The organism is Microbulbifer litoralis, assembly GCF_023634065.1.
In the GTDB taxonomy this organism is placed as follows: domain Bacteria; phylum Pseudomonadota; class Gammaproteobacteria; order Pseudomonadales; family Cellvibrionaceae; genus Microbulbifer; species Microbulbifer litoralis.
The window spans coordinates 634,387-692,057 of the sequence record NZ_JALKCV010000001.1 but is presented as its reverse complement, the minus strand read 5'-3'; the positions used below and the strand labels follow the sequence as shown (position 1 = coordinate 692,057).

Here is a 57,671-nt window from a genome sequence, read left to right as displayed (position 1 = left end):
ATGGCTGGGACCATCAATTCGGGCCGGCAGTAACTGCGTTGCTGCCGGCTTTTTTTATTGCTATGGGGTTGGCAGTGCATTCCTCATGGATGTGGAATGCAGTATCCTTGTTATGTGCGTTGACTCACAAAATCTGGAACGAATACAACAAGTTTTTTATAAGGGGTGGATTTATGAGCAAATGTGACGAATTGCCGGTGCTGGATATCGAAGTACCTGGATGCGGGAAGAGCCTGGACCTGGTTTTGAAGCCGTTGAACCCGGGCGACGACGGCAAGCCGCAGTACTGGCCGCTGTTCAACCAGGACAGCCCGGACGAGCATTTCGGCAATATGCGCTTCCGTTTCTGCGGTGAGCGCGGGCTGGTCAAGCTGAATATTACCCTGGACCTGTCAGAAGTGCCGGGTCGGGAGTTGGAATTCTCCCACTGCTGGCGCAACGGGCTGGACGGCATTATCGCGCTGAGCCCGGATTTCAAGCACCAGTTCTGGGCGCGGGCCCGCTGGACGCCGCAGGGGTATACCAAACTGGTGATCTGGATTCGGGACCGGGAGGAGATTCCGGATAACTTCTCCTTCCTGTGGCTGTGTGAGGATGTGGAGACCGGAATGCATTTTGTTTCCGGTGATCCGAACGCGCAGATCGACCCGAGGTAATCAGTCGCAGATAGCGGTCTTTACGTCCGCGGACACTTGGGGCTGGGTGCAGAGTCGCTGGAAAGCGGGCAGATTGAACCACTCTGTGCTCATACCCTGTTGTAGCAGTTCCTCTATTTGGTAGCTGGCAGAATGCCACTCTTCTGATAGCGTGTATATTTGTGCAGCTACGTACTTGATGTCGGTGTCTTCTGGAGCCTCTTTAAGTAGTTTGTGGGTTAGAGAAATTGCTTCAGAGAGCCGATTTAAATTGGCTAAAGCAAGCGCATGATGCCATTGGTCTTCAAAGTCGTTGCTGCCATCTGTGAGAGTTAGTACTTTCTGAAAGCTATCATTTGCTTGCTTTCGAAAGCCTAGAGCCAAATAAGTTTCTGCGATTTGAGCTAACGTTGGAGTGTTGTTTGGGACTGCCTTTAAGACTTGCTGGTAGACCTTAAGCGCCTGATCGTATTCGCCTATTAAAAAGTAAGTGACACCGAGGTTGGATTTTGTGCGCCAGCTACGCAGCTCCTTGGGAATCTCAGTTATTGCCGCCTCGGCAGCTGCTGAGTTGCCACTTTCCAGCTCGATTACGCCGAGCAGCGAATACGACGACCAGTGTTGTGGATAGTTCTGGGTTAACCCCTTCAGTGTGGCTCGAGCCGCAGTATAGTCGCCGCCGGCAGTTTGATTGATTGCGATCAGATACAGATTATCGGCCGATGGGGTTAGTGCAGCAGCATCCTGCGCATAGCGCAGCCCTGATTTATAGTCCCCCTGCCCGAACAGGAAACGAGAGTACTGCCCAAGCAGATTGGATGTCGGCAGTCCCTGCTTCTCTAGCTGTGAAAACGTGCGATTAAACGCCTTTTTATCCGTGTCGAACGAGCGAATTAACAGCTCGGTTTCGAGCAGACTTGAACTGTCCGGGATCTGCGATTTTCCACTATTGATTAAGGCCAAGGAAGATTTCAGGCGTTCGCTCTTTCCGTCTTCAAGAAACAGATACGTAGTGATATCCGCATGCGTCCTGTATAGATTGAGGTTCTGCGGATAAATCGTGATAAGTCGTTCCAGTGCTGATAGGTCACTGTCCGTCACTTCGCGACTTTCTCTGCGGGAGGCAATATCCAGGTACTGTCCATAATGTTCATCGGACATGGCTTTAGCCGTAGAGGACTCTTTCTGATAGCCAGTCGGGAAAAACTCGACAGTGCGATTGCTGATTCGGTATTCCGCCTCCTGCCGCTTATCCGCCAAGAACGCAAAGTCAGTCTGCTGTTTGATCTGGCTGTCCTTTGGCCCAATCCGCTGCAACTCAATCTCACACCGCACCCGCGCACAGTCCAGCCGCGCATAGAGCGCATCGGTCACCCCCTTCTCCCGCAGCGCCTTCAACTGCGCGTCAAAATCCTCGCCTTCCTTCGGCGTAAAACTCACCAAGGCGCTGGCCTTCAACTGCGAGGCCGCGTTCATCAGCGCCTGGCGCACCATGGTCGCGGTCAGTGCCTTGGCATTGTCCTCGCCGCGCACTTCGCCGCTGATCTCCACCGGCATCACGGCGATATACTGCGGTTCCAGCCGGGTGATTTCCTGCCAGCCCCAGTAGCCGGCGCCGATCGCAATCACCAGTCCGGCGATGGTGGACAGGAGCCGCTTGTGCCGGTTGGGCGGTTTGCGCAGCAGTTGGGTGACGGTTTCGGAGAACTGCTGGGTGTCGGTATCGGAGCCCTGCTGGTACAGGAACGCCAGCGCCTCGTAGACCTGCTGCGCGGATTCCGGGCGGCGGTGGGGCTGTTTGGCGAGCAGTTTGTCCAGCAGGACCGCCAGCGGTTCCGGCAGCCGTTCCCAGGCTTGTTGCGGCGGGATATGGGGTTCGTTGACCACCTTTTGCGCCAGCGCCATGCTGCCGCCCTCGCCTTTGTCGAACGGCTTGGCGCCGCACAGCAGTTCGTAGGCGATGGTGCCGAGGCTGAACAGGTCGGAGCGGGCGCACAGGGGCAGGCCCTGCAGCTGTTCCGGGGACATGGCGTCCACGGTGCCGGCCACCTGGTCTTCGCGGGTGATATCGGTGGCCTCGTGATCCAGGGATTTGGCGATGCCGAAGTCGGTAATCTTGGCGGTGCCGTTGAAGGTGATGAGGATATTGTCGGGCTTCAGGTCGCGGTGCACGATGCCCAGGGAGTGGGCCTCGGTCAGGCCCTTGCAGATCTGCATCAGCAGGCCCAGCTTTTCCCGCAGCGGCGCCGTGTGCTCGCGCATCCACTCGCGCAGGGTGGTGCCCTCGACATATTCCATCACCAGCGCGATGCCGCCGTCCTCTTCCAGCACGTCGTAGAGCTGCACGATATTGGAGTGGTTGAGCTGCGCCAGCAGTTGCGCCTCGCTGTGGATGCGGGCGCTGGCGGATTCGCTGGTGCTGTCCTTGCGCAGCTTCTTGATCGCTACCTGGCGGCGCAGGCGGGTGTCTTCGGCCAGGTAGACGACGCCCATGCCACCGGCGCCGAGCGTGCGCTCTATGCGGTAGCGGCCCAGTTGCTCCTGTTCGGGTTCGGCGACTTCCATAGCCATTTATTCTTGTTGGCGGTGATCGGTTACGGCCCTGTTCCGCGCAGTACGGCGGCGGATCGGCGCACAGTTTACCCTGTTTGGTGGGAGGGTACTATTTCTGAACAACCCGGGCAGGCGCTGTGCCGCCCTCGCACAGCGCCGGGTATTCGGCGCGCAGGTCGGCAAATTCCGGGTGGCTGCAGAGCTTCGCAAAGCGCCGGGTCCGGAACCAAACGGGGGCCTGCCCCAGTTCCAGCGACCTGCGGATATGGGCCTCGGCGGAATTCAGGTCGTCTGTGGCGATATAGACCTGGGCCAGGGCCTGGTTGACGTAGGTGTCGTCCGGGGCCCGTTGCCGGGTTTCCAGCAGCGAGGTCACGGCGCGTTCGGACTGGCCCAACTGGGCGTGTGCCAGGGCCTGCACCAACCGGTTCTCCCAGCCTTCGCGCTGCCGGCTGAGTTCCAGGGCGCGCTCGCTGAACTGCCGCGCCCGTTGCGGGTCACCCCGTTCGCGGGCGATCTCCGCGCGGTACAGCAGGGGCTCCACGTCACTGGGCAGGGCCGTGTAGAGATCTGCGAAGCACTGGTCCGCCCGCTGGAAATGCCTTTCCAGGTAGTGGGCCATGCACAGGTTGTAGAAATCCAGCGCACTCAGCTTGCCGGGGGCGACATCGTCGAGCAGGCGAATGGTTTCCCCGGTGCGGCCCATATCCAGTTCGTTGGCGGCCAGCAGCGAGCGGGTGTCGGCATAGCTGCTGTCGATCTCCAGTGCCTGTTGCAGGTAGGGCCTGGCGGCCTCCATCTGGCCGTTATAACTGAGTGACAGTGCTTTCTGCAGCAGGTAGTTGGTGCTGGTACGCAGGGCCAGGGCCTTGTCCGACGCGATCAGCGCCCGTTCATAGTCGCCGCGCAGGTGGTAATGGATGGCCTCCGCCTGGTAGTAGTTGGCCCGGTCCGGCAGGGCGGATTTCAGCTGTGCCAGGACCTCTGCCGAGGCGTCCCAGTTGTAGCGCGCGTGGTACAGGAAGAGTCGGGCGCTCAGTATTTCCACGGTGTCGGCAATCTCCGGCGGCGCCTTGGCGAGCATTTCTTCAAGCCGGTCGATGGAGTTCATGTTGCGATTGCTGAACCGGTCGTCGAAGGCCAATTGCCCATAGAGTTCGTAAACAGGGGGAAATTGGGGGGCCCTTTCCTGCAGTTCCTCCAGGGCATCCAGGGTTTCCCCGATACTCTGGAAAGTCTTGCCTCGCGGTTGCAGCTCCAGGTAGCGCCGGTAATCCTCCTCGCTGATGGTCAGCTTCGGGCTCTGCGCGCGCGGTGGGTACTGAGGCAGCAGGTAATTGACCTGTTGCAGTGTCTGTTCAAACCCACCCAGGTTGGAGTCCAGGCTCAGGGAGAACTGGCGGCTGGCGATCACGGAAAAGCCTTCCGTTTCGATCAGCTCCAGCGACAGATCGCAGTTTTTTTCTCCACAGTCAATGTCTGGGTTGAGCAACAACTGTGCATCCTGGGCACGAGCCTGGCGACGCATGGATTGGTTGTGCAGTTGTCGGGATTCGGATTGGGGGACGAGGTACAGCCCCTCGCGGTTGGAAAGACCCTGCCGGATGGCGTTCTGTACGCTTTGGAAAAGCAGGTGAACTTCCCGTTTCTGTTCCGCCGTGTCGACTGTCGCCGGTACGACGGCAATATACCGCGCGGTGCGGTCCGGCTTTTCCCCCGGCCACAGGGAGATTGCCGCCGCGACCGCCAGCCCCGCGGCGACGGCGAGAGCCGCCCCGGTGGCGAACCCGAAGCGGCGCCGCCGGCGGTAGAAGTGTTCCGGATCGAGCGCGGCGGTGCCGGTATCGTCGCTGGCGCCGGGGTCCAGCGCTTCCAGTTCCGCGGCCACATCGGCGGCGCTGGCGGGACGCCGCGCGGGTTTTTTTGCCAGCAGCCGGTCCAGCAGCCGGCCGAGTTTTTCCGGCAGTGCCGGGTTGACCCGGCGCGCCGGCGGGTGCGGGCGCCGGATGATGCGTTCGGCCATGAGGTAGGGGCTGTCGCTGTCGCCGAACGGGTTCCGCCCGCACAGCAGGCGGTAGGCGAGTATGCCCAGGGCGAAGAGATCGCTGCGCTGGTCGAGTGCCTTGCCCTGCGCCTGTTCCGGCGAGACGGCGCCCCAGCTGAGGGCGATATGCTGCTCGCTGGTGAGGTTGCTGCGCTCGCGCCAGCTCTTGGCGATACCGAAATCGGTGATCTTGGCCGCGGGTGTGGCGCCGCGGTGGCTGACCAGGATGTTCTCGGGTTTCAGGTCGCGGTGGATGATGCCCAGCTGGTGGGCCTGCTCCAGGCCCCGGCAGACCTGCGCCAGGATATCGATCCTGGCGCGCAGGGAGATGGAGCGGTCGTCGATCCATGCCCGCAGTGTGGTGCCCTCGACGTACTCCATGACCAGCGCGATACCGCCGTCGTCCTCGTCGAACACGTCGTAGAGCTGCACGATATTGGGGTGATTGAGCTGCGCCAGCAGTTGGGCTTCCCGGCGGATGCGCTGCTGTGCGGAGGCACCGGCGGTGTCCGGCAGCAGCTTCTTGATGGCCACCCGGCGTCGCAACTGGGTGTCTTCGGCCAGGTAGACGACGCCCATGCCGCCGGCGCCGAGCTTGCGCTCGAGGCGGTAGCGGCCCGGTTTCTGCTGTTCCGGTGCGTCGGTTTCCATGGCGCTCTGTGCTTGTCGAAGTCCTGGTCTGTCTGTTGGCCCGGGCTGCGGCGGCGTGCAGTCTACCCCACACGCGCTGCCGCGACTATTTGCGGGCGATCCTGGTTTCGGCCCGCCCGGCACACAGGGCCGGATATTCACTGCGCAGGTCGGCAAAACCGTCGCCCGCGCATACCGCGGCGAAGCGCTCGGTATCGAACCAGGTCGGCGATACCCCCTGCTCCAGGGTCTTGCGAATATGGGCCTTGGCGGAAAGCTGGTCGCCGGTGGCGATATAGACCTGCGCGCGGGCGTAGTTGGTATAGAGATCGTCCGGGGCGCTGCGGCGGATCCGCAGTAGTGTCTCGATGGCGAGGTCGGCCTGGCCCAGTTCGGCGTAGGCGCGCGCGCGCATCAACTGGGCCGACCAGTTGTCGCGATCATCGGTGAGTGCCAGCGCGCGGCGGGCGAGCGCCCGCGCCCGCTCCGGCTGTTGTTGTGCGCGGGCGATTTCCGCCTGGTAGAGCAGCGGGTCGGCGTCTTTGGGGGCGCGCTCGGCGACGCCGGCCATGCACTGCTGTGCCCGCTCGAGCTGTTCCTCGATGTAATAGGCCAGGCACAGGTTGTAGGTGTTCAGCACGCTGAGCTGCTCGACGTCGGCGGAGTTGAGCAGGCGGATGGTCTCCCCGGGGCGGCCGCTGTCCAGCTCGTTGGCGGCGAGCAGGGAGAGAGCCTCCATATTGCTGTCGCCCAGTTCCATGGCCTGCAGCAGGTAGGGCTTGGCGGCGTCCATCTGGCCGCTGCGGCTCAGGTAGAGGGCCTTCTGCCGCAGGTAGACGGCACTGGTGCGGCGGGCGAGGGCGCGATCGATCGCGGCCAGGGCCTCCGGATAGTTGTCGCGATAGTCGTAGTAGCTGGCCAGCTGTGCGTAGTAGCTGGCCCGGTCCGGCAGTGTCACCTTGAGCTGTTGCAGCAGCGCCTCGGCGCGATCGGCGTCGTCGCGGGTGATGGTCAGTTCCAGCCGCGCCTCGAGCACGGCGGGGTGGTCGTTGATCTCGTAGGGGACCCGCTGCAGGAATCTCTCCAGCCGTGCCAGGGCGGCGGCGTTGCGGGTGTTGTCGTACAGGTCGATGGCCAGCTCGCTGTAGAGCCGGTAGTAGGGCGGAAAGCCGGGGTTATTGGCCTGCAGTGTCTCCATCGCCCGCATGGTTTCCGCGGCCCTGACGTCGTCGTCGCGCTGTTCGTACAGTTCCAGATAGCGCTGGTAATCGGCCGCGCTGACATCGAAGCCCGCGCCCGGGCCGCGGGGTGGATTGTGTGGGAACAGGTAGGTGAGTTGCTGCAGCACGCGCGCGCGGCTGTCGAGGGGCTCGCCCAGTTCCAGCACGGCGCTGCGGCTGGCGGTAACGGCAAAATTCCGCGTGTCGATCAGTTCCAGCGACGCCTCGCAGTGGGCGGTTTCGCAATTCAGCGACGGGTGCAGCAGCAGGTCTGCATTGAGGGCGCGGGCCTGTTCGCGCAGCGATTGGCCGCGCTGCTGCCGGGACTCGGTGTAGGGCACCAGCAGCAGGCCCTGCCGGTTGGAGAGCCCCTGTTTGATGGCGCTGAGCATGCTGCTGGCGAGCAGTTGTTCCTCGCGGTTGTCGAACGCATCCCGGTGCGGCGCGACCACGGCGATATAGCGCCCGCCGCCACTGTCGGTTTCCGGCCACAGGGCCACCGCGGCCGCTACCAGCAGAGCCGTACAGCCGACGGCCAGGGCGCCGAGCAGGGCCCGGCGGCGGTCGCCACTGCGCTGCCGGCGCCGGTGATAGTCCTCGGCGGTAACGGTGACGGTGGGGCTGAATGCGTCGCCGCCGTTGTCGTCGAGGGCCAGCAGGGCGGCGTCCAGCTCGGCGGCCACCGCGGTGGCGTTGAGCGGGCGCCCGGCCGGGTCCTTGGCCAGCAACCGGTCGAGCAGCTGGACCAGCGGCGCCGGCAGTTCCGGGTTGAGCCTGTTCGCCGGCGGGTGCGCGATGTTGACCACGCGATCGACGATCACGAACGGGCTCTCGTTGTCGCCGAAGGGGCCCTGTCCGCACAGCAGGCGGTAGGCCAGTACGCCCAGGGCGAAGAGGTCGCAGCGGTTGTCCAGCGGCTTGCCCAGCGCCTGCTCCGGCGACATGGCGCCCCAACTGCCGGCGATATGCTGCTCGCGGGTAAGGTCGCTGTGTTCGCGCCAGTTCTTGGCGATACCGAAATCCGTGATCTTGGCGATGTTGCTGTCGTCGATCAGGATGTTGTCGGCCTTCAGGTCGCGGTGGATGATGCCGATGCTGTGGGCGCGGGCGAGGCCGCTGCAGATCTGCTTCAGCAGCTGGATCTTCTGGCGCAGGCCCGGGTCGCGTTCGCGCTGCCAGCTGTCGAGGGAGCTGCCGTTCACATACTCCATTACCAGGGCGACGTCATTGCGCTCTTCCACGACATCGTAGATCTGCACAATGTTGGCGTGGTTCAGCTGCGCCAGCAGCAGGGCTTCCTTGCGGATGCGCAGGTGGGCGGAATCGCTGGTGGGGTTCTTCAGCAACTGCTTGATGGCCACCTGGCGGTGCAGCCTGTCGTCGGTGGCCAGGTACACCACGCCCATGCCGCCGGAGCCGAGCCGGCGGGTAACCTGGTAGCGCCCGATATGAAAAGGTAACTGCTCTGACGTCATGAGCCTGGCTTTACCGCCTTTTATTGCACTCTTATTGCTCTCTGCCGTCCCTAGCAAATCTGTGTTGTTGTCCTGGCCCCGGCCCGGGCCCCGTCCCGGACTGCGGCCCGTCAATCCATCGGCAGTGGCTGCCGGCGCAGGGTCTGTGCCTCCAGTTCCGAGCCCTTGTAGATCTCGAAACGCTTGCAGCCCAGGCGCACTTCCCAGGAGCGCCGCTCCACCAGGCCGGAGGTATCGATCGCGTCCGGCAGCGATTCGGCGATCTGCTTGCGCGCGCGGAATATCTGCGTGTTCAGGTGGTTGACGGTGATGCCGAGCTCGCGGGTGGCCACCTGGATGGAGACCCAGCCCTGGGCGTCGACATCTGCACCGGCCTCCAAGTCGCGCACGCGTGCGCGCGCCAGGTACATCAGCAGGTAGTGGTGGATGCGCGCGGGCAGCGCCAGTTTCATATCCTCGCGGCGCAACTGCAGTTGCACGTGTTCCTCGTGGTGGCTGACGGCAAAACGCAGGTCGAAGTCGGTAATGGAGAGCTGTTGCATCGACAGCTCGGTGGTGGCGCCCTGGTTGTCGGCCAGGAACAGCTGCCAGCTGTGCAGGCCGCAGTCGATGCGGTCGCCGTGCCTGACGGCGGTGGCGTTGTCGGCGCTGTTGGAATTGCCGGTGAGCTCGTACAGCCACTGGCCGGAGACCGGGCTGAAGTGCAGGCTGGCGAGCGGCTCGCGCTCGTCCGGCAGCAGGTGGTACTGCTCCAGGGGCTGGGCCTCGCCGCCCATCAGGTCGATCAGCAGGTTCTCCGGTGCGTCCAGGTTTTCCACCACCCACTCCGGGTTCCTGGCGCGGCCGAAGGCAATCCGGTCGCCCTGTTGCAGCGGATAGTTCTTGGCCGGCACCAGTTGCTGGTCGTTGACCCAGGTGCCGTTGCGGCTGAGATCGCGGATGTTCCAGTGGGTGCCGGTCCACTGGATGGCGGCGTGAATACCGGAAATCTCCGCACTGGTGATGCGCGTGTCCACTTTGCCCTGGCGGCGGCCGACGGTGTGGTGTGCCATCAGGTAAACGGGCTGTTCCCTGTCTGGATGTTGCAAACAAGCCATGGTTTGCTTCCTTTTCCCCCTGGTTGCCGCGGGGAAGGTGCGGCAACGTCTGAATTCTGAAGCGGGACAGGGGCGCGTGGCGGGGAGCATTGCTCGCAGATGGAAAACCGGAGGGGCCGATATCGATATATCGGTTTTCATTTCGCCAGGCGCCGGAAATCGCCGCTGAAAAACCGGTGCCGATACGACGCCGGTTGAGCCCCATAACCGACGTCGAAAGCCATTTTTCAGCGGCGCTTTGTAATTTGTTGTTACGCCCTGTCTTGATGAGCGACCGCTAACCAGAGGGTCGGCAGCCACTTTAGTGTTGTCGCACCATTTATACCGAACTTCCGTGTGAATGCAACGATTGAATGCGAATGAGTGGTAATTCGTGGGTTCGTTGCGTTTGGCGCGAAAAGTTTCCAGCGAAAATTACCGCTTTTACAACGCCAAACGGCAGAAAATGCACAAATGGCAGTGGCCCTGTCCGCCCCGTTTCTCTTTTCGCGACTATTCTTTTTCCTGTGGCCCCTGGCGGCTGTCCTTGCGGTCAAGATCGCCGATATCCAGCACCGGGGAGGCGTCGATATGTTCGGCGTCCATCATCAGCGCCACGCGCTGCAGAGAGGAGATGATCATCGACTGCTCCCACTCGCGCAGGTCGCGGAACTGGCGTACGAAATGGTCCTGCAGGGGCGTCGGTGCATCGCGCAGGATATCCATGCCCTTGTCGGTCAGGTAGGCGTGCACCTTGCGCTTGTCCTGGGAGGAGCGCTCGCGGTAGACCATGCCGCGTTTTTCCAGGCGGTCGAGGATGGTGGTCACGGTGGCCTGGCTGAGGCTGATTTCCCGGGCCAGGGCGCCGATGGTGACCTGGCCCTTTTCGCGGATCGCCTGCAGCAGCAGCAACTGCGGCGCCGTGAGGCCGGCGGTCTTGACCAGTTGCTTGGAGTGCAGGTCGGTGGCGCGGATCAGGCGGCGCAGGGTGGTCAGTACTTCTTCGATTTTGTCCATCAGTAGGAGGCTCTGCAGGTCTCGGCGGGAAAGGTGCCTGAGAGCGACTTTATGCGCCATTTCCGGTTTGTCAATTGCCGACCCATGAGTTCTCTCCCCGCGCGCGCCCGTTTTGGCACCGCTGGTGCGGTCCGGTTCCAGGTGATCCGGCCTGCTTAATTTGTGATCACTTTGCATGGGGTCGTCTTGATCTCTCGCAATTGTTTAGAGTACTATGCAAAAAATTATTTAGACCAGTAAATAATTTTTCCAGTAAAAGGTCAAGTTTGACCTAAATGGTGCAAAATGCGGCATTAGGGCCAACTTCTGCATCCCAAACAAAAATTTGATGACTAAAGGTATTGATTTGAGCGCCACAAGCGTTGCGAAATCGCAGAGCGGAAGCTCGGAAAGCAAAACTGAAGAGTCTCCGGAAGAAAAGGTCACAGCGCGGCGGGGTGAGGCCAACGAAAGGGCCAACAATAGGGAAGCCCTGCTGCGCCGACCGGTGAGTGAGGACGGTGCCAACGTGCACCGCCTGATCAGTCGCTGCCCACCCCTGGATGAGAATTCCATTTACTGCAACCTGCTGCAGGCCAGCCACTTTGCCGACACCAGCGTGTGCGCCGAAGTGGACGGCGAGCTGGCCGGCTTTGTCTCCGGATACCTGGTTCCGGAGCGCCCCGATACCCTGTTTGTGTGGCAGGTGGCGGTGGCCGAAGCGGGCCGCGGCCAGGGCCTGGCCGGGCGCATGATTCGCGAGATACTGCGCCGCCCCGCCTGCGCACAGGTGCGCTATCTGGAAACCACCATTACCCCCGACAACGAAGCCTCCTGGGCCCTGTTCCGCGGCCTGGCCCGCAAGCTGGGCACCAGCATTGCCGAGTCGGTGATGTTCGACCGCGAACGCCACTTCCAGGGTCACCACGACAGCGAGATGCTGCTGCGCATCGGCCCGTTTTCCGAATCGGCGGAACCCGGGTAATCCCCGCCTTTTCTTTACTGCGAATTGCCAATTAATCAAGCAAAGGTTTGCCAACATGAAAATTTTTGACGAGATCGAATCGGAAGTACAGAGCTATGCACGCGCCTTCCCGCGTATCTTCAACAAGGCGCAGGGCGAGTACCTCTACGACGAGGACGGCACTCAGTACCTGGACTTTCTCGCCGGTGCCGGCACCCTGAACTACGGCCACAACAACCCGGTATTCAAGGAAGCGCTGCTGGAGTACATCCAGGCCGACGGCATTACCCACGGCCTGGACCTGCACACCAAGGCCAAGCAGGAGTTCCTGGAAACCTTCTCCGAGAAGATCCTCAAGCCGCGCGACCTGAGCTACGTCATGCAGTTCACCGGCCCCACCGGCACCAACGCCGTGGAAGCGGCCATGAAGATCGCGCGCAAGTACAAGGGCCGCGAGAATATCGTCACCTTCACCAACGGCTTCCACGGCTGCACCGTTGGTGCCCTGGCCGCCACCGGTAACTCCCACCACCGCGGTGCCGCCGGCACCAGCCTGGCCGGTGTTGCGCGTATCCCCTATGACGGCTACCTCGGTGACGACATCGACACCACCGCCTACCTGGACAAGGTGCTGTCCGACTCTTCCAGCGGCGTCGACCTGCCGGCCGCGGTGATGGTCGAAACCGTACAGGGCGAGGGCGGTATCAACGCGGCCAGCGCCGAGTGGCTGCAGAACCTGGAAGCCGTGTGCCGCAAGCACGACGTGCTGCTGATTATCGACGACATCCAGGCCGGTTGCGGCCGTACCGGCAGCTACTTCAGTTTCGAGGAAGCGGGTATCAAGCCGGATATCGTAACCATGTCCAAATCCCTGTCCGGCTACGGCCTGCCGTTCGCCGTGGTGCTGATGCGCCCGGAACTGGACCAGTGGAAGCCGGGTGAGCACAACGGTACTTTCCGCGGCAACAACCTGGCCTTCGTCACCGCCACCGCGGCCATCAATCACTACTGGAGCGACGACAAGTTCGCCAAGGAAGTGCAGCGCAAGGGCGACTACATCGAACAGCGCCTGAGCAAGATTGTCGACAAGTACGGCGACGGCAACATGACCACCCGCGGTCGCGGCATGTTCCGCGGCCTGAACTGCATCAGCGGCGAGCTGGCGGACAAGATCACCAGCGAGGCCTTCAAGCACGGCCTGGTGATCGAGACCAGCGGTGCCGACGACCAGGTGGTGAAAACCCTGTGCCCGCTGACCATCAGCGACGAGAACCTGACCCGCGCGCTGGACATTGTCGAAGCCGCCGTGGCCAAGGTGCTGAAAGGCAGCGAGGTACCGGAGGAGCACGATTTCTTCGCCGACGATACGGAGTCCTCCGGCAAGGACGGCGAAGTCGCCGGTGCCGCCTGATTGCACAGTATCTGTCCCCGGATCGAGTCCGGGGGTAGGGCCCTGCAGTTGAGGTCGCGGGGTGCGCATGGCGCGCCCCGCAAGTATGAGAATTCGATCAACCCATCAATGAGAGTAAAGTGATGATTGTTAGATATTTGCAAGATGCCGAGAAAAGCGGACGCCTGATCAAGTCCGACGGCTGGGACAGCACCCGCCTGTTGCTGAAAAACGACAACATGGGTTTCTCCTTCCATATCACCACCATCTATGCCGGCACCGAGCACAACTTCCACTACCAGAATCACCTGGAGTCCGTGTACTGCATTTCCGGTGAAGGCAGCGTCACTGCGGAGGCCGATGGGATCGAGCACGAAATCAAGCCGGGTGCCATCTACATCCTCGACCAGCACGACAAGCATATCCTGCGTGCCAAGACCGAAATGAAGATGGCCTGTGTCTTCAACCCGCCGCTGCACGGCAAGGAAGTACACAATGCCGAAGGTGCCTACGAACTGGACGCTGAAGAAGTCAAAGACGACAAATAATAGATGTTGTAGTGCAGAACCGGCGCCGCGGCGCCGGTTCACCCACAAGTCACTGATACATCTACAGGAAAACCATGAAACAACACACGGTGGAAAAAATTGGCGGCACGTCCATGAGCGACTACGCCGCTGTTCGCGACAACATTATTTTCAAAGACGGCAAAGCCGAGGAAGAGGGCCTCTATCAGCGCGTCTTCGTGGTCTCCGCCTACGGCGGTATCACCGACATGCTGCTGGAGCACAAGAAATCCGGGCGGCCGGGTGTCTTCGCCCTGTTCGCCAGTGCCGACGATGAAGAGGGCAGCTGGTCCGAAGCCGTGAGCGGCCTGCGCGCCCGAATGGAAGAAATCAACGGTACCCTGTTTACCGAGCCCGCACAGCTGGAAAAGGCCAACGCCTTTATCGGCGAGCGCCTGGCGGATGCCGAGAGTTGCCTGGCCGACCTGGAGCGGGTCTGCCAACACGGCCACTTCGCACTGGAGGGCCACCTGAATACCGTCAGCGAAATGCTGGCCAGCCTGGGCGAGGCGCACAGTGCCTGGAACACCGCCGAGCTGCTGAAACTCGAGGGCATCAAGGCGCGCTTTGTCGACCTGACCGGCTGGCAGGACGGCGAGCACCTGAGCCTGGACGAGCGTATCGAGCGCGCCTTCGCCGATATCGACCTGGCCACCGAGCTGCCGATTGCCACCGGCTACGCACACACTGCCGAGGGCCTGATGAAAACCTTCGCCCGCGGCTACAGCGAAATGACCTTCAGCCGCATCGCGGTGAAAACCGGCGCGCGCGAGGCCATCATCCACAAGGAATATCACCTGAGCAGCGCCGACCCGCGCCTCGTCGGCGAGGAACAGGCGGTGCCGATCGGCCGCACCAACTACGACGTGGCCGACCAACTGGCCAACCTGGGCATGGAGGCGATCCACCCGCGCGCCGCCAAGGGCCTGCGCCAGCAGGAAATCCCGCTGCGTGTCATGAACACCTTCGAGCCGGAGCACGCCGGCACGCTGGTCACCGGCGACTATGTCAGTGAAACCCCCTGTGTGGAAATCATCGCCGGCCGCAAGAATATCTACGCGGTGGAGTGCTTCGACCAGGACATGATGGGTTCCATGACCCAGTACGACCGCACGATCAACGAGATCATCGGCCGCTTCAAGGGCAGCGTGGTGACCAAGGACACCAACGCCAATACCATCACCCACTTCCTGGCCAACAACCTGAAAACGGTCAAGCGTATTCGCGGTGCCATCTGCGACAAATACCCGGACTGCGATATCCAGGTGCGCAAGGTGGCCGTGGTCTCCGCCATCGGCAGTGACATGAAGGTACCGGGCATGCTGTCCCGAGCCGTGGCCGCGCTGGCCCGCTCCAATATCAGCGTACTGGCCGTGCACCAGTCCATGCGCCAGGTGGACATGCAGTTCGTGGTCAATGAAAGCGACTACGAAAGCGCCGTGAAAAGCCTGCACCACGCCCTGGTTGAAGTCTACGACCACGGTGAGGCAATTTGTGCGGCGTGATTACCTCGCCATAAGTGGTATTCTGGCGCAGACACAATATTCCCAACAATAAAAACCAGCCTCTCCGCTCTGGGGGCGGAGAGGCTTCATATCCGGGGGCGCTATCCCATGCTGCTTGCCAGTTTTATCGGTTTCCTATTGCTGTTTCTGTTGATCGGCTTTTCGTCGGTGCTGGTCCGCTCCAAGAAGCAGTCTGACTACCTGCTTGCGGGCAGTTCCCTGCCGCCCTCACTCACCGGTCTCTCCGCGGTAGCTACCAACAATTCCGGTTTTATGTTTATCGGTGTGATCGGCTACACCTACGCCACTGGTCTGCCGGCATTCACCATGATGGTGGGCTGGATTCTGGGGGACTGGATGGCGGCTACCCTAGTGACGCGCAAGGTGCGGCAAATGGGCGAGCAGCGCGGCACTCTCACCATTCCGGAGTTGTTGTCCCGCTGGGGTGGAGAGAATTTCCAGCTGCTCAAGATAGTGACCGCACTTATCGCCGTAGCTTTGCTGGGCGTTTACGCTGCGGCCCAGTTCAAGGCCGGCGGCAAGGCCCTGGAGGCGCTGTTCGGCTGGGACGTGCGCACCGGTGCAATTATCGGCGCAGTGATGGTGCTCTGCTACGGCTTTTCCGGCGGTTTGCGTGCCTCGGTGTGGACGGATGCCGCGCAGTCAGTGGTGATGATCATCGCCATGGCGGTGATGCTCGCGGTCGCAGTTGCCGCCGTCGGCGGTTGGCAGCCGGCCTGGAGTGGCCTGCAAGAGGTTTCCCCCAGTTTCTTCCAGTTTTTCCCCGCCGAATCCGCTGCCAGTGGGTGGACCGGTGCGCTGTTGTTCCTGGTTGGTTGGACCTTTGCCGGGGCGGCGGTGATCGGTCAGCCCCATGTGATGGTGCGCTTTATGGCCTGTGACGATGTGAAAAGTATTCAGCGGGCCCGCATCTACTACTATCTCTGGTTCGTGGCCTTCTACCTCCTGGCGGTAAGTGTGGGCCTGATGGCGCGCTTGCTGATGGATCAGGGGGCGGTGGACCCGTCCCTGGTGATGAGAGGGGGTGAATTGGATGCCGAGCTGGCGCTGCCGGTGATGGCGGACGTGCTGCTGCACCCACTGGCCACCGGCCTGGTGCTGGCAGGCCTCTTTGCCGCCACTATTTCCACCGTGGATTCGCTGATTCTCAGTTGCAGCGCCTGCCTGTCCCGCGACCTGATACCCTCGCGCTGGCACGGCTACGCCACCGCTCGCATCGCCACGCTGGTCGTGGTGGGTGCGTCTCTGCTCATCGCCCTGTTCGCCAAGGACAATGTGTTCAACCTGGTGCTGTTCGCCTGGGGCGTGCTGGGCTCCGCCTTCGGTGGCCTGCTGGTAGTTTATGCGCTGGGCGGGCGGCCCCGGGAAGCGCTGGCCGTCGCGATGGTCGTGGTGGCCAGCACCGTAGCTGTTGGTTGGCGCGTAGCCGGGTTCAATGGGACCATCTCTGAAGTGCTGCCGGCACTGGCGAGTGCCTGGGTGGTGTACGGTATTGGCCGGCTCTGTGGCCTGTCTGGCGCGGCGCGATTGTCGAGTGTCGGAGCCTGAGCGCGGAAAAGCGTAAAAGCAGAGTTCGAAAGCGATGAGCGGCGATAGCCTGAGATAGAAAAGCCCGGCATTTTTGCCGGGCTTTTTGTTGGTGGGGATTTCGGAAAGTCCGCCGCGGCCTCGGGAAGCTGCCGCGGCGCTGGTGCAGCTCTATGCAACGCGCACGGCGCCCCCTATACCGGTTTGCACAACGCCGTGCATTCGAAATTGTCTTTGTTGCCTGGTAAACGATTGTAGTATCGCCAATGGTGAGCCTGCAGGAACCCGGCCACTGCACTAACCTGAGCGCATAAAAAAGCCCGGCGTTGATGCCGGGCTGATTCTGTTATGGCGGGTCTGTGTCGGGCTGTTGCCCTGAGTGCGCCAGGAAAGCATCGCGTTACTGGCGGATACCTTCCACGTCGAGGATCATTTCCACTTTCTGCGAGGCCGGGCCCAGGTCGTAGTCGATGCCGAAATCCTTCAGCGCGAATTCGGTGGTGCCGGTGAAGCCTTGGCGGTAGCCACCCCACGGATCCTTGCCGCCGCCGATATCGCTGACATCGATGGTGATCGGCTTGGTGACGCCACGCAGGGTGAGTTCGCCGGTCAGCTTGGCCTTGCCATCACCCAGCGGTTCGAAGTCGGTGCTCTTGAAGGTGGCGGTGGGGAATTTCTCGGTGTAGAGGAAATCCTCGCCGCGCAGGTGCTTGTCGCGCTCGGCGTGGTTGCTGTCGAGGCTGGTCACGTCGATGTTCACGTTGATGGAGGATTTCTCCGGCGCGCTCTCATCGTAGGTGAACGAGCCCTTGAAGTCGTCGAAACGACCGTAGAGCCAGCTGTAGCCCAGGTGCTTGATGCGGAACTGGATAAAGGCGTGGGCGCCCTTGGTGTCGATTTTGTACTCTGCGGCCTGGGCGGTGGCGCCCAGCAGAGTGGCGAATAACAGTACGGCGAGTTTCTTCATGGTGTGCTCCCTTATTGTGTGGTGGTGAGTTCCGGTGATTGGCCACTTTGTGGCCGTGCGCGCATCCCGAGCATTTTACGCAGGGTTGCGTCGCGGTCGATAAAGTGGTGTCTCAGTGCCGCCAGCGCGTGCAGGGCCACCAGCGCCATCAGGCTCCAGGCCAGTATTTCGTGTACCTGCCCGGCGATGTCTTCCTGGTGAGGCAGGCCCTGTACGGTGGCGGGCACACTGAACCAGCCGAAGACGTCGATGGCGCGACCGTCGGCGGTGGAGATCAGGTAGCCGGAGGTCATGATGACCAGCAACAGCAGGTAGAGAATCCCGTGGGCGAGCCGCGCGGCCAGTGCCTGCCAGCGCGGCGTGCCGGCTTCGGCCGCCGGGCTGGGGTTCAGCAGTTTCCATACCAGCCGCAACAGCAGCAGGCCCAGCAGCAGGATGCCGATGCCCTTGTGCAGTTCCGGCCCCTGCCGATACCAGGGATCGTAGTAGGACAACTGGCGCATCCACCAGCCGAGGGCAAACAGGCCGATAATGGCCGGCGCCATCAGCCAGTGCAGGGCGATGGCCACCCAGCCGTATCGGGCATTGCTGTTTCTGGCTGCCACGGAGTTCCCCCAAAAAAGTGATCGATAACAGTGCAGTCCCGCCATTGGGATAGTCTGCACGGGATTATAAAAATTTTCTGTTGCGGGAATAGCAAAAAAACCAGAAGCAACCTATCGAAAAATTCGCAGGAAAGCGAATTTCCGCAGTATCAGTGGGGATATCGACCGGGTCAGTGCGGCGTGCCGCGCGCGCCCTCCCGCTCTGCTGCGGCCAGGATGCGTTCCACGGCGGTGCGATCGACGGCTTCGGAGCGCCGTGCCAGTTGATCCGCCAACCACTCAGGAGAATGGCGCGGCTGCGAGCTGTCGAGGGCCAGTTGTTCCAGCTGCCAGATGACGTTCAGCAGCAGGTGGGGTTCCAGCTCGCTGTCCAGGTCCGATGGCGAGAAAAGTCGCGGCTCCAACTGCTCGAGCTCGCGGCGCTTCAGCACCAGTTCGGCGTAGTTCGGGTACCAGCGGGCGCTGAACGGCTCCGGGCGCTCGCGGTTGTCGAAAATGATCCGCAACCGGTTGCCCTGCTCGTCTTCCAGCAGCGGAGTGTCCTGTTCATAGGCGGGCAGGGCGGGGCGGTGCCGCAGGATGCCGGTAATCGCGCTCCAGTCGCTGTGATTTTCCGCGCACAGGCGCAGGGGCCCGCTCAGTTCGCTCACCTCGGGACGGTCCAGGTAGGCCACCTGCTGGCCGGGACGGTACCAGTAGAGGTCCAGCTGGTACTGATCGGCCAGGTCGGCCAGATCGGCACTGCTCAGGGGTTCCTCGACGACGGCACTGAGGTGGGTGACGGCCTGATCCACGCTGAGCCACTTGCGTCGATGAAAAGACTTGGCGTTGTGCTGTCTCATGCTGGTTTCCGGTCTTTGCGGCCCTGATCAACTTATATCCGCAGACTTCAAGCTTAGCAGTTGCACGTTTGCCACGGGAATTGAGGCGCCGCTAGCGGTATAATGGCGTTTTTATCGTTATGGGAGTTGCCCGTGCAGATTCGTTCCCTGTTCAATCGACTGGCCGCGCTGCTGCTGTGCGCCCCGGCACTGGCCGTTGCCGGGGTCTCGCCGGTGGCGCAGAAAACCGCCGACTATGCGGTGGAAACCTACCAAACGGCGATGACCGATACCCTGGCCGAACTGGTGCAATACAAGACCTTCGCACGCGAGGACCTGCCGCTGGAAGAGAACCCCGAGTTTACCGGCTTCAAGAAAGCGTTGAGCGACAGGGCCGGGGCGCTGGGCCTGGAATTCGAGGATCACGGCCATGTGGTGATTGTCGCCCTGGGCGATGGCGAGGAAAAGCTGGGTATCGTTACCCACGGCGATGTGCAGCCGGCGGACCCGTCCAAGTGGCAGAAGAGCCCCTTCGAGCTGGACCGCGAAAGCGAGCCCGGCAAACTGATAGCCCGCGGCAGCGAGGACGACAAGGGCCCCATTGCTACCGCCCTCTACGCGATGAAGGCGATCAAGGACAGGGGCGTGCCGCTGAAGCGCCGCATCGAGTTGATCGTCTACCTGGCGGAGGAGTCCGACTGGGGGCCGCTGCGGGAGTTCCTGAAGCGTTACCCGATCCCCGCCTACAACATCACCATCGATGCCAACTATCCGGTGGTCACGGCGGAAAAGGGCTGGAGCGAGGTGCGCGTCACCGCCGCGGACAGGCCGCTGGCAGAATCCGCCGCGCCCTATCTGGACGAGTTCCGCGGCGGCTACTTCCGCAGCCAGGTGCCGGATGAGGCCCACGCCACTGTGATCAATAGTACCCCTGCGCTGGAAAAAGCGATCCGCGCCCGCGCCGCGGGGCAGGAAGGGATGGCCTATGAATTTTCCGCGCGGGATGACGGTGCGTTGTCGATCACGGCCAGGGGCAAGGCCACCCACAGCTCCGAGCCACAGCACGGCGTCAATGCGATCGCCTTCCTGGCCGACGCGCTTTCGGTCCACCAGTGGCCAGCCAATGCCGCCGGCACCATGGTGCGCTACCTGAACGACCTGGTGGGTACCGGTATCGTGGCGGAGCCGTTTGGCGAGATCGCCTACAGCGACGATTTCATGGGGCCCATGACGGCGGCGGTCACCATGGTCAAGGCGGATGACGGGGGGCTGACCAGCTACCTGAACCTGCGCCGCCCCACCGGCAAGTCCGCCGGTCGCCTGGAGCGGGAGATCCGCGCGGCACTGGATGGCTGGCAGAAGGAAAGCGGTATCGAACTGGCCGGGGTGGAAGTGGAGCTGGGCACGCCCTACCGGGTGGAAAACGCCATGCACGTGGAGCCGCTGCTGGAGGTGTTCCGCCACTTCACCGGTATCGAGGACGCCGGCCCGGTGGCCATCGGCGGTTCCACCAATGCCAAACTGCTGCCGCACGCGGTCAGCTTCGGCCCGTCCATGCCGGGCAGGGCCTACACCGGCCACTCGGAGCACGAGTTCATGACCGTCGAACAGTTTCGCCTGAACCTGCGGATGTATACGGCCATGATGATCGAGATCGGCAACCTGTAATGGCGGGCGGGCCTTCGCGTCGGCCACACTTTTCTTTTGAAGCTACCTTCACGGCCAAATAGAAGTACAGACGTTGATGCGAAGGCACTGCTACCGGTGGGGATTTGGCAGTCCTTATGAGGCATGGATGCCGATTAGAGCGTACAGGGATGTATTCACAGCGTGTCTGACAAATTCCCACCGGTAGCAGTGGCGCCACCGAAACCGAACTCCCCCACAGCAAACAGGTTCGTCCCTACAGCCATCCCTTCTTCTTGAAATACAGATACGGCGCGATGCCGGAAAGCACGATCAGCGCCAGCGAAAACGGATACCCCAGCAGCCAGTCCAGCTCCGGCATGTGATCGAAGTTCATGCCGTAGATACTGGCCACGGTCGTGGGCGGCAGGAAGACCACGGCGGCGATGGAGAACATCTTGATGATGTTGGTCTGCTGGATATTGATGAACCCCTGGGTCGAGTCCATCAGGAAGTTGATCTTGTTGAACAGGAAGCCGGTGTGCGCCATCAGGGTGTCGATATCGCGGGTGATATCGCGGAAGCTCTCCTGCAGCTCGCTGTCGATATGGATATGCCGCTGCAGGAAAGTGATCGAGCGGCGGGTATCCATCAGGCACAGCTGCACCTTCCCGTTGCTGTCCTCCAGCTTGGCCAGCATATCGATGGCATCTTCCAGATCCGAATCCTCTTCCTCCAGCACCAGGTAGCTGGCCTCGCCCAGCTTTACGTGGATATCCTCCAGCGCGTCCGCCAGGTTCTCCACCTTCTGCTCGAAGACCTGCACCGTCAGCTCCTGCGCGCTGCGCGCCTCCACCTGGCCGCGGCGCGCGCGCATGCGCAGCAGGCGGAAATCCGCCAGTTCGCTGTCGCGCACGGTGATCAGCCGGCCCGGCTGCAGGATGAACGCCACCGTATTGGTATCGTGGCGGCCCTCGCTCTGGGTCAGGAACAGCGAGTGGATATGCACCCCGGCGGCGTCGATGAAATAGCGTGCCGAGGCCTCGATCTCATCGACATCCTCGGCCTCCGGCAGCTCGGTTCTCAGCAACTGTTCCAGCAGGTCGCGCTCGCTCTCCTGTGGGTCCTGCAGGTCGACCCAGATGGTCTCCGACAATTGTTGTTCGGTAACAGTGCCCTGGTAGGGCTGTTCGGCAATCCGGCCGCGCTCTATTTCAAATAGTCTCAGCATGCAAATGACCATGTGGTATGGAGACCCGGAACCTTGCAACACGCCAGGGTTCAGGTCGGGACAGACCACATGGTTACAATCTGCCTGCCGCAAATCAATCGAAAGCGTTCCGGATTCGCACAATAGTTACAGCCAGTGCGGCAATTGCGCACGAATTTCGTCCGTCTCACTGCTCACCAGGTTCTTGCTGGTCTCGCCGGCAATGGCCGCGCGCGTCGGGGAATCCAGAGCATCGCGCAGGCTGCCGACCATCTGCGGTTCGGCCACGATATAGAGCTTTTCGTAACGCCCTTCCTCGCGCCCGCGCTCCAGCGCGTGAGCCAGTTCGCGGGCAAAGCGGTTGCGCGCCGGCCTGCGGCGCAGCTCGCGATAGTTGCCCATTGCGTGACGGCCCTCGCCGCTGCGGTCGAAAGTGCGCCCCGGGGCATCGGCGTAGATGTCGCGCCCCTTCAGGCGGCTCTCCGGGTAGATCATGGACTCCAGTTCGTGGAGTGCGCTGGCGCGCTTGTCCGCCTCGAACAGGCGCGCGTGTGATTGGTTGGCCACCAGGACCCATGCAAGTGCCATGCTCGATTCCTCTCTGTTGTCCCTGCCAATGCTAGTTGAAAACGGTGCCATTCACGCCTGTGAATTACCGCCGAGGAAACCTTTGGAACGTGGGGTTCTGTATATCGCTTTCGATATAAAAAAAGCGTTTAACCATTGGGGTACACCGGCCCGTATTGGCCCCTACCGAATGCGTTCCCAGTCCCTAAAATTCCGTTTGAAACTGAACATTGCGCCGGCCCGGTCGCGGATGTTCCGCGAGACCGGGCCGACCGCGGGAGGTCTGATATGAGTCTTGTCCCGAGGGGGTCGCTATTCGATCTCGACAACTTTTTTGAGCAACTGGTCTCGCCGGGCCGCACGCTGACGGAGGGCAAGGAGGGATTCTTCTCACCGCGCATCGATGTCAGCGAAACCAGCGACAGCTACGAAATCAGCGCCGAGCTGCCGGGGGTGAGCAAGGACGATATCAACATCACGCTGGAAGATGGCGTCCTGACCCTGGAAGCGGAAGTGCACCAGGAGGAAAAACAGGAGAAGGAAGGACGCGTGATTCGCCAGGAGCGGCGCTACGGCAAATACATGCGTAGCTTCAACCTCGGTGGCGACATCAGCGAAGCGGATATCGATGCCAGCTTCAAGGATGGCGTGCTGAAACTGAAAGCGCCCAAGCGCGAGCCCAGCCAGCCGCAGCGCCAGCGTATTGAAATTCACTGACGGCGGGGGAGGGCAGCCTGTGTGCAGAGCCTGATCGCCACACTGGCCGGCTCTGTGCACAGTCCGGCGGGCTGCTGCCAGGCGGCGGCAGCCACCTTACACTCGATACAGGTTCCGAAAATGTGGAGGCAATCATGAGAGTAGGAGAAGTCATGCATCAGGGCTGTACCTGGTGCGCACCGGACACGCCGCTATCGGAAGTGGCGAAGATACTGCGCGACGAGGATATCGGCGCGGTTCCCATCGGCGAAAACGACAAACTGGTGGGGATAGTAACCGACCGCGATATCGCCTGCCGCGGTGTGGCCGAGGGACAGGATCTCTCCTCCCTGAGCGCCCGCGATGTCATGACCGAGGGCATCGCCTGGTGCTGGGAAGATGACGATATCGAGACTGCCATGCAGAAAATGGAAGATCAGCAATTGCGTCGCATGCCGGTGATGAACGCGGAAAAACGCCTGGTCGGTATCCTGGCACTGGGGGATCTCTCCCACTCCGCCGCCAACCGGGAAATCGGCGAGTTCACCTCGGCGGTATCCGCGCATCATTGATCGGCTGCCAGGGACGGCCCTTTCACAGCAGTGACTCGATCGGCAGCCAGCCGCTGATCACGGAGGCGGCGCGCTGCAGCCAGTTGGTGTCTGGGTCGGTGGAGGCGGTTTCGCCGTCGCTCCGGTGCCACAGGAGGTCGTCCCCCCGCAGTTCCAGGCGGTAGGCGTTGCCGCCCACGTTGCGGATAAAGTTTTTTGCCATCTTCGCCGCCAGTTGCGGCGACTCTATCACCAGCCCCAGCTCGGTATTCAGCAGTATCGAGCGGTTGTCCAGGTTGAATGACCCCACGTAAACCCTTTTGCGGTCGATCACAAACGCCTTGGCGTGCAACAGCGAGCGCGATTCGCCGTTCCAGTTGTCGAGCCTGTAGTCCAGGTCGCTGGAAAGTTCGTGCAGATGGACACCGGCGCGCAGCAGCGGCCGGCGGTATTTGCGATAGGCGCCGTGTACCAGCACCACTTCGGTGGAGGCGAGCGAATTGGTCAGGATATGCACCTCGACACCGCGCCGGGCCGCGGCGATCAACTGCCGCAGATAGCGCCGGCCGGGCAACAGGTAGGGTGAAATGACGATCAGCTCCCGCTCGGCCCCGGTGATCATCTCCATCAGTTCGCGGCCGGCAAACTGGCGGTCCGCAGCGGGCGGGAAAGCCACCTTGCCGGGTGGGTCGTAGAGAGCGCGGGTCTCGGCCCAGTACCAGAGATCGGCGTCGTTGCTGAGGGTATCGATAACCGGCGAGCGCGCCAGGCTGCGGCCGTAGTCGCTGCCGAGCAGCCGGCTGGCATTCCGCTCCAGATCTTCGGCGAAGGCGATATCCGCATCGGCGTCCGGCCGGTAGTCGATCACCGATTGGACCGGGAAGCTGTAGGGGCTGTTCCAGTAGCGATCGAACTGGCCGGCGATTTCCGGCACGACCGCGCCGATCGCGAGCATATCCAGGTCGCCGAAATTGATCTCGCTGTCGATCCCGAAATATTTGTTGCTGAGGTTGCGCCCGCCGATAAAGGTCACCCGGTTGTCCACGGTGAGGGACTTGTTGTGCATGCGCCGCTGCAGGCGCGCGAAGTCGGTGAAAAACTCCACGGCGCGCGGGCCCTCGTGCGGAAAGGGATTGAACAGCCGGATCTCGATATTGGGGTGGCGGTCCAGCGCCACCAGTACCTTGTCGGCATCGCCGGTGGTGAAGTCGTCCAGCAGGAAGCGCACCCGCACACCGCGATCCGCGGCGCGGATCAGGGCGCGGGTCAGCAGCAGGCCGGTATCGTCGCGGCGGAAAATGAAGTACTGGATATCAATGGAGCCGCGCGCGGCGCGGATACTGGCCAGCCGCACCGCCAGGGCACTCTGTGCGGAGGTGAGCGGATATACCCCGGTGCGCCCGGCGCGGCCGCGGGTGAGGCGGTCGGTGATCGCCACCAGCGGTGCGGCCGGCGGCGCCTCGCGGTGAAAACTGGGTGCGCGCGGTGGCGGTTCGGGAAAGACCGGCGTGCCGGAACAGGCGCAGAGGCAGAGTGTGAACAGGGGAAGCAGGTAGCGCATGCAATCCGTTTCAACGCTGGCGGGTAACCAGCAGTATAGATTGCCGCGCCGCAGGAAATGGCCCGGGCTAAAAAGAAGTGCGTCCCTGCACCTCAATACGAAAGCCGGCGGGCGTAGAAACGCCGGCCCTGCTCCGCCCGGAGATGCCGACCGGTAGGGGAGCCGACCCGTCCGTGGGCCGCGTTCAGCAGACTTTCTCAACTATGCGCAACCACCTCCGTGCCGGAAGCCTTAACTTGAGAATGCGAATAGTTATCATTAATGGTATAGTGTTCGGCCGTTGCCGTGGGAAAAATCCGGTATTGGGAATCGTCAAAGTGTTATTGGAAATCGTCAGGGGCGGGCTGTGTACTGCAGGGAGAGTATTTCGTGAGTCATGTGCGCGGGGGGGGAGTGCTGCACTGTCGCGGCGCGGGAGCAACCGTGCGGGAGGATCTCCGGGCGGTGGACGGGCGCCGGGCCTGCCGTCGCTACGGCGGCCTGTCGCTGTTGTGTTGCGATGGAGAGGTTGTGGAGGATTTGCACCGCACGCTGGAGTTGCCGCCCGGGCTGGGTTTCAACCTGTTGTTTGCCGGTTCGGTCGACATCGCCGTCGGCGACCGCCGCTGCGGGCTGGGGCAGGCGACCCCGGTGCGGGATGGTGGTGGCCTTTGCGCGGCGATGACGCTGTCGCGGGCCGAAACAGTGGCGGCTTCGGTACCGCGCGGCCAGCGGCTGCGCCTGTTGGGCCTGTGGGTTGAGCGCCGCTGGCTGGAGGACCGCTGTCGCAGCCCCGCCGACCGGCGCCACCTGGAGCGGATCTTCCGCGAGCACGCCGCCGTCCACCGCTGGCGGCCGCCGGCGCAGACCTGCGCGCTGGCGCTGGAGTGGATCTCCCTGTCCACCGGTGGGGGGCTCGAGAGCAGCCTGCGCGCGGAGCAGGCGGCGATCGCCCTGCTCTCGCGCTGCCTGGGCGAGCTGGCGCAACTGCTGGGCGACGCGCCCGGGACGCCGTCCTGCCCGCGCAGTGAGCGGCTGAAACAGCAGATCGATGCACGCCTGCGGGATCACCGCAGCCTGGCGGATATGGCCGCCAGTCTCGGTGTCAGTGTCAGCACCCTGCAGCGCCGTTTCAAAGCAGCCTACGGCACCACGGTGGTCGACTACCTGCGCCGGCGGCGCCTGGAAATCGCGCGCGAGGCGCTGACCGACGAGGGCCTCAGTATCGGCGAGGCCGCCTACCTGGCGGGGTACAACCATCCGTCGAATTTTGTCGCCGCCTTCAGGAAACACTTCGACGTCACCCCGGCGCGCCTGGTGCGTTTGCAGCGCAGCTGCCAGGCACTGGAAAGCTGAAGTGTTGTGAGGCTGGACCGGGTCATCGGTTTGTCACAAAAAATACATAGACTGCGTCAATAGCCCGGCTGCGCGTCTATGTCCATGTCCCCACTGTTTCTCACCAGTCATAAAGCCTACTTCGCCGCGCTGGGCCTGCTGCTGGCGGCCGGCGTTGGCCTCTGCCTGTGGCTGGTGGAACAGGGGGCGCCGCAGTTGAAACTCGGCAATTACCATATCTACCGCTGTGAAACCGGCGCCGGGGCGGAGCGGGAGATCTTCGATATCCTGGCGGTTTCCTCCATTCACGCGCGCGCAATTGCCGACCGTCTCTGTCGCGCACCGGCGATGTCGCGTCACTACAGTGCCGTGCGTATTTCCTGGAAGCCCCGCGGGCGGCTCAGTGCGGAGGAAATCCTCAACGAGGATTACGACCTGATCTGGAGCCGCGTACATACCATGCGCGGACTGGTGCCGGAGTTCTCGGATTTCTACGACACCCTTGTGCGCTACGATCACTACCGGGTCTACTGGTTCAGCCGCAGCGGGCGTCCGGAACTGAGCCGCGAATATTTTCACGGCAAGAGAATCGGGCTGCTCAACGACAAGCTGAGCCACACCTTTTACCTGCTGCCCCTGGCCTCGCTGAAAGAGATCGGGGTCGATCTGTCGCGGGAAAAACTGATCTACTTCGACGATGCCATCGGCCTCTACCGGGCCTTCGCCCGCGGTGAGCTGGACCTGGTCAGTGGCGGACTCTTCCTGGAGAAGGACCTGGATATCCCGCTCCACCGCACTTTGATCGCCGAGAATGCCACCGCCGCGACACTGTTTGTGCGCAAGGCGCGCGCGCCCGAGGTCGACTGCGATGTGGCGGGCGCATTCGATACCTTTACCGATACCTTCATCAACGCGCAGCGACAGTTCGAGGGGGCCGACCGCTGTGAAAGCTAGCCGACTGTTCCTCGCCTGGCTGCTGCTGACGGCCCTGTTTTCGGCACTCGCCCACTGGCAGGCGCAGGCGGCTTTCGCCCGCGACCTGTCGCGGCAGTTGCGGGCGCAATTGCCGGAAAAAATGACCCTGGCGCTGCAGAACCGGCTGGGCGGTGGCGGGCTGCGGGAATGGATCGCCGCGCGGCTGGAATCGGATCTCGACGGGCTGCCCGCGACCGGGCGGCTGGCGCTGCTGGATCGATGCAGTGCCGGGGTCGAGCAGTTACTGAGCGACGACCTGCCCCCGGCGCCGGCGGCGGCCGGTGATATTGTGGTCGACTGGCAGTTGTCGGGGCGGCGGGAGCGGACCCTGCTCAGTGTCGATTGCCGTGCACACTGGCCGCTGCTGGTCGGCAGCCAGGCATTGCTGGCGCTGTTGCTGGTGGCCCTGGCGGCGTTGTTACCGCTGCCCCTGCCGCGCCCGCAGCGCAGACAATTTGCCGCGTTGCTGCGCCGCGGAGTGCCGGCGCGCGAGGCGAGGGCACTGTCCGCGCGGCTGGCAGCCCTGAATCCGCCGCAGCTGCAGCTGTTTGAACGGCTGCAGCCGCAGGGCGGGCAGCCGCTGCCCGAGTTGCTGGACTGGCTGGAGCAGCCGCAGGTGGCGGCGCTGGAGCCGTCACAATGGCACTGGTTCGAGCGCGCCATGGCGCTGAACGGCGGCGACCACCGGGCTTCCCTGATCTCGGCGCTGGCCGGCGGTGGGCTGGAGTTCGATTGCGGGAACTTCCGCGTGCTGGCGCACGGCATTCCGCTGGAGCTGTCGAAAACCCCCTTCTTCTATTTTCTCTGGTACGCGCGCCGGCGGCTCGACGGCGAAGGCTGGTACCTGAATCCGCCGGTCAACCGCCCGGACCGCGACAGCGCCGCTTCACTGGTGGCCCTGATGGAGGAATACGGTGGCCACAACAAGGCGATCAACGACCTGCGCGAGAACGGCCTGCGGGCCAAGACCCTGGACCAGAACCGCAACAGGATCCGCGACGAGCTGCTGTCCACCCTGGGCGAGACGCTGGCACAGCCGTATCTGTTCGAGGCCGAGCGGGACCTGAAGAGCGGCCGCTACCGCTATCGCCTGGCCCTGCCGGCGGGGGAAATCCGCTTTCTCTGAAAATCGCGGCTTAATTTCAAGTTGCTGATTTTAAAAAGATTTTCATTTTGGAGATATCTCATTTCGCCACCGAGGTATCTCTTTAACCCACCTGTCACACGCAATTTCGATCATGCCCCCCGAACGGCCCGCCAGCGGCAGCGGGCCCCTGCAAGACCACGACAAGACCCGGTCGAAGAGCGACTTCGGAGCACAACAATGATCGAATTCAAGCGCAACAGGCTTTTCAGTGGCATCGCCCGCAGCAGGCGTCCCCTACTGATCTCCCTCTCCCTGGCCGGGATGATATCCCCGGCCATCGCCCAACAGGGTGGCGAAAGCGCCGCCGTGGAAGAGGTACTGGTCACCGCCTCGCCCATCCGCGACAGCCAGAAGGCCGCCATCGATGCCAAGCGCGACGCCTACAACACCGTCGACGTGATCTCCGCCGATACGATCGGCCGCTTCCCGGACCAGAACCTGGCCGACTCCCTCGGCCGCGTGCCCGGCCTCGCTATCGAGCGCGACCAGGGCCAGGCCCGCTACATCAACTTCCGCGGTGCGCCCTTCCGCTACACGGCGCTGGCCATCGACGGTCTCAGCATCCCCGGGGCCGAGAACGGCCGCGTGCCGCGCTTCGACAGTTTCCCGTCGGTGATTACCAGCCGCATCGACGCCAACAAGGCGATTATGCCCAACATGCCCGGCGAGGCGGTTTCCGGCTATATCAATATTTCCACCTTCGATCCGTTTGCGCAGCGTGGCTGGGCCCTCTCCACCGACGTGGGCATGGGCAACCAGGAGCTGGGTGACGGCGATATCGAAAAGCTGGCCCTGCGCACATCCTGGTCCAACGACAACTTCGGTTTCTCGCTGTTCTCCTCCGAAAACAGCCGCGAGCAGATCACCGATAACCGCGAGTACGACCTGGACCGCAACGGCGGCGAGCTGAGTGTCAACGAACTGGATTTCCGCAGCTACAAGGTGACCCGCGAGGACCGCGCCTACGGCGGCCGCTTCGAATTCCGCGGCGACGGCGCACTGGAGCGGGTTTTCGTCAGCAGCCTGTACAACGAGTTCCAGGACTTCGAAGAGCGCAACCAGTTTGTATTCGACTTTGCCGGAGGCGCCGGCGCGGTGGGTGCACCACAGGCGGTGGGCGAGAGCGCAGAGAACCAGTACGCACTGGTGACCCGCAGCCTGGAGTATGGCTTATACGAAAACTCCACCTTCACCAACACCCTGGGCGCCGATTTTGCACTGGGAGACTGGTACCTGGAGTCCCGCCTCAATTTTACCGAAACCGAAAACAGCATGTTCCTGCCGATGCCGTACAGCGCCGGCGGTTTCGTGGTGGCCAGTTACGATGTCAGCGACCTGAACGACCCGGCGGTGGGCGATTTGATGGATATGACCGGCACATCCATCGGCCCGAACGACATCACCTATTCGCCCGCGGGCATGCTGGCAATGACCATCAGCTCCGCGATGACCATCGACGCCAGCAAGCTGAAACTGGACGCGGAGCGCGACCTGATGCTGTTCGGTACCGATTCGGTGTTGCGGACCGGGGTGGAAGTGGATTCCCGCGAGGCGGATGGCCACGGCATGGTGATGGCCATGGGCCAGTGGCCGTCCGGCATCAATATCGCCGACTACGCCACCAATGACCTGTGGGACAGCGGTTTTGACAACGGCATCGGTGCCACCTACTACGACAACAGGGCCCTGCGCCGGGCCTGGTCCGAGGCCGTGGGCGGCCTCGAGGTGACCCCCAACGACTCGCAGGAAATCCGCCTGGAAGAAGACATCACCGCCGGCTACGCCATGGTCACCAGCGACTACGGCTGGGGCAACCTGGTGTGGGGTGCGCGGGTGGAAAATACCGATTACCTGAGCGAGGGGCCCACCGGCAACTTCGAGGATTCCTTCACCAACTTCCTGCCCAGCGCCCACCTGAACATCGACCTGGCGGACGACGTGAAGCTGCGCCTGTCCACCTCCACCGGTGTCAGCCGCCCGACCTATTCCGAATGGCGCGGTGCCGATATGGTCGACATGACCCAGGGCAGCGTAATGGCGGGCAACCCGGCGCTGGAAGCCGAGGAGTCCTGGGGTGCGGATGCGTCGATCGAATGGTACGCCGGCGATGCCAGCCTGGTCAGCGCGGGCCTGTTCACCCGCAGCATCGACAATGTGATCTACGCGAAAAGCCGCGTGATCGACGGTGCCGACTACCTGCCGGAAGTGGGGCGCGACGAGTGGACCTACACCGAATACGTCAACGGCAGCAACGGCAAAATGCACGGTGCCGAGTTCAATGTCATCGCCCAGGCCGCAGACTTCCTGCCGGTACTGGACGGCTTTGGCATCAGTGCCAACCTGACGCTGCTGGACAGCGAATTCGAGACGCAGGAGGGCACGCGCCACAGCCTGCCGGGCACTTCCGAGACCATTGCCAACGCTTCGTTGTTCTACGAGATGCACGGCTTTTCCATCCGCCTGAACCACCAGTATCGCGACGACTGGCTCTCCACTACCGAGAACGTCGGCATGACCGAATACTGGGCAGAACAGAAGCGTCTGGACCTGGCCGTGAGCTACGAACTGCCGCAGCCGATCTTCGGCGCCAGCGTCTCCCTCTATGCCAACGCCAACAACCTGACCGACGAGGAAGACGTGCGCTACGAGGGCGATATCAGCACGCCGAATCAGGTGGAAGGCTACGGCCGCCGCTACCTGGCGGGCTTTCGGGTCAACTTCTGATTGACCGCCACGACGGCTGCGCGGCCGGCTTTGCGGCCGCACGAATCAATCCAATTAAACAATTCTTTTATTAATACGTGCATAAAGGTGCAATATGCAGAAAAAATTCGTAAACGGCATTCTGGCAGCAACCGCTGCCGTAACCCTGGGCGCCTGCAGCGCCACCGCGCCGGTGGTGGAAAAGCCGCAATCCGGTATCGCCGCGCAGATCGAGCATGTGCGTGTACTGCCGCTGGAGGGGGGGCGCAACTTCCGCGACCTGGGCGGCTACGAAACCGCGAACGGTAAGCACGTCAAGTGGGGCAAGCTGTACCGCTCCGGTGTGCTCACCAACCTGACCGACAGTGACTACGACTACCTGGAAAACCGCGGTATCAAAACCATCGTGGATTTCCGCACCACCGAGGAGCGCCGCAAGGAGCCTACCGAGTGGCAGGCCGGCGAGGTCGAAGAGTTGGCCTGGGATTACACCATGGGCGACTGGGAAACGGAGTTTGGCAGGGTGATGGCAAAACCGGATTTCGAAGCCGCGGACATGATCGAGCTGATGGCCGATATGTACCCGGGCCTGGTGCGCCAGCAGACGCCGGCCTACCGCGCCATGTTTGAATCGCTGCTGGAAAGTGACGATCCGTTGCTGTTTCACTGCACTGCCGGCAAGGACCGCACCGGTGTCGGGGCTGCGCTGTTGCTCACCGCGCTGGGCGTCGATCGCGAAACCGTGATGCGGGATTACCTGCTTTCCAGCGAAGTCCTCAAGGATACGGACCTGATGAAACTGCCGGAAGATGCGAGCGAACAGGAAAAGCGCATGTACGCCTTCTTCTCCAGGTTGCCGCAGCCGGTCAAGGATGCCCTGGGCGGCGTGCAGGCGTCTTACCTGGAAGCCGCGTTCGCTGAAATGAAGCGCGAGTCCGGTTCCGTGGAAGGCTTTATCGAGCAGAAGCTGGGGGTGGATCGACAGGAACTGGCGCAGCTCAGGGCCGTCTATCTGCAGTAACCGACCTCCATCCTGCATCCACTGGCCCGGCAACATCCGTTGCCGGGCTTTTTTGTCGGAAGCTTCGGTTGATCAGCGGGAACTGCCGCCGCCAAATCCCCGGCTGCGCTGTGATTGTCGATTGCCGCCGGGGGCGCGCTCTCGCAATACCGGCTGTCCCCGGTAAATCCTGGTCGATGCCCTGCGCCTGGACGGATCGTGGTCGGCGAGTTCCTCGCCGTAGAGCAGTTCGTAGATATCCCGCCTGGAATCCTTCTCCTCGAGAATCGGCTGTCCGCGGTAGAGTCGCGGCTGCGGTTCGTCGCCAGTGCGGAAAGCTTCGCCCTTGCGCGCCTCCAGCTCGGCGATCATGTGCAGGGTCTCGCTGTCGACGGTCTTTTCGCGCGCGCGTGCCAATTGCTGTTCGAAATCGTAGTCCGAAAAACGCAACACGATGCCGAATTCCGCGCTCAGGCGTTTGCGCAGCTTGCGCAGGATGGTCAAGACCTCTGAACTCATTAACCAGTGGTGGTTATCCATTGTTCTCGTCTCCTTTTCCGCTCTCTATTTTTATTCGTGTCCCGGCTGCTTGTGCACTCCCTTGTAAATAAGGGCAAATATCGGGCCAGCATCACCCGGCAAGTGTGACCGGGTTCTCTATGCTGCCATCCGGAAGTGAGTGGGGTATGATTTGCGCCTGATTGGCAGGTCCGGCAGGTTGCCGGGGCGTTAATTTCTACACCTGCTGGCAATACAAGAGCACCGAATGAAACCCGTTTACGAGATCCGCAGTGGTGCCCTGGCCGGGTTCAACCAGCTGGTGCCCCACCTGGGTGGCGATCCGTCGGCGCTGTTGGCCCGTGTCGGGCTGCCGGCCGACTGCATGCGCCGACCGGACCTGCTGATTCCCATCGCCACCCTGAGTCAACTGCTGAACCTCTGTGCGGCGGAGTTCGAGTGCCCCGACTTCGGTCTGCGCCTGGCGAATATGCAGGGCGTGCGCATTCTTGGTGCACTGGGTCGGCTGGTGCTGGACAGTGCTGACCTGCACACGGCGCTGGCGGTCGCGCAGCGGTATATGGCGCTGCACAACCAGGCCGAGCACTGGCGCATCAAACTGGAGGGGGAGCGGCTGGTCGCCCGGCGCTTCGATCATTTCGGCGATACACCGGCGGCGGCACAGTACCGCGAACTGGCGATGGGGGCCGGCTACCGCCTGATCCAGGATCTGGCCGGCCAGGATATCCGTCCGCTGCAGGTGCATTTCCATCAGCAACCGCTGTCGCCACCGCAGCGCTACCGGGATTTCTTCTATACCGAAGTGCTGTTCGGCCAGCCGGGGGATTGCCTGGTATTCGATGCGGAGCTTGTGCGCCGGCCGCTGTGCCCCCCGGCCCCAATCTCAACCGCTATTTCGACGAGTTTTCCCGCCAGTTGCTGGAGCGGTACAGCGGCAGCCTGGCGGAGCAGGTGAAGGCGCTGATACTGCAGACGCTGGGCGCACAGCGCCACAGCCTGGCGCAGGTCTCGCGGCTGATCGACGTGCCCGCGCGCACCCTGCAGCGCCACCTGCAACGCGAGGGCAGTGGCTTCAAGCAACTGCTGCAGGAGGCGCGGATGGAAACGGCGCGCTGGCACCTGCGCGCGTCCAGCATCGATATCAACCTGCTTTCCGCCACCCTCGGCTATACGGATATCAGTGCCTTTTCCAAGGCGTTCCGGGCCGCGCACGGCCTCTCGCCGCTGCAGTGGCGCAAACAGCAGCGCGACGGAGAATAGCTCCGCGACCGGTGTGGGCCAGGGTCTATCCTGAGCGGGACAGGCCAACTCACCGGGAGCTCCCATGTCCGCAGAAACCATCCGCTGCAAAGCCGCCGTCGCCTGGAAGGCCGGCGAACCGCTGTCCATTGAAGACGTCGACGTCATGCCGCCACAGCGGGGAGAGGTGCGCGTCAGGCTGGTGGCCTCCGGTGTCTGTCACACCGATGCGTTCACCCTGTCCGGCGACGATCCCGAGGGCAATTTCCCGGCGATTCTCGGCCACGAGGGCGGCGGCATCGTCGAATCGGTGGGCGAGGGCGTGACCAGCGTCGCCGTCGGCGACCATGTGATCCCGCTGTATACACCCGAGTGCGGTGAGTGCAAATTCTGCAGGTCCGGCAAGACCAACCTGTGTGGCAAAATCCGCGAAACCCAGGGCAGGGGCCTGATGCCGGACGGCACCACGCGCTTCTCGATCGACGGCAAGCCGATACTCCATTACATGGGGACCTCCACCTTTTCCGAGTACACGGTGCTGCCGGAAATCGCCCTGGCGCGGATCAACAGCGAGGCGCCACTGGAAGAGGTGTGCCTGCTCGGCTGTGGGGTCACCACCGGTATCGGCGCAGTCATGAATACCGCCAGGGTGGGGCCGGGCGCCAGCGTGGCGGTGTTCGGCCTCGGTGGTATCGGCCTGTCGGCCATTATCGGCGCGGGAATGGCACAGGCCGGTCGCATCATCGGCATCGATATCAATGATTCGAAATTCGGGCTGGCGAAAAAGCTCGGTGCCACCGAGTGTATAAACCCGGACGATTACGACAGGCCGATCCAGGAAGTGATCGTCGAGTTGACCGACGGCGGTGTGGATTATTCGTTCGAGTGTATCGGCAATGTGAAAGTCATGCGCTCGGCGCTGGAGTGCTGTCACAAGGGCTGGGGCGAATCGGTCATCATCGGCGTGGCCGGCGCCGGACAGGAAATCTGCACCCGGCCCTTCCAACTGGTGACCGGGCGCGTCTGGCGCGGCTCGGCTTTCGGCGGTGTCAAGGGGCGCTCGCAGTTGCCTGACTATGTCGAGCGCTACCTGGCCGGGGAGTTCCGCCTGGACGACTTTATCACCCACACCATGCCGCTGGAGAACATCAACGATGCCTTCGACCTGATGCATGCGGGCAAAAGTATCCGCAGTGTGATTCACTACGATAAAAATGGACGGAGAGAGATATGACAATCGAACAGCTGAGCAGTACCAAGTGTTTTGACGGTTTACAGCAGCAGTTCGAGCACCGATCCGGGGTGCTTGACTGCCCGATGCGCTTTGCCATTTTTTTACCGCCGCAGGCGGAGGACGGGAAGGGCGAGCAGGCATTCCCGGTGCTCTACTGGCTTTCCGGCCTCACCTGTAATGAGGAGAACTTCAGCCAGAAAGCCGGCGCCCAGCGAATGGCGGCGGAGTTGGGAATCGCGCTGGTGATTCCGGATACCAGCCCGCGCGGCAACAGTGTCGCCGACGATGCGGAATACGACCTGGGGCAGGGGGCCGGCTTCTACCTGAACGCCACTCAGGCGCCGTGGAAACAGCACTACCGGATGTATGACTATATCGTGCACGAACTGCCGGAACTGGTGGAGCGGCATTTCCCGGTCAACGGCCGCCGTGCGATCAGCGGCCACTCCATGGGTGGTCACGGTGCGCTGGTCATCGGGTTGAGGAATCCGGGGCGCTACACCTCTGTCTCCGCCTTCAGCCCCATCTGTAACCCGATCGCCTGTCCCTGGGGGGAGAAAGCGTTCAGCGCTTACCTGGGCGCAGACAAAGCCAGCTGGGAGGATTACGACGCGACCACGCTGATAGGCCGCGCCACCGAAAAGCTGTCGATCCTGGTCTCGCAGGGCGAAGAGGATCCGTTCCTGGAAGAGCAATTGAAACCCCACGCGCTGCAAACCGCCGCCGAGGCCTCCGGCTACCCGCTGAAAATGGAGCACCACGCGGGCTACGATCACAGCTATTTTTTTATTGCCAGCTTTATCGAGCAGCATCTGCGTTTTCACGCGGATTACCTGCTTAAGCATTGAGGGACATAAGCAGGGTTTGGAAGGTAGGGTCGGGGCGGATTGAAATGCCCACCATCCATGGCGGGCTCTCTCCCATCCTGCAGCGAGAGTCGTTCCATTCAGTTCACACTGCGACGCCCACCTGCAGTGTGGCCACATAACCGTTTTCCAGGTCGCCGGTCACTTCCGCCAACTGGTAGGTTACGCCATCACTGAACACATTGTCGGCGGAAAAACTGCCGACGGAGCTGTTCTGTCCGTGTTCGGCATAGAGTTCGGAATCGTAGACTGCCGCGGTAATCTCCTGCGGAAAGGCAATCTGCGAGGTTGCAGTCGCGGTCGAACTACTGAACAGGAAAACCTGGAAATGAATATGGGTAATGCGGCCGGTGTACCAGCCGGGGTAAATGGTCTCGAACAGCACCATGCCATCACTGTCGACATCCTGGATACCGCGGCAGAAGGTTTCCCCGCGGGTGTCGGCACCGGGTTGGGAATAGCCGGAGTAGACACCGTCCTTGTCGCACTGCCAGATATAGACGGAAGCGTCGGTAATCGGTGCGCAGCTGCTGTTGATATCCACCAGGTTGAGCACCACCGTCAGCGGCACGCCGGTTTTGCCCTCGGTGATATCCGAACGCACCATGGAGGAATTGCTCAGTACCGCAGTCAGCGGATAGGGGCCCTCGGTTTCCTCCGGGATCAGCACACAGGAACCGGTATCGCCTCCCGAGGAACTGCTCGAGGAGCTGCTGGATGCACTGCTGGAAGAACTGCCCGACGAGCTGCTGTCGGAAGAGCCGCTGCCAGAGCTATCGCTGCTGCAGGCCCCCAGGGCGGCGGCGCCGGTGAGGCTGCCGAGCAGCGCCAGTACCCGTCGGCGATCGGGATTTTCACTATTATTCTTGCCGTTCACGATCATCTCCTTTTTAGCTGTCTTCGGGAATTGCCCGGCATTCGCCACGGATCTTCGCCGCACCGCGATCGAACGTGCTTTCGATAACGAACCAACCAGCCGGGCAGTAGCCGGTTTCTGACAGTACGGTTTCCAGCCGCTGCATCGCTGTTTTTTCGGGATCTTCGGTCATTTTTCGCTGGGTATCGCGGCCGGGCCCGCCGCCCATACCGCCGGGGCCGCTATCCATGCCGCCCGGCCCGCCGCCCATGCCACCGCCCGGGCCTCTGCGCCCACCGCGCGGGCCACCACCCATGCCTTCGCCGGGTCCATCCTGCCGGGTATTTACTGTGGCGGTATAGGTAAAGAAATGATTACCCTGGGGCGCAATATTGGTAATCAGGGACTCTGAATAAACGGGTGGTATTTCCGGAGCACTGCTGCAGCCGGTGGCGAGCAGTACCGCGGCGATGACTGTGGCGCGTTGCATGATCGACTCCTCTTGTTGTGGAGTCCATCAGACCACATCGACACAGCAGGGTTGGGTAAAGGAAGGTAAACAATTGTTAACAGCGGGATACAGGGCAGAGGGCCGGGCCGGGGACAGTCGGGATGGCTTTTTTATTCGCTGCCATCGTCGTCGAGTAACTGCTGCAGTTGTCGCTCGAAAGTCTCCACTTCCTGGGCGCCGCTGATACCGTACTCGCGGTTGAGAATAAACAGGGGCACGCCGTGGATGCCCTGCCCGGCAATCTGGCGTTCCTGCTCGCGTACCGGCCGGGCATAGGTCTGCTCGCGCAGAACCGTTCGCGCTTCCTGCGGATCCAGCCCTGCGGTTTCCGCTGCGGTTGCCAGTACTTCGATATTGCCGACGTTTTTGCGCTGGTGGAAGAAATCATGGAAGAGTTGCAGGCTCAGTTCTGTCTGCCGATCGTAGCCGCTTGCCCAGTGCAGCAACTGGTGCGCATTGAACGTGTTGTACATGCGCATATCGTCGCTGTAGTTGAAGGTGAAACCCAGGTCCGCCCCAAGATCCGTGAGTCGCTGGCGGTTCTCGATACTCTCCTGTGGCGTGATTCCGTATTTCTGGACCAGATGTTCGCGCAGGTTCTGCCCGTCGGCCGGCATCTGCGGGTTCAACTCGAACGGCAGCCAGTGAATTCTGGCTTCCAGTCTCCCGGAAAATCTGTCCAGGGCATTCCGCAGGCGCAGATAGCCGATCACACACCAGGGACAGACGACGTCAGATACGATTTCGATCCTGATCGGGATTGCTGGCATGAATTTCTACCCCGTGTCTGAATTTTAAAACCTGTGTACAGGATAGCGCCCGCGCAATCAGTAAACTGTTGCGGCGCGTGCCTGGACTGTCCCGCCTTTTATTTCGCAGGCGAAAGATTACAGTCGCAAGAAAACTGAAAGGGGATGGACTTTCTTCCTGTTTAAAAATTGATCGATTTGGCGCAGGCAGTGTGAAAAACGTCGATGATTTGTGTTTTAGCGACATTTCTGTAGAATTTCGCCGCACATCCGGGCCGGGCAACGGGGTTTACGTCCGCGTCTCTGTCTCCAAAAGCTTCGTCGAAGGTGGAAAATATCGCCTTCTTGCTAAGAAAAGCTTGTCAAAATAATTAGTCCACTAAATTTTTCAGCGATCTGGCAGTAATACAGCAACCGGTGCCACCCGCCGGCGGCGGGGTGTTGTTTTGGCTGCCGAGCGACTTTGTCGCCCGAGCTGCTCTGGGCTGCCGGCACATGCCGGCGGGGCGCCCCGGTCAACGATCAACCAAAAAAACGAGGAGAATTCTGTGTTTGAGAAGAACAGACTGCACAGCGCGGTACTCGCCGCTTCTGCAGCGATCCTGGGCAGCCAGGCTGCCCAGGCCGAGCCGAAGCAGATCGAGGAAGTGACGGTCACTGCCACCAAGCGCGCCGAAAGCGCGCAGGATATCCCGGTGGCGGTGCAGGCGCTGGGGGAGCAGAATCTGGAAAACCTCAACGTCAGCAACTTTGACGACTATATCCGCCATATGCCCAATGTGACCGCCGGCGGTCGCGGCCCGGGCCAGTCATCCATCTACATTCGCGGCATGGCAACTGAAACCATTTCCACCCAGCTGTCCCAGGCCAACGGCACGGCGCCGAATGTGGCCCTGTACGTGGATGAAGCGCCGGTCAGTATCGGTGGCCGCAACCTGGATGTCTATGTCACCGATATCGAGCGCGTGGAAGTACTGAAAGGCCCGCAGGGTACCCTGTTCGGCGCCAGTTCCCAGGCGGGTACCGTGCGCCTGATCACCAACAAGCCGAAGCTGAACGAGTTCGAGCTGGGCATTGATGCCGGCCTTGCCACCACCAAGGATGGCGATATGTCCGACACCCTGGAAACAGTGGTGAACCTGCCGATCATCGACGACAAGCTGGCCGTGCGTGTGGCTGCCTATCAGTCCAATGAGGGTGGTTACATCGACAATGTTGCCGGTACCTATACCCCGAATCCGGAAGTGAACCCGGCCTGGGAAGGGCTGCCGGTGGAGAGTGCCACCAACGAAAACCTGGTGGAAGAGGACTTCAATGACGCCAGCTACAAGGGCGCGCGTATCGGTGTCAAATACGCCATCAACGACGACTGGGAAGCGCTGGTACAACACACGCACCAGGACCTGGAAGCGGACGGCGTTTTCGACCACGACCCGGAAAACGTCGGCGATCTGCAAGTGCAGCGCTACTTCGAGGATTCCCTGGACGACAGTTTCGACCTGACCAGCTGGACCCTGGAAGGCCGCCTGGCGGCGTTGGATGTGGTCTACACCGGTGCCTACCTGGACCGCGAAGTCGAGCAGTCCATGGACTATACCGGCTATAACGATGTGGGCGGCTATGTGGCCTATTATACCTGCGACTATGTGGATACCTGCTACGACCCGACCAAAGGCTACGTCGGCCTGGTAGAAAATACCCGCACCTCCCACGAGCTGCGTATCTCCACACCGCAGGAGCACGCACTGCGCTTTACCGGTGGCGCCTTCTACGAGGATGTGGAAATTCTCGATCGCGGCAACTTTGTCTACGCCTCCGTCGCCGACCTGGGCTTTCCGGAAAACTACCCGCGCGGCTGGTCCCCGGATACCACTGACCCGGTAAAGGCGACGGTGATCGACCCGAGCGCGCGTCCGGCGGAAGTGGCCTTCTTCAACGATATTACCCGTACCGAAGAACAGCTGGCTTTCTTTGGTGAGCTGTCCTATGACTTTACCGAGAAGCTGACTGGTACCGTTGGCCTGCGTCACTACGACATGGACGTGGAACTGCTGGGCTCTGCCAATTCCGCCTTTGGCAATTCGCCGCTGTTTAACGAAGGGGTTGACGTCGACCAGTTTGGTGACAACCTCGACTCCAAGTGGGCAGAGGCCGGCATCGAAACCCCGCTAAACGAAAGTGATACCATCACCAAGTTCACCCTCAGCTACACGCCCAACAGCGATGTATTGCTGTACGCAACCTACTCCGAGGGCTTCCGCCCGCCGGCCTACAACCGCGGCGGCGGCAACGGCAACGACACCACCACCGTGCCCTACACAGTGAGCACCGATACCGTCGACAACTACGAAGCCGGCTGGAAAACCAGCCTGGCCGGCAACACAGTGCAGTTCAACGGCAGTATCTACCGCGTCGACTGGAAGGATATCCAGACCGCGGTATTCGATCCCAGCGTCTACTTCCTGTTCTACCTGGACAACGCCCTGGATGCGCAGATCAACGGTATCGAGGCGGACGTGACCTGGTTGCCCACAGACAATCTGCAGATCACCGGTGCCTTCTCCTACAACGATACCGAGATCACCGACGTGCCGGCGAGTGCCGTCAACGTGGCGCCGGAAGGCAGCGAGCTGGCCCTGTCCCCGCCCCTGCAGATGAACCTGCGCGCGCGCTACGAGTGGACGGTTTCCCGTTTCGACGCCTATTGGCAGGCAGGTGTGCAGTACAGCGATGAGGCCTGGAGTTCCATCGTGGTGCAGCCCAACGACCGCTTCAAGCAGGACGCCTACGCCACCGTAGACGCCTCCGTAGGCCTGCGCGAAATGAACTGGGGTGTGGAACTCTATGCGGAGAATCTCACCGACGAGCGCGCCGAGCTGTTTATCAACACGTTGGACGGCTCCAAGCGCACCACCACTAACCGTCCGCGCACTATGGGCGTACGGCTGAGCTACGATTTCTAATGGCTAGTGGGCCGTGCGGCCCACTATCCTGAAATCGTGCAGTAGGAGCCTGCCTTGCAGGCGAATAGGGCACCGCTCCTTTCGCCTGCAAGGCAGGCTCCTACAATTGCTTCCAACCCAACGAGATACCATAGTGTCTTCCGAACCCGCCAACCCGGAATCCCTGTCTGAAATCCGCAGTGCGCTGAAACAGCGCGATTTTTCCCGCGCCCGGGATCTGGCTCAAACCGTCGCGCACGCCCATCCACGGGACCCGGAAGTCTTCTACCTGCTCGCCGTCAGCCAGCGCTATCTGGACGAATACGCGCAGGCATTACAGACACTGGAAAAACTGCTGCGACTCGACGGCGAGAACACCCGCGCATACCAGGAGCGTGGCCACAATTTCGCGCAGCTGGACGACAACCCAGCGGCTGCCGACGCGTTTCGCCGCGCGGTGGAACTGAACCCGGCCCTGCAAGCCAGCTGGCGCGGACTGGCGCTGGCATTGCGGGCCCTGGGTGAAAAGGGCGAGGCCGAACGGGCCCTGCACCAGTACCAGCAGTTGCAGAAACTGCCGCCGGAACTGCTCAGTGCCGCCAGCCTGTTGTACGAGCGCAAGCTCTACAAAGCCGAGCAGCTCTGCCGCGCCTTCCTGCAGCAACACAAACACCACCCTGAAGGCATGCGCCTGCTGGCGCTGGTGGGTGCCGAACTGGGGATTCTCGACGACGCCGACTTCCTGCTGGAGAGCTGCCTGGCACTCTACCCGGATTTCCACCAGGCGCGTTTCGATTATATCGGCGTGTTGCGCAAGCGACAGAAATTCGCCGCCGCGCTGGAGCAGGCGGAAACTCTCAGGAAAGCCCAGGGCGGCCGCCGCACGGAAATCCTGTTCGCCACCCAGAGTGCCATGGTCGGCGACTACAAAACCGCACTGGCGATCTACGATCGCATTGCCGCCGAGGCGCCGGAGCTACACGGTGTGCACCTGCAGCGGGGCCACGCGCTGAAAACCATCGGCGATGCAGAGGCGGCCAACAGCGCCTATCGCGACGCCTATCGGGCCAAGCCGGATTTTGGCGATGCCTGGTGGAGCCTCGCCAATATGAAAACCTACCGCTTTGCGGACACGGAAATCGAGCGCATGCGCGAACTGGAAAGTGCTGCGACTACCGCACTCGAGGATCGCTACCACCTCTGTTTTGCACTGGGCAAGGCGTTGGAGGACCGCAAGGAATACGCGCGGGCCTTCCGCTGGTATGAACAGGGCAATGCCCTGAAGCAGCAGGAATGTCGCTACAGTATCGAGCAGAACCGCCGCGATACCGATCTGCAGATAGCACACTGCATTCCTGCGCTGTTCGAGAAATTTTCCGGCGCCGGCTATGATGCACCGGACCCGATTTTTATTGTCGGCCTGCCCCGCGCTGGCTCCACGCTGCTGGAGCAGATACTTGCCTCCCATTCACAGGTGGACGGCACTCTCGAGTTGCACAATATCATGGCCGCGGCCCGCCGCCTGGATGGCCGCCGCCGCGCCAGCGAGGAACCGCGCTACCCGGCCGTCCTGCACGACCTGGATGCGGGAAAACTGCAGCAGCTGGGCCGGCAGTTTATCGAGGAGACCCGTATCCACCGGCAGGGCGCGCCGCTGTTTATCGACAAGATGCCCAACAATTTCCGCCATATCGGCCTGATCCAGCTGATGCTGCCCAACGCCAGGATCATCGACGCACGCCGCCACCCGCTGTCCTGCTGCTTCAGCGGTTTCAAGCAGCTGTTCGCCGACGGTCAGGAGTTTACCTATGGACTGGAACAGATGGGCGAATACTACCGCGACTATGTGCGCCTGATGGCGCACTGGGACAGGGTGCTACCGGAGAAGGTGTTGCGCGTGCACTATGAATCGGTGGTCGAAGACCTGGAGGGGCAGGTGCGCCGCATCCTCGATTACTGCGGCCTGCCGTTTGAACAGACTTGCATCGATTTCCACCAGACAGAGCGCGCCGTACGCACGCCCAGCGCTGAACAGGTGCGCCAGCCAATTTACCGTGCGGGTACCGAGCAGTGGAAAAATTTCGAGGCGGAACTGGCACCGCTGAAAACGATATTGTCCGAGGAGCTGAAAGACTACCCCGGAGCAATATAGGATTCTAAAGAAGGAGATCCCGGACGGAGCGCGGCGGAGTCCGGGAGTTTATCGGCTGTCGATTGTGCGGGGAGCCCGGATTCCGCTGCGCTCCATCCGGGCTACATTTCCGGGGCCTGTCCGGGTGCTGGGCTCAGCAGTCCTTGTCTTCTGCGCCGGCTTCTTCCTTCACGTCTTCGCAGGCATCTTCAACGGCATTTCCCATGTCGTTCATTGTTTCGTCGATCTGCTCGCCAACTTTCTCTGCCCCGCTTTCTTTTTCGCAGCCTGCGGCGCCTATTGCCAGCATGGCTGTGAAGCCGATCACGCTTAATTTTTTGAATGCGTCCATAAAAGAACTCCTGTATTGCTGAAAGTGTCCGCTCGGTATCACTTGCGACTGTGTATTGCGCACTTTGTTCCGCCGGGAATTCTTATTTTCCGATACGCACCGGCTACCCTCCGGTGGGCTGCCCGGGTGGCTCTTACGGGTGCCCGGCAGTAGAATCGGGATCATTGCTGTGGTGCCGCGCAGGCGGGCCCGCCCGATTTGTGACGATAACAACGAGTTGCCCCATGAAAAGAGGATTGCTTATCCTGTTGAGCTGCGTATTTGCCAGTTTTTCTTCTGCAGAAGAGTTGACGATCGAGAGATTGTTCTCGGATCCCGCCCTCAGTGGTGCGGCCCCCCGCGCACTGGAATACTCCCCCGATGGCCGCCGGGTCACCTTCCTGAAAGGCCGCGACGAAGACTACAACCGCTATGACCTGTGGGAATACCATATCGCCGATGGCAAAACCCGCATGCTGGTGAATTCCGATTCCCTGCACCGGGGGGAGGAAGCGCTGTCCGATGAAGAGAAGGCCCGCCGCGAGCGCCAGCGAATCTACGGCAGCGGTATCATGGAGTACACTTGGTCCAGTGACGGCAGGGCGCTGCTGTTCCCGCTGGCCGGAGATATCTACTACTACGATCTCGATAAAAAAACATCGCGCCGCCTGACCGACACGGAAGCCTTCGAGACCGATGTGCGCGTGTCGCCGGAGGGCCGCTATGTCTCCTTTATCCGCGATCAGGATATCTTTATCGTCGACCTGAAAACCGGTGAAGAGCGCCAGCTCACCCGCGACGGTGAGGGACCGATCAAGAACGGTATGGCGGAGTTCGTCGCCCAGGAGGAGATGGACCGCATGACCGGTTACTGGTGGTCGCCGGACGATCGCCGCATCGCCTACCTGCGTGTGGATGAATCACCGGTGGACGAAGTGACCCGCAGCGAGATCTATGCCGATCGCATCGATGTGATCCAGCAGCGCTACCCCGCCGCCGGCCGCCCCAACGTGAAAATCCAACTGGGCGTTTTGGACCTGGATTCCGGTAACACGCGCTGGATCGACCTGGGAAGAAAATGGGACATCTACATCCCGCGGGTAAAATGGGCGCGCGACAATCTGCTCAGCTATCAATGGCAGAGCCGCGATCAACAACAGCTGGACCTGCACCTGTTTGACCTGGAGAGTGGCGATGATCGCGTGGTGGTCGAGGAGCGCAGCGATACCTGGATCAACCTGAACAAGGACCTGCGCTTCCTCGAGGACAGCGACCGCTTTGTCTGGGCATCCGAGCGCGACGGATTCAAGCACCTGTACCTGTACGACCTGGACGGCAAACTGGTGCGCCAGCTGACCCATGGCCACTGGGCGGTGGACAACCTGGAAGCTGTGGATGAGGAAAACGGCAGGCTCTATTTCACCGGCCGCCGCGATACACCGATGGAGCGCCATCTCTATTCGGTGGATCTGTACGGCCAGGGCGATAACCTGCCGCAGAAGATTTCCCGCCGCGCGGGGATGCACGACATCGAGTTTTCCAAAGACGGATCCGGTTATATCGACAAGTTTTCCAACACCACCACGCCACCGCAGGTGAGCCTGCACCGGGCCGGTGGCGAGCAGATAACCTGGCTGGAGGAAAACGCGGTGGTCGAGGGTCACCCCCTGTATCCGTACAGGAAGGACTGGATTGCCCCGGAATTTGGCACTGTCGAGGCCCCGCAGGGACACCGCCTTTACTATCGCATGTACAAGCCGGCCAACTTCGATGAAGACAAGCGTTACCCGGTCATGGTCTATCTGTACGGCGGTCCGCATGCGCAGCTGGTTACCAACAGCTGGGATCGCGAGTTCAACCAGTATATGGCGCAGCAGGGCTATATCGTTTTCACCCTGGACAACCGCGGCTCCGCCCATCGCGGCACCGAATTCGAGAACCCGATCCTCCATCGCATGGGTAGCGTCGAAGTGGATGACCAGGTAACCGGCGTCAAATTCCTGCGCTCGCTGCCCTACGTGGATGGCGACCGTATCGGTGTCTACGGCCACAGCTACGGCGGCTATATGGCGCTGATGACGATGTTCAAGGCCGGCGATTATTTCACGGCCGGGGTTTCCGGGGCGCCGGTTACCGACTGGTCCCTGTACGATACCCATTACACCGAGCGCTATATGGGCAACCCGAACGTGGTGCCGGATGCCTATCACGAGTCGTCGGTGTTTCCCTACGCGAACGGCCTGAAAGGCCCGCTGCTGATCTATCACGGCATGGCGGACGACAATGTGCTGTTTACCAATACCACCAAACTGATCAAGCAGCTGCAGGACGATGGCAGGCAGTTCGAGCTGATGACATATCCCGGCAAGAAACACAGCCTGCGCGGAAAGCAGACGCGCATTCACCTGTATACCATGATCCGGGATTTCTTTGATCGGCATCTCAAGGCACCGCAGGGTTGAAACGGTTGTTGAAGACCGGGTTAATGGCAGTGATCTGGTTGGTCTCAGCGCCAGGCAGGATTGAGTGAACACGGTGCAGTGGATGCCCCAGGACAACCTTCCCGATGTGCGCGACGGACTGATCCGTGTTGAGCGGATTGTGTTGTATGTACTGCACGAGACACAGCGAGAGTTGGGCGACCGCAGTGTGCCCACCGCGATGCTGTATGGCCGCGTACTGGAGTATGTGGATATCGACCAGAGGGAACTGGTGGAAATCCTGCAGCGATTGATGAAATAGGGCAACCCCGCTTTTTGTCGGCAAAAACTGTTGCGCGACCGACAATGGCGTGTAAAACGATTCGCTCCCGCCGCGGCAGTTCCTATACTGCTACTCCATCTCCGTCCGGCAGGGAGGGCCGTCTCCATGGCGCTGTGGAAACCCGATACGTCTTTTTACCCCTCGGCCAGAATGGCCATGCAGGCGCCGCCGGAGCGCCACGCCTATGTGGCCGCACTCAATCCCGGCGAAGATGGAAAACCGGATGCCATCTGTGTGGTGGACCTGGATCCGGATTCCGATACCTACAGCGAGGTGGTGTACCAGCTGGATCTGCCCAACAGCGGCGACGAGCTGCACCACTTCGGCTGGAATGCCTGCAGTTCCGCGCTGTGCCCCTATGCGCCCCACCCGCACCTGGAGCGGCGCTACCTGGTGGTGCCGGGCATCCGCAGTTCGCGAATTTACATCATCGATACCAAGGGCGATCCGCGCAGGCCGGAAATTGTCAAAACCCTGGAGCCGCAGGAGGTGATCGGAAAATCCGGTTACAGCCGCCCGCACACGGTGCACTGTGGCCCGGATGCCATTTACGTCTCTGCGATGGGATCGAAAAATGGCGACGACGGGCCCGGCGGTATTTTCCTGCTGGATCATTTCAACTTCGATGTTACCGGCCCCTGGGAGCTGCACCGCGGCGACCAGGAGCTGGCCTACGACTTCTGGTGGCACCTGGCGGAGGATGTATTGGTCAGCAGCGAGTGGGGCAAGCCGTCGCAGTTTGAGGACGGCCTGGTGCCGGAGGATCTGCTGGCCAACAAGTACGGTCACCGGATTCACTTCTGGGACCTGCGCCGGCGCCGGCTGCAGCAGACGATCGACCTGGGCAGGGAGCACCAGATGGTATTGGAGCTGCGCCCGGCCCACGATCCCACCCGGCAGTACGGTTTTGCCGGTGTGGTGATCAACACGGAGGACCTCTCCGCCTCGATCTGGGCCTGGAGCCGGGACGGGGAGAATGGGGAGCTCTGGAAGATGGACAAGGTCATCTCGATTCCGGCCGTGGCGGCCGAAGAGGACGCACTGCCAGCGGCACTGAAACCTTTCAAGGCGGTGCCGCCACTGGTATCCGACATCGATCTCTCCCTGGACGACCGTTTTCTCTACGTCTCCTGCTGGGGCACCGGCGAGTTGCACCAGTACGACGTATCGGATCCATTCAATCCCAGGCTGACCGGCAAAGTGGAAATCGGTGGCATCCTGAACCGCAGGGGGCACCCCCGGGCTGAGGGCGAGCTGTTGGGCGCACCGCAGATGGTGGAAATCAGCCGCGATGGCCGCCGCGTCTACTTTACCAATTCCCTCTACAGCCGCTGGGACGATCAGTTCTACCCCGACGGCATGCGGGGCTGGATGGTGAAAGTGAATGTGGATCCGGACGGCGGCATGGAGATCGACCCGGATTTCTTTGTCGATTTCGGCAGTACCCGGGTTCACCAGGTGCGACTCGAGGGCGGTGACGCCTCAACGGACTCCTACTGTTATCCCTCCTGAAAGTATGAGCCCCTGGCTGGCCATGCTCGCCTTCGGCGCCTTCCACGGCCTGAACCCGGGCATGGGCTGGCTGTTTGCCCTGTCGCTGGGTTTGCAGCAGCGCAGCGGGCGGGTCATCTGGTTTTCGCTGCTGCCCATTGCTGCCGGCCACGCCGCGGCGGTGATCGCGGTAGTGCTGCTGGTCCTTGCGGGGCTGCACTATGTCTCGCTGGAACTGTTGCGCTGGCTGACCGCCGCGGCCCTGCTCGGGCTGGGCTCTTATAAACTGTTCAACTACTACCGCCATCCGCGCTGGGTGGGCATGAAAGTGGGCAGCCTCGACCTGCTGTGGTGGTCTTTCCTGATGGCCACCGCCCACGGTGCGGGCCTGATGCTGGTACCCGCGTTGCTGGGTGTGGCCGGTGGTGCGGCGGGGCATCACGGCCATACCGGCCCGGTGTCGTCGGCGAGCGGTGCCATGTTGCTCGCGGTGGCTTTGCACACACTGTCGATGCTGCTGGTCATGGGGAGCTGCGCCTGGCTGGTTTACCGCAGGTTCGGCCTGGCGGTGCTGCGGCAGAAATGGATCAATTTCGACCTTGTCTGGGCGCTGGCGCTGTTGCTGGTCGGCGGGATTGCGCTGTTGATGGCGATCGCCGGGTGAACGGCGGCGGGGCGCTTGGCGATGGCCGCTCGTCTGGCAACTGCCGCAATCGAAACCGCCAGTGGGCTGGCTATTTTGGTCTGGCCAATGTGATAATCCTGCCTGACAGGAAACGATACTCCGGGGAAGAATGGGGGCAGACAGGAATGTGCACACACCGATGGCTTGGATTGTTGTTGCTGGCGTATGCCGCCTGTAGCGCCGGGCAGCCGGCCGCGCTGCAGCCGGCGCAGACACTGGAGGCCTATCGGGTGCTCTCCGCGCAGCTGCGAGAGAGCGACCGGCTGTCGATCGCGAGCGAACTGCGGCGTACAAAGGTGGAAACACCACTGCCCGCGCCCCATGCCAGGCGCTTCGGTTTCGATCCGGGGGCGGGAGTCGATTTCTACCGCACCGCTGAGGGGCGTCGCATCGCCGATATCGTGCTCAGTTTCCAGACGCCCTCCGGCGGTTGGTCCAAGCGAACCGACATGGGCGAGGCCGCGCGCGCGCCGGGCCAGGCCTACGGCGTCGAGGAGAATTACATCCCGACGTTCGATAACGGCGCCACCAGCACGCAGTTCTGGGTGATGGTGAACGCTTACAGCGCCACCGGCGACAGCCGCTACGGTGCGGCGGCGGAGCGGGCCCTGCGGCTGATCCTGCTGGCCCAGTATCCCAATGGCGGCTGGCCGCAGAGCTTCCCGCTGCGCGGCGGCTATCACGACCTGATCACCTTCAACGACCGGGTCACCAGCAACCTGTTGCGGATCGTACACGCCGCCGCCGGCGACGATGCGCGACTGGGTTTCCTGCCGGATGTGCTGCGGGCGTGGGCGCGAGACAGTCTGCAGCGCGGGCTGCAGATGCTGGTCGAGGCCCGGGTATCGGGCGCATCCGGCCCCGCGATCTGGGGCGCCCAGCACCGGCCGCAGAGCCTGGAGCCGGCCTCGGCCCGGGCCTATGAGCCGGTGGCCATGTCCACGTCGGAAAGTGCTGACCTGCTGCTGTTCCTGATGGACCTGGAACAGCCGTCACCGGAGATAAAGCGCCTGGTAGTGAGCGCTCACAACTGGTTTGCCGCGCACCGGATAAGCGGCTATCGCTGGGATCGGGATGAACACGATTACAGGGAACTGTTGCAGGACGCGGATGCCGATGCGCTCTGGGCGCGCTTCTACGAGATCGGCACCGACCGGCCGGTGTTCGGCGATCGCGACGGCAGTGTCCACTACCGGCTGAGCGAGATATCGCTGGAGCGCCAGCGCGGCTATGGCTGGTATACGGAGCACCCCGGGAAAGTCCTGAAACGCTTCGCCGACTGGCGGCGCCGGCACTTGCGCTAACTGTGGTGGGATGTAGTGGGGTCGACTTGTCCCGGCCGCTCAATGCTCCCGGTGGCTGTCGGCGATTCGCCGGTACAGTTGGTCTTTCAGGTGGGCGCGCTGGATCTTGAGGGCATTGAAGTGATTGTCGTCGGTGGCGACACCGCGCTCCTCCAGCCCCCGTATCTGCTTGTCGAGCTTGTGGTAGGTGTCGCTCTCCGTCTTGAATTGCAGATCTTCTTCACTCAGGCGCCTGATGGTTTCCGAGTATTCGGGAAAGTCCTGCTCCAGCGCATGGGAGGCGATCGGCATGGCGGGATCTCCGGCTAGTGGCTGTCCTCCCAAGTGTAGTTTCCGGCGTCACTGACTCGTACCTGTCTGGAACCCCGGCGCACCTTCAATGGAGAGCCCGGTTGCCGGGGATAGACCGGCGCCAGCCCGCTCAGGCCGGGCTTTCCTCCACCAGTTCGGCGGGCTGGCGGCGCTCCAGCAGCTCACCCAGGTACAGCTTCAGGTAGGCGATGGCGGCGCGCCGGCCCTCGGCGGCCATGGGGCCGGTGATCTGGTTGTAACGGGTGTAGGACTGGGACCAGAAGGCATCGTTGATGGTGATGGCGAGGAGGAATCGCTCCTCCCAGTCCTGGGAGGGGGGCAGTTCAAATTCCCGGGTCAACAGGTCCCGCATGGCGCGCGCCAGGCGCCGGTTGTTTTCCTGCAGCAGGTCGCGCACCGCCCAGCTCACCTCGGGGCCGAACTTCAGCTTCTGTATCGGTTCACTCGATTCGTAGTAGGCCCGCGCTCGCTCACAGAACAGCATGACCAGGTCCTGCCAACTGTTCGAATTGCGGCTCTGGGGCAGGAGGACCTCCAGGTCCGTGCGATTGCTGTTGAAATAGCGTTCGGCCAGGGCGGTTACGCCGGCATCGCGATTGGGGAAGAAGTGGTAAACGGAAGCGGTGGGAACGCCGGCGGCTTCGCTCAGGTCCGCCAGGGAGATATCGGCCACCTCCCTGTTTGCCAGCAGTATCTCGAGGGTGTCGAGGAGCTTCTCGTACTTCTCGCGACCGTTTTTGCGTTGTGGTTTGCGCGGTAGTGCGGCGGTGCGCCTGCGGCCATTCAGCTGTTCGGTCACTGTCATATCCCTACGTCGTAACTTCGCACGCCAATTCCCGCGTGCTGCAAAACCCGATTCGCCAGATTCGTTGTCTTTTGGCGACGTTCAATTATCTGCAGGGTGGCACCTTAGCGCAAGCGTACTTTTTTCACTACGTGAGCCAGTTCCAGTTATTTAAAGCGACAAATTGACGACACAACCGTTAATAAAAAAATATCGATTAGCGTCGTTGGGGAGCAGCGATGGAATGGTTTTTGCGGCTTGGGCGGGTCCGAAAACCCGAGTAGAAATTCAGGTTGGCAATGGCCTGGAAATCGGTTTTCAGTGTGAAGAGCCCGGAAGCGCCAGGCGCTTCCGGAGGATGGTCAGTGGTATTCCAGTTCCGTCGCCTTGCCGTTGAAAACGATGTAGGCATAGATGGTATAAGCGAGGATCAGCGGGACGACGATCACCGCGCCCACCAGGATGAAGGTCAGTGATTCCGGGGCGCTGGCGGCCTCCCAGATCGTCAGCCTGTCGGGGACGATGTCCGGGAAGAAGCTGAATGCCAGGCCGGTAAAGCAGAGCAGGAATATCAGCACCGTGATGAAAAAGGGCACCTGGCTGTAGCGATCGCCCTCCTTCGGCAGACGCGCCAGCAGACGGTCGTTGAATACGAAGGCGGCGAAGCAGACCACCGGAATCAGCAATACGAACATCACCAGCGGAAAGGTGAACCAGCGGCTGAAGACCCCCGGGTTGACCAGTGGGTTGACCAGGGAGACCGCCACAACACCGAGGAAAGTGGCACGGCCGGCCCGCTTGGCCCAGTGCACCGCGCGGTTCTGCAGCTGGTGTTCGGTTTTCATCACCAGCCAGTTGGCGCCGATATAACTGTAGGCGGCGGTGACGCCCAGGGCGCTGAGGCAGGAAAACAGCTGCGCCTGCCAGCCGCTGTCGAATCCCATCACATACTGGCCCAGCATATAACCCTGGGTCAGTGCGGTGAGCAGCGATCCCAGCTTGAAGGTCCTGTCCCAGGCCAGCTTGTGGGCCACCGCGGCCTTGGCGCGAAAGTCGAACGAAACCCCGCGCAGTATCAGGCCGATCAACATCAGCGCGGCGGGAATATACAGGTTGGTCAGCACCACGCTGTGCGCGCTGGGAAAGGCGATCAGCAGCAGGCCGACGGCCAGCACCAGCCAGGTTTCGTTGGCGTCCCAGAAGGGGCCGATGGAGGCGATCATGGTATCCCGTTGCGGTTCGTCGTCCTCGCTCATCGGCAACAGGATGCCGACACCCAGGTCGTAGCCGTCGAGCATTGCGTAGATCAATACCGCCAGCCCCATCAGGCCGATGAAAATCACCGGCAGCCAGTCTGCAAATGTCATCGCGCTCTCACTCATGCTTCACCTCCGTGAGTGCCCTTGGATGATTGCGGCAGGTGCGTCAGGCTGCCGGCCCGCTCCGGTTCGGCGGTCTCGAACTCCTCGACCTTGACCGATTTCATCGCCATGACCTTGAGTGTCTGGATGTAGGCGGTCATCAACACGACATACACCAGCAGGTACATGGTCAGGGACAGCCCCACGTGTCCCGGCGGGACCGGTGTCACGGCGTCGGCGGTTTTCAGTACACCGGTCACCAGCCACGGCTGGCGGCCGATTTCGGTCACGTACCAGCCGGCCAGCACCGCGACCCAGCCGGAGAAGGTCATGCCCACCACCACTTTCAGGAACCAGCGCGGCGGCTCGCCGCGCCTGCGCAGGAAATAGACCCCGGTCCAGGCCACCAGCAGCATCAGCAGGCCCATGCCGACCATCAGCCGGAAACCATAGAAAAGCGGCTTCACCGGCGGGTGCTCCTCGAACGCGTCGAGCCCGCGCACTTCGCCGTCGAGGCTGTGGGTCAGCATCAGGCTGGCGCCGCGGGGGATGGATAGTGCGAAATGGTTGGTGCGCTCTTTTTCGTCCGGCACTGCAAACAGCAACAGCGGTGCTCCGCGCTCGGTTTTCCAGACCGCCTCCACCGCGGCGATCTTCTGCGGCTGGTGCTCGAAGCTGTTCAACCCGTGCAGGTCGCCCACAAAGGCCTGGATTGGCGCCAGTATGGCGGCCAGCACCAGGCCGGTTTTCAGTGTCAGGCGCGGCGCCTGTTTTCTATCGCCCTTGAGAATGCGGTAGGCGGAAATCCCGGCGACAAAGAAAGAGGCCGTGAGCCCGGAGGCCAGCATCATGTGCGTAAATCGATAGGGGAAGGACGGGTTGAAGATGACTTCCAGCCAGTTGGTGGCGTGGACGACACCGTCGCGGACTTCATAGCCGGCCGGTGTCTGCATCCAGGAATTCAGCGCCAGGATCCAGAAGGCGGACAGGGTGGTGCCGATGGCGACAACCAGCGCGGAAAAGGTGTGGACCTTGCTGGGCACCCGGTTGATGCCGAACAGCATGATGCCGAGGAAGGTGGCCTCGAGGAAAAAGGCCGTCAGTACCTCGTAACCGAGCAGCGGGCCGGCGATATTGCCCACCGTCTCCATATAGCCGGGCCAGTTGGTGCCGAACTGGAACGACATGGTGATGCCGGTAACGACGCCCAGGGCAAAATTGAGTGCGAACACCTTGACCCAGAAACGATAGGCGCGCATCCACACCGGGTCGTTGGTCTGCTCGTGGCGCAGCTTGAAGAAGAAGAGGATCCAGCACAGGGCGATGGTGATGGAGGGGAACAGGATATGAAAGCTGATATTGGCCGCGAACTGTATCCTCGACAGTATCAGTGTATCTAGCATGGGTACCTCTGCAGGTCGGCTTAAAAGACATTCGGTGCCGCGCCGTCTCAGCTCCTGGCCGTTGGGTGGACGCCCGCGACAGGCGCCCCTGTGCTCCAGGCGCTCACTGCTTCCTGGAACCGCCTTTGCCTTTCAGCAGCAACTTGCTGATTCCCGAACCCAACTTCATCAGTTTTAGCAGATCTTTCTGATCCAGCCCGCTGAGGGTGTTGGCAAACTGGTCCAGCAATTCCAGCAGGCTGTAGACTTCGCGCATTCTCTCCTGGGCCTGGGCCTCCTGTTCGTCCTGCGGCTCATTCAGCAGCAGCTGGCGAAGCAGCGTCAGGGTGGGGTCCAGCTCGCGCTTGCGGCGCTCCTCGAAGACGGTCCGCGCCAGGTCCCAGATGGAGCCGGCGGCGGTGAAATAATCCTTGCGGTCACCGGGCAGGTGGTGCATTTCCACCAGTCGCCAGGCCTGCAGTTCCTTCAGCCCCATGCTCACGTTGCCGCGGCTGATCTTCAGCGCCTGGGCCAGCTGGTCGGCATTGAGCGGCTCCGAGTGGACCGTCAGCAGCGCGAACATCTGCCCCACGGTGCGGTTGAAGCCCCATCGGCTGCCCATCTCGCCGAAGTGCAGGACGAAGGCCTGGGTCTGGGAGGTAAGATTCATTGCTTAATGAACTTTCAGAAATTTCTGAAAATTGTAAACACAAAATGGCGCCTGTCAATGCCCGATTGGTAAACAATGCAAACAGAGAGGGTCAATTGACCGCCAGCGAGCATCCTGCCTAGAATCGCCCTTTTGCGCGAATTTCCATGCTGAAAACCATAAGAACGATAGTATTTTCTCTGATCTTCTGCCTGTTGCCACTGTCAGTCCAGGCCGCGACACATTTCCTGAGCAGCCCGGCGCTGCCTCCGGAGTTGGGATCCGGGCAGGGATACCTGTTGGTACACGTCGATGCGGGTGGCAGCGCCCCCTCGCTCGAGTTTGCCCGGATCCGGCGCGCCGGGTCCGAACCGCTGGAGGTGGATGAGCCGGTTCGTTTCGCGGCCAAGGCCGACAAGCTCAGCCTGAAGGGCCTGGAGCCGGGTTTCTACCTGCTGCCGCTGCGCGCCGGGCAATACCAGTTCACCCGGGTCAACGCCCCCTATTACGACCTGCCTTACTGGATGGGCACCGATCTGGCGGCAAACTGGCGGTTTGTCATCGAGGAGGGCAGGACCAATTACATCGGCGATGTGGAGATCCGCAAGGAGCGCGCCTCCAACTCCGTGGATACCAACCTGCTCAATCGCATTGCCATCAGGAAACCGGAAATAGAGGCGGCCATGCCCGATCTGCTGATCGATTGTCCACTGAGCTTCAACGCCGGCTATCGCGACGATTTCTTCCGCGCGTTAATTGCAGCCGACAGCGTCGGGGAGAGTGCTGGGAAGAGTACAGGGGAGAGTGCCCGATGAAGTACAGAATTTTTCTGTTGCTGGCCTGCCTGCTGGCCCCGCCGGCTTCGGCCGAGGTGCCGGCGGCGCAGTTTTTTACGCAACCGGATTACACGTCTGCAAACCTGAGCCCCGATGGCCAGCGGGTGGCGGCGATACGCTACCGCGACGGTATGCAGTTGCTGGAGGTGCGCGCGGTCGCTGACGATGCGCGCCGGCTGCTGGTGGAGGAAGGGGATATACCGGGGCGTGAAGCCACCATCCGCGCATGGGACTGGATCGACAACCGGCACATCATCTTCCAGGTCACCGCTGTCAAGAAAGGTATCGAGGACTTGCTGGATACCAGGACCAGCAGCCAGTGGTTTGTGGCTGATGTCGGCGGCGGCGAGCCGGTGTTGAAACAGATCCTGACCCGCGGCTGGCTGGTGGATCCGCTGCCTGCGGAGCCGGGCAAGTTCCTGTTTGCCAAAAGCGGCAGTTACTCGAAAGTCTATCGGATCGATACCGCCCGGCTCAGTGCTCCCGGCAAACTGAATAAGCTGGCGGCGGTGGATGGGGGCCAGTTCGTTCCCTCCAACGAGGTCTGCTCGGTGGAGGGCTATGCCGTGCGCTGGTTCTTCGACCGGCAGGGCGAGGTGCGCGCGGCGCTGCACTTTGACCGCGAGGGGGAATTGAGCCTGAGTACCTTTGGCGGTGAAGGCGGTGAAGGCGGGGCGGAGCTGATATACCGCTGGACCGATAGCCCCGATGGGCAGGAGGAGAGCCGCAGGGTGATCCCGGTGGCCCTGGCGGGAGAAACCGGCAAGTTTTACGGGCTGGATTTCAACGAGGAAGAGGAGCGCAGTATCTACCTGCTGGATTTTGCCCGGGATACCGAGAAGCTGGTCCGGAAGGTGGATTCCTACAAGATCGTGGACCTGATCCTGTCGCCGGAGGATGGAACATTGATCGGTGCCCGGACCCTGCGCAACGCCACCCTGGTAGACGAGTACTTCAGGCAGGTAGAGGGCGTGACGCCCTCGGTGCGGGTGTCCGGCGATGAATTCACACTCGACCTGGACCGCAGCAGTGACGACGCCGTGCGCCTGCAGTATCGCGAGGGCCACGATCTTCCCGGGCAATACCTGCTGCGTTTTCGCGGCAGTCAGCAGCCCCGCCACGTCGGCTCCCAGTACCCGGCACTGAGTGGAAAGATAGACAGCCGGCTGGTGGAGGACAGGGTTGAGGTCGAGGGGCTGGAGATCCCCTACCTCCTGACCCTGCCCGCGGGCCCGGGGAAATTCCCCCTGATCGTGCTGCCCCACGGCGGACCGGTGGACGTGTTCGACGACCGCAATTACGACCCGATAACCCAGTACTTCGCCGCCGCCGGCTACGCGGTCCTGAGGGTGAACTTTCGGGGTTCCAGCGGTTACAGCGAGGCGCTGAAAGAGGCGGGTAAAAAGCAGTGGGGTGGCCTGATACTGGAAGATATCTACCGGGCGACACTCGCCGTAACCGGGCGGCGGGAAGTCGATGCAAACCGCGTTTGTGCCCTGGGCATCAGCTATGGTGGTTACGCCTCAGCCATGCTGTCGATACTGCACCCGGAACTCTATCGCTGTGCGGCGAGCGTCGCGGGGGTGACGGACGTGAACCTGATGCTCAACTCGCCGCGCCTTTCCGAGCGGCAGGTCGAGTGGACGAGGGAATACGTCGGCGATCCGGCGCGGGAGTACGAACAGCTGAAAGCCATTTCCCCGGTATACCTGGCGGAGCGGTTTACCCGTCCGCTGCTGATTGCCCATGGCGGCGAAGATAAAGTGGTCGACCCGGAGCATTCCCACCGCCTGAAACTGATGCTGCAGAGACTCGACAAGCCGTTTGAATGGTACTTCGAGCCCGGGGTCGGCCACGATTTTGGCGGGGCGGAAACAAAGGCGGCGCTGTTCACCAGGCTGAAAAGCTTTGTCGACACCAATCTGGCAGAAAGCCGCTGACGATGCTTTGCGATGAGTGTAAGGGGGGGGCCGATAACGACGGCCCCGGGTTTCCTGTCAGAAGTTTTCGTGCTGCCTGACATGTTGCCAGGTTTCGCCTTCGTCGAAGGACTCGTAAAAATCGCTGGAGCCGCCTTTGCAGGTGAGCAGCAGGTGGTCCTTCAGATCCGGGATCAGCGTGCCGCAGTACCTGGCCGGCAGTGTGCGGTCGGTCTTGCTCCAGTGTTTGCCGCCATCGCTGGTCTCGATGATGCGGGGCACACGTTCGTACTCGCCGGTTTCCGCGGATTTTTCCCGGAACAGGGCGATCGCGATTGCCTCGTCGCTGTTCTTGAACCAGGGCGTGCTGCTGAAACTGAAAGACTCCACCTCGGCCCTGTACTCGCGGCCGTTCCCCGCGTCGCAAGAGCTGCCCTGGAGTTGCAGGTCGCCCGGGCAGGA

General features: G+C 61.9%; 49 protein-coding genes (1 of these 49 running past the window's edge). 27 read left to right on the top strand and 22 right to left on the bottom strand.

The genetic code is table 11. The features are described 5' to 3' along the window. The first annotated feature begins 173 nt into the window (after window positions 1-173). A complete protein-coding gene (locus MWN76_RS02765; protein ID WP_250459138.1) occupies window positions 174-656 on the top strand; it encodes a hypothetical protein in 483 nt (160 codons plus the stop codon). Here the strand turns inward: MWN76_RS02765 and MWN76_RS02760 are convergent, their stop codons facing one another. From MWN76_RS02760 to MWN76_RS02740, 5 genes are all read right to left on the bottom strand, one after another. Continuing rightward, window positions 657-3,200: a serine/threonine-protein kinase gene (locus tag MWN76_RS02760; protein ID WP_250459137.1), complete on the bottom strand. Its 2,544-nt coding sequence runs from the start codon at window positions 3,198-3,200 to the stop codon at window positions 657-659. Between the two features lie 97 nt (window positions 3,201-3,297). Beyond that, on the bottom strand, window positions 3,298-5,883 hold the full coding sequence (locus MWN76_RS02755) for a serine/threonine-protein kinase (protein ID WP_250459136.1): 2,586 nt from the start codon (window positions 5,881-5,883) through the stop codon (window positions 3,298-3,300). An 85-nt stretch (window positions 5,884-5,968) separates the two neighbouring features. After that, window positions 5,969-8,557, bottom strand: a complete 2,589-nt coding sequence (locus MWN76_RS02750) for a serine/threonine-protein kinase (protein WP_250459135.1) — start codon at window positions 8,555-8,557, stop codon at window positions 5,969-5,971. Between the two features lie 110 nt (window positions 8,558-8,667). Continuing rightward, window positions 8,668-9,654, bottom strand: a complete 987-nt coding sequence (locus tag MWN76_RS02745; protein ID WP_250459134.1) for an FHA domain-containing protein — start codon at window positions 9,652-9,654, stop codon at window positions 8,668-8,670. 492 nt (window positions 9,655-10,146) lie between these two features. Then, window positions 10,147-10,650: a MarR family winged helix-turn-helix transcriptional regulator gene (locus MWN76_RS02740; RefSeq protein WP_250459133.1), complete on the bottom strand. Its 504-nt coding sequence runs from the start codon at window positions 10,648-10,650 to the stop codon at window positions 10,147-10,149. Window positions 10,651-10,978: 328 nt separating this feature from the next. Between MWN76_RS02740 and ectA the strand changes: the two genes are divergently transcribed. The 5 genes from ectA (at window position 10,979) to MWN76_RS02715 (ending at window position 16,623) form a co-directional block, all read left to right on the top strand. After that, a complete protein-coding gene (ectA, locus tag MWN76_RS02735; RefSeq protein ID WP_250459131.1) occupies window positions 10,979-11,614 on the top strand; it encodes a diaminobutyrate acetyltransferase in 636 nt (211 codons plus the stop codon). Window positions 11,615-11,669: 55 nt separating this feature from the next. Then, entirely contained in the window at window positions 11,670-13,004 is a 1,335-nt protein-coding gene (gene ectB, locus MWN76_RS02730) for a diaminobutyrate--2-oxoglutarate transaminase (protein WP_250459129.1), read from the top strand. A gap of 122 nt (window positions 13,005-13,126) precedes the next feature. Continuing rightward, window positions 13,127-13,531, top strand: coding sequence for an ectoine synthase (locus MWN76_RS02725; protein ID WP_250459127.1), 405 nt, complete (start codon window positions 13,127-13,129; stop codon window positions 13,529-13,531). Between the two features lie 74 nt (window positions 13,532-13,605). Beyond that, window positions 13,606-15,054 carry an aspartate kinase gene (locus MWN76_RS02720; RefSeq protein ID WP_250459125.1) on the top strand — a complete coding sequence of 483 codons (1,449 nt, stop codon included), beginning with the start codon at window positions 13,606-13,608 and terminating at the stop codon, window positions 15,052-15,054. A 108-nt stretch (window positions 15,055-15,162) separates the two neighbouring features. Then, the gene (locus MWN76_RS02715) at window positions 15,163-16,623 is read left to right on the top strand and encodes a sodium/proline symporter (RefSeq protein WP_250459123.1); all 1,461 of its coding nucleotides are present in this window, start codon (window positions 15,163-15,165) and stop codon (window positions 16,621-16,623) included. A gap of 379 nt (window positions 16,624-17,002) precedes the next feature. Here the strand turns inward: MWN76_RS02715 and MWN76_RS02710 are convergent, their stop codons facing one another. The 3 genes from MWN76_RS02710 to MWN76_RS02700 form a co-directional block, all read right to left on the bottom strand. Beyond that, window positions 17,003-17,569, bottom strand: coding sequence for a YceI family protein (locus MWN76_RS02710; protein ID WP_250459120.1), 567 nt, complete (start codon window positions 17,567-17,569; stop codon window positions 17,003-17,005). Between the two features lie 11 nt (window positions 17,570-17,580). Next, a complete protein-coding gene (locus MWN76_RS02705; RefSeq protein WP_250459118.1) occupies window positions 17,581-18,174 on the bottom strand; it encodes a cytochrome b in 594 nt (197 codons plus the stop codon). Window positions 18,175-18,344: 170 nt separating this feature from the next. After that, the gene (locus MWN76_RS02700; RefSeq protein ID WP_250459116.1) at window positions 18,345-19,016 is read right to left on the bottom strand and encodes a hypothetical protein; all 672 of its coding nucleotides are present in this window, start codon (window positions 19,014-19,016) and stop codon (window positions 18,345-18,347) included. Between the two features lie 132 nt (window positions 19,017-19,148). Between MWN76_RS02700 and MWN76_RS02695 the strand changes: the two genes are divergently transcribed. Further along, entirely contained in the window at window positions 19,149-20,663 is a 1,515-nt protein-coding gene (locus MWN76_RS02695; RefSeq protein ID WP_250459114.1) for a dipeptidase, read from the top strand. Between the two features lie 235 nt (window positions 20,664-20,898). Here the strand turns inward: MWN76_RS02695 and corA are convergent, their stop codons facing one another. Together corA and MWN76_RS02685 are read right to left on the bottom strand one after the other, a co-directional pair. Then, window positions 20,899-21,852 carry a magnesium/cobalt transporter CorA gene (gene corA / locus MWN76_RS02690; protein WP_250459112.1) on the bottom strand — a complete coding sequence of 318 codons (954 nt, stop codon included), beginning with the start codon at window positions 21,850-21,852 and terminating at the stop codon, window positions 20,899-20,901. 126 nt (window positions 21,853-21,978) lie between these two features. Then, window positions 21,979-22,419 (bottom strand): host attachment protein, encoded by a 441-nt coding sequence (locus MWN76_RS02685; protein WP_250459110.1) that lies wholly within the window; start codon window positions 22,417-22,419, stop codon window positions 21,979-21,981. Between the two features lie 267 nt (window positions 22,420-22,686). Between MWN76_RS02685 and MWN76_RS02680 the strand changes: the two genes are divergently transcribed. Both MWN76_RS02680 and MWN76_RS02675 read left to right on the top strand, forming a co-directional pair. Then, entirely contained in the window at window positions 22,687-23,115 is a 429-nt protein-coding gene (locus MWN76_RS02680) for an Hsp20/alpha crystallin family protein (protein ID WP_250459108.1), read from the top strand. 134 nt (window positions 23,116-23,249) lie between these two features. After that, complete coding sequence (locus tag MWN76_RS02675; RefSeq protein WP_250459106.1) at window positions 23,250-23,666, top strand: CBS domain-containing protein; 417 nt, start codon at window positions 23,250-23,252, stop codon at window positions 23,664-23,666. A 22-nt stretch (window positions 23,667-23,688) separates the two neighbouring features. Here the strand turns inward: MWN76_RS02675 and MWN76_RS02670 are convergent, their stop codons facing one another. After that, window positions 23,689-25,206, bottom strand: a complete 1,518-nt coding sequence (locus tag MWN76_RS02670; RefSeq protein ID WP_250459104.1) for a phospholipase D-like domain-containing protein — start codon at window positions 25,204-25,206, stop codon at window positions 23,689-23,691. 423 nt (window positions 25,207-25,629) lie between these two features. Between MWN76_RS02670 and MWN76_RS21120 the strand changes: the two genes are divergently transcribed. From MWN76_RS21120 to MWN76_RS02645, 5 genes are all read left to right on the top strand, one after another. After that, window positions 25,630-26,541: a helix-turn-helix transcriptional regulator gene (locus MWN76_RS21120; RefSeq protein WP_250459102.1), complete on the top strand. Its 912-nt coding sequence runs from the start codon at window positions 25,630-25,632 to the stop codon at window positions 26,539-26,541. An 84-nt stretch (window positions 26,542-26,625) separates the two neighbouring features. Then, the gene (locus MWN76_RS02660; protein ID WP_250459100.1) at window positions 26,626-27,474 is read left to right on the top strand and encodes a hypothetical protein; all 849 of its coding nucleotides are present in this window, start codon (window positions 26,626-26,628) and stop codon (window positions 27,472-27,474) included. Beyond that, window positions 27,464-28,621, top strand: coding sequence for a hypothetical protein (locus tag MWN76_RS02655; protein WP_250459098.1), 1,158 nt, complete (start codon window positions 27,464-27,466; stop codon window positions 28,619-28,621). Before MWN76_RS02660 ends, MWN76_RS02655 begins: the two co-directional genes overlap by 11 nt. 198 nt (window positions 28,622-28,819) lie before the next feature. Beyond that, window positions 28,820-31,366, top strand: coding sequence for a TonB-dependent receptor (locus tag MWN76_RS02650; protein WP_250459096.1), 2,547 nt, complete (start codon window positions 28,820-28,822; stop codon window positions 31,364-31,366). 94 nt (window positions 31,367-31,460) lie between these two features. Next, the gene (locus tag MWN76_RS02645; protein WP_250459094.1) at window positions 31,461-32,366 is read left to right on the top strand and encodes a tyrosine-protein phosphatase; all 906 of its coding nucleotides are present in this window, start codon (window positions 31,461-31,463) and stop codon (window positions 32,364-32,366) included. Window positions 32,367-32,438: 72 nt separating this feature from the next. Here the strand turns inward: MWN76_RS02645 and MWN76_RS02640 are convergent, their stop codons facing one another. Continuing rightward, window positions 32,439-32,885, bottom strand: coding sequence for a hypothetical protein (locus MWN76_RS02640; RefSeq protein ID WP_250459093.1), 447 nt, complete (start codon window positions 32,883-32,885; stop codon window positions 32,439-32,441). A 226-nt stretch (window positions 32,886-33,111) separates the two neighbouring features. Here MWN76_RS02640 and MWN76_RS02635 point away from each other — a divergent pair, with 226 nt between their 5' ends. From MWN76_RS02635 to fghA, 4 genes are all read left to right on the top strand, one after another. Beyond that, window positions 33,112-33,819 carry an AraC family transcriptional regulator gene (locus MWN76_RS02635; RefSeq protein ID WP_250459091.1) on the top strand — a complete coding sequence of 236 codons (708 nt, stop codon included), beginning with the start codon at window positions 33,112-33,114 and terminating at the stop codon, window positions 33,817-33,819. Then, entirely contained in the window at window positions 33,780-34,124 is a 345-nt protein-coding gene (locus tag MWN76_RS02630; RefSeq protein ID WP_250459088.1) for a helix-turn-helix domain-containing protein, read from the top strand. The genes MWN76_RS02635 and MWN76_RS02630 overlap by 40 nt, the downstream gene beginning before the upstream one ends. Before the next feature lie 64 nt (window positions 34,125-34,188). Further along, a complete protein-coding gene (locus tag MWN76_RS02625; protein WP_250459086.1) occupies window positions 34,189-35,337 on the top strand; it encodes an S-(hydroxymethyl)glutathione dehydrogenase/class III alcohol dehydrogenase in 1,149 nt (382 codons plus the stop codon). Further along, the gene (gene fghA / locus MWN76_RS02620; protein WP_250459084.1) at window positions 35,334-36,185 is read left to right on the top strand and encodes an S-formylglutathione hydrolase; all 852 of its coding nucleotides are present in this window, start codon (window positions 35,334-35,336) and stop codon (window positions 36,183-36,185) included. The genes MWN76_RS02625 and fghA overlap by 4 nt, the downstream gene beginning before the upstream one ends. Before the next feature lie 103 nt (window positions 36,186-36,288). Here fghA and MWN76_RS02615 read toward each other — a convergent pair whose 3' ends face one another. The 3 genes from MWN76_RS02615 to MWN76_RS02605 form a co-directional block, all read right to left on the bottom strand. After that, window positions 36,289-37,080, bottom strand: a complete 792-nt coding sequence (locus MWN76_RS02615; RefSeq protein WP_250459082.1) for an intradiol ring-cleavage dioxygenase — start codon at window positions 37,078-37,080, stop codon at window positions 36,289-36,291. 13 nt (window positions 37,081-37,093) lie between these two features. Beyond that, window positions 37,094-37,549, bottom strand: coding sequence for a hypothetical protein (locus tag MWN76_RS02610; protein ID WP_250459080.1), 456 nt, complete (start codon window positions 37,547-37,549; stop codon window positions 37,094-37,096). Window positions 37,550-37,680: 131 nt separating this feature from the next. After that, window positions 37,681-38,340, bottom strand: a complete 660-nt coding sequence (locus MWN76_RS02605; RefSeq protein ID WP_250459078.1) for a DsbA family oxidoreductase — start codon at window positions 38,338-38,340, stop codon at window positions 37,681-37,683. 527 nt (window positions 38,341-38,867) lie between these two features. Here MWN76_RS02605 and MWN76_RS02600 point away from each other — a divergent pair. After that, complete coding sequence (locus MWN76_RS02600) at window positions 38,868-41,282, top strand: TonB-dependent receptor (RefSeq protein WP_250459076.1); 2,415 nt, start codon at window positions 38,868-38,870, stop codon at window positions 41,280-41,282. A 133-nt stretch (window positions 41,283-41,415) separates the two neighbouring features. Next, entirely contained in the window at window positions 41,416-43,413 is a 1,998-nt protein-coding gene (locus tag MWN76_RS02595; RefSeq protein WP_250459074.1) for a tetratricopeptide repeat-containing sulfotransferase family protein, read from the top strand. 133 nt (window positions 43,414-43,546) lie between these two features. Here MWN76_RS02595 and MWN76_RS02590 read toward each other — a convergent pair whose 3' ends face one another. Continuing rightward, window positions 43,547-43,744 carry a hypothetical protein gene (locus MWN76_RS02590; RefSeq protein WP_250459072.1) on the bottom strand — a complete coding sequence of 66 codons (198 nt, stop codon included), beginning with the start codon at window positions 43,742-43,744 and terminating at the stop codon, window positions 43,547-43,549. A gap of 224 nt (window positions 43,745-43,968) precedes the next feature. On the opposite strand from MWN76_RS02590, the gene MWN76_RS02585 reads away from it, so the two are divergent. The 5 genes from MWN76_RS02585 to pelA all read left to right on the top strand — a co-directional run bounded on the left by MWN76_RS02585 (window position 43,969) and on the right by pelA (window position 49,966). Further along, window positions 43,969-46,185, top strand: coding sequence for a S9 family peptidase (locus MWN76_RS02585; RefSeq protein WP_250459070.1), 2,217 nt, complete (start codon window positions 43,969-43,971; stop codon window positions 46,183-46,185). 64 nt (window positions 46,186-46,249) lie between these two features. Beyond that, complete coding sequence (locus tag MWN76_RS02580) at window positions 46,250-46,465, top strand: hypothetical protein (protein WP_250459068.1); 216 nt, start codon at window positions 46,250-46,252, stop codon at window positions 46,463-46,465. 126 nt (window positions 46,466-46,591) lie between these two features. Then, window positions 46,592-47,998, top strand: coding sequence for a selenium-binding family protein (locus MWN76_RS02575; RefSeq protein ID WP_250459067.1), 1,407 nt, complete (start codon window positions 46,592-46,594; stop codon window positions 47,996-47,998). Between the two features lie 4 nt (window positions 47,999-48,002). After that, window positions 48,003-48,641 (top strand): hypothetical protein, encoded by a 639-nt coding sequence (locus tag MWN76_RS02570; protein ID WP_250459066.1) that lies wholly within the window; start codon window positions 48,003-48,005, stop codon window positions 48,639-48,641. 146 nt (window positions 48,642-48,787) lie between these two features. Further along, window positions 48,788-49,966: a pectate lyase gene (pelA, locus tag MWN76_RS02565; protein WP_250459065.1), complete on the top strand. Its 1,179-nt coding sequence runs from the start codon at window positions 48,788-48,790 to the stop codon at window positions 49,964-49,966. A gap of 39 nt (window positions 49,967-50,005) precedes the next feature. Here the strand turns inward: pelA and MWN76_RS02560 are convergent, their stop codons facing one another. From MWN76_RS02560 to MWN76_RS02540, 5 genes are all read right to left on the bottom strand, one after another. Next, window positions 50,006-50,257, bottom strand: coding sequence for an HP1242/YdcH family protein (locus MWN76_RS02560; protein ID WP_250459064.1), 252 nt, complete (start codon window positions 50,255-50,257; stop codon window positions 50,006-50,008). A 130-nt stretch (window positions 50,258-50,387) separates the two neighbouring features. Continuing rightward, entirely contained in the window at window positions 50,388-51,077 is a 690-nt protein-coding gene (locus MWN76_RS02555; RefSeq protein WP_250459063.1) for a TetR/AcrR family transcriptional regulator, read from the bottom strand. 347 nt (window positions 51,078-51,424) lie between these two features. Further along, complete coding sequence (gene cydB / locus MWN76_RS02550) at window positions 51,425-52,429, bottom strand: cytochrome d ubiquinol oxidase subunit II (protein WP_250459335.1); 1,005 nt, start codon at window positions 52,427-52,429, stop codon at window positions 51,425-51,427. Window positions 52,430-52,440: 11 nt separating this feature from the next. After that, complete coding sequence (locus MWN76_RS02545; RefSeq protein ID WP_250459062.1) at window positions 52,441-53,826, bottom strand: cytochrome ubiquinol oxidase subunit I; 1,386 nt, start codon at window positions 53,824-53,826, stop codon at window positions 52,441-52,443. Window positions 53,827-53,929: 103 nt separating this feature from the next. Next, window positions 53,930-54,475 (bottom strand): GbsR/MarR family transcriptional regulator, encoded by a 546-nt coding sequence (locus MWN76_RS02540; protein WP_250459061.1) that lies wholly within the window; start codon window positions 54,473-54,475, stop codon window positions 53,930-53,932. A 146-nt stretch (window positions 54,476-54,621) separates the two neighbouring features. On the opposite strand from MWN76_RS02540, the gene MWN76_RS02535 reads away from it, so the two are divergent. Then, window positions 54,622-55,269 (top strand): hypothetical protein, encoded by a 648-nt coding sequence (locus tag MWN76_RS02535; RefSeq protein WP_250459059.1) that lies wholly within the window; start codon window positions 54,622-54,624, stop codon window positions 55,267-55,269. Further along, on the top strand, window positions 55,266-57,230 hold the full coding sequence (locus MWN76_RS02530; protein ID WP_250459057.1) for an alpha/beta hydrolase family protein: 1,965 nt from the start codon (window positions 55,266-55,268) through the stop codon (window positions 57,228-57,230). The genes MWN76_RS02535 and MWN76_RS02530 overlap by 4 nt, the downstream gene beginning before the upstream one ends. Window positions 57,231-57,287: 57 nt before the next feature. On the opposite strand, the gene MWN76_RS02525 is transcribed toward MWN76_RS02530, so the two are convergent. Next, on the bottom strand, window positions 57,288-57,671 hold the end of the coding sequence (locus MWN76_RS02525) for a hypothetical protein (RefSeq protein ID WP_250459056.1). Its footprint extends 1,386 nt past the window's final position; 384 of the gene's 1,770 nt are visible here — the last part of the coding sequence; its start codon lies beyond the right edge, outside the window — the gene reads right to left on this strand; the stop codon is at window positions 57,288-57,290.

Excerpts from the sequence above, each read along its gene's own strand:
- MWN76_RS02765 (WP_250459138.1), top strand. The coding sequence starts at position 174 with ATGAGCAAATGTGACGAATTGCCGGTGCTGGATATCGAAGTACCTGGA.
- MWN76_RS02760 (WP_250459137.1), bottom strand. The coding sequence starts at position 3,200 with ATGGAAGTCGCCGAACCCGAACAGGAGCAACTGGGCCGCTACCGCATA.
- MWN76_RS02755 (WP_250459136.1), bottom strand. The coding sequence starts at position 5,883 with ATGGAAACCGACGCACCGGAACAGCAGAAACCGGGCCGCTACCGCCTC.
- MWN76_RS02750 (WP_250459135.1), bottom strand. The coding sequence starts at position 8,557 with ATGACGTCAGAGCAGTTACCTTTTCATATCGGGCGCTACCAGGTTACC.
- MWN76_RS02745 (WP_250459134.1), bottom strand. The coding sequence starts at position 9,654 with ATGGCTTGTTTGCAACATCCAGACAGGGAACAGCCCGTTTACCTGATG.
- MWN76_RS02740 (WP_250459133.1), bottom strand. The coding sequence starts at position 10,650 with ATGGACAAAATCGAAGAAGTACTGACCACCCTGCGCCGCCTGATCCGC.
- ectA (WP_250459131.1), top strand. The coding sequence starts at position 10,979 with ATGACTAAAGGTATTGATTTGAGCGCCACAAGCGTTGCGAAATCGCAG.
- ectB (WP_250459129.1), top strand. The coding sequence starts at position 11,670 with ATGAAAATTTTTGACGAGATCGAATCGGAAGTACAGAGCTATGCACGC.
- MWN76_RS02725 (WP_250459127.1), top strand. The coding sequence starts at position 13,127 with ATGATTGTTAGATATTTGCAAGATGCCGAGAAAAGCGGACGCCTGATC.
- MWN76_RS02720 (WP_250459125.1), top strand. The coding sequence starts at position 13,606 with ATGAAACAACACACGGTGGAAAAAATTGGCGGCACGTCCATGAGCGAC.
- MWN76_RS02715 (WP_250459123.1), top strand. The coding sequence starts at position 15,163 with ATGCTGCTTGCCAGTTTTATCGGTTTCCTATTGCTGTTTCTGTTGATC.
- MWN76_RS02710 (WP_250459120.1), bottom strand. The coding sequence starts at position 17,569 with ATGAAGAAACTCGCCGTACTGTTATTCGCCACTCTGCTGGGCGCCACC.
- MWN76_RS02700 (WP_250459116.1), bottom strand. The coding sequence starts at position 19,016 with ATGAGACAGCACAACGCCAAGTCTTTTCATCGACGCAAGTGGCTCAGC.
- corA (WP_250459112.1), bottom strand. The coding sequence starts at position 21,852 with ATGCTGAGACTATTTGAAATAGAGCGCGGCCGGATTGCCGAACAGCCC.
- MWN76_RS02685 (WP_250459110.1), bottom strand. The coding sequence starts at position 22,419 with ATGGCACTTGCATGGGTCCTGGTGGCCAACCAATCACACGCGCGCCTG.
- MWN76_RS02680 (WP_250459108.1), top strand. The coding sequence starts at position 22,687 with ATGAGTCTTGTCCCGAGGGGGTCGCTATTCGATCTCGACAACTTTTTT.
- MWN76_RS02675 (WP_250459106.1), top strand. The coding sequence starts at position 23,250 with ATGAGAGTAGGAGAAGTCATGCATCAGGGCTGTACCTGGTGCGCACCG.
- MWN76_RS02670 (WP_250459104.1), bottom strand. The coding sequence starts at position 25,206 with ATGCGCTACCTGCTTCCCCTGTTCACACTCTGCCTCTGCGCCTGTTCC.
- MWN76_RS02660 (WP_250459100.1), top strand. The coding sequence starts at position 26,626 with ATGTCCCCACTGTTTCTCACCAGTCATAAAGCCTACTTCGCCGCGCTG.
- MWN76_RS02650 (WP_250459096.1), top strand. The coding sequence starts at position 28,820 with ATGATCGAATTCAAGCGCAACAGGCTTTTCAGTGGCATCGCCCGCAGC.
- MWN76_RS02645 (WP_250459094.1), top strand. The coding sequence starts at position 31,461 with ATGCAGAAAAAATTCGTAAACGGCATTCTGGCAGCAACCGCTGCCGTA.
- MWN76_RS02640 (WP_250459093.1), bottom strand. The coding sequence starts at position 32,885 with ATGGATAACCACCACTGGTTAATGAGTTCAGAGGTCTTGACCATCCTG.
- MWN76_RS02635 (WP_250459091.1), top strand. The coding sequence starts at position 33,112 with ATGAAACCCGTTTACGAGATCCGCAGTGGTGCCCTGGCCGGGTTCAAC.
- MWN76_RS02625 (WP_250459086.1), top strand. The coding sequence starts at position 34,189 with ATGTCCGCAGAAACCATCCGCTGCAAAGCCGCCGTCGCCTGGAAGGCC.
- fghA (WP_250459084.1), top strand. The coding sequence starts at position 35,334 with ATGACAATCGAACAGCTGAGCAGTACCAAGTGTTTTGACGGTTTACAG.
- MWN76_RS02610 (WP_250459080.1), bottom strand. The coding sequence starts at position 37,549 with ATGCAACGCGCCACAGTCATCGCCGCGGTACTGCTCGCCACCGGCTGC.
- MWN76_RS02605 (WP_250459078.1), bottom strand. The coding sequence starts at position 38,340 with ATGCCAGCAATCCCGATCAGGATCGAAATCGTATCTGACGTCGTCTGT.
- MWN76_RS02590 (WP_250459072.1), bottom strand. The coding sequence starts at position 43,744 with ATGGACGCATTCAAAAAATTAAGCGTGATCGGCTTCACAGCCATGCTG.
- MWN76_RS02585 (WP_250459070.1), top strand. The coding sequence starts at position 43,969 with ATGAAAAGAGGATTGCTTATCCTGTTGAGCTGCGTATTTGCCAGTTTT.
- MWN76_RS02575 (WP_250459067.1), top strand. The coding sequence starts at position 46,592 with ATGGCGCTGTGGAAACCCGATACGTCTTTTTACCCCTCGGCCAGAATG.
- MWN76_RS02570 (WP_250459066.1), top strand. The coding sequence starts at position 48,003 with ATGAGCCCCTGGCTGGCCATGCTCGCCTTCGGCGCCTTCCACGGCCTG.
- pelA (WP_250459065.1), top strand. The coding sequence starts at position 48,788 with ATGTGCACACACCGATGGCTTGGATTGTTGTTGCTGGCGTATGCCGCC.
- MWN76_RS02560 (WP_250459064.1), bottom strand. The coding sequence starts at position 50,257 with ATGCCGATCGCCTCCCATGCGCTGGAGCAGGACTTTCCCGAATACTCG.
- cydB (WP_250459335.1), bottom strand. The coding sequence starts at position 52,429 with ATGACATTTGCAGACTGGCTGCCGGTGATTTTCATCGGCCTGATGGGG.
- MWN76_RS02545 (WP_250459062.1), bottom strand. The coding sequence starts at position 53,826 with ATGCTAGATACACTGATACTGTCGAGGATACAGTTCGCGGCCAATATC.
- MWN76_RS02540 (WP_250459061.1), bottom strand. The coding sequence starts at position 54,475 with ATGAATCTTACCTCCCAGACCCAGGCCTTCGTCCTGCACTTCGGCGAG.
- MWN76_RS02535 (WP_250459059.1), top strand. The coding sequence starts at position 54,622 with ATGCTGAAAACCATAAGAACGATAGTATTTTCTCTGATCTTCTGCCTG.
- MWN76_RS02530 (WP_250459057.1), top strand. The coding sequence starts at position 55,266 with ATGAAGTACAGAATTTTTCTGTTGCTGGCCTGCCTGCTGGCCCCGCCG.